Here is a 56,720-nt window from a genome sequence, read left to right as displayed (position 1 = left end):
GAGCGCGCCGGTATCGATCCGTCAAGCGACGCCCTGCCCGATCCTGTGTGATGGTTGAATCGCGGCCGGCGCTCTGATCGCAGGCGGGGCAGGGTGAGATATGTTACACCGGTCGTGTAACATATCTCAGGCCGTTGTTTTGGCGGGTCATTCTATAATATCGTAATATATCAGATGTTAAGAGCTGGATTTAATGCCCGCTGAGTCGGGCGCAGGTTTGCTATATAAAAATAGATAGATCGATCTATATATTCTATTTATACCAATCCCTGGCGACAGCGTCGCTTCACTCCGTTCGAGGAATTGCTCATGACTGCAGGAGAATTACCCGGTGATGCCGGACCTTTGGGCGCGCTGATCCTCGCGGCGGTAGCGGGTGGCGGCTTGGGCGGCGTGCTGGACATCGGTGCGGCCTGCCTGATGTTCCGGCGCGGACCGGCCACCATTTTGCAATCGATCGCCAGCGGTCTGGTTGGGCCGGGGCAGGCGTTCGGTGGCGGCGCCCCCATGATGGTCCTGGGCGCCATTGCTCATTTGCTGATCGCGATCATCGTGGCGTTCGCGTTTATTCTCCTGGCTCAGCGCTGGCCCCTGCTGTGGAGCAATCTCTGGATGGGCGCGGCGGGTCTCGGGGTGGCGACATATCTGGTCATGAACCTCATCGTCGTACCGTTATCGCGCGCGCAGACGCCGCCGGCCACACCCATCGCTGTCGTCATCGGGGTCGCGGTGCATATCCTGGTGTTCGCCTTGCCCATCGTGTGGGTGACCCGCGCGATCCTGCGTCAGGTGCCGGCTGCCTGACCAAAAACAAGGAGCCATGCTCATGACGAAACAACGGATTCTGCTGATGGAGCTGGATCCAGGGCATGTGTGTTTCAGTGCCGAACATGGGCTGGACGCGCAGACTGTCCGGGGCCGCCAATGATCCGTCATCTGCCTGAGGGCCAAGGCCAACCCCGTCGCACAAGCGGACAGCCTGTTCGAACGCGCTAGATCGCCCGTCCGGAAGTCCCGAGCCGTTCACGGGCAAGGTCGAAGTCATGCAGCGCCTGAGTAGCGGACCCCAGCACTGCCGCCCGTTCATGAATGCTGGCATCCAGGAACGGCCGCTCCAGCGAGAGGAAGCGGCGCGGCGTCATGCCGAGGAACGCCTTCGCATCGCGCAGGAAATGCGACGCATCATGATAGCTGGGATCGATGGCCGAGTAATCGCGCCGGTCCGTACTGGTCATCAGCTTGATCAGCGAGCGCAGAAACCGCGCGCGCATCAGCAGGACCTTTGGGACAAATCCGAAATAGCGCGTCGCAATCCGGCGCAAGCTGTGGGTCGAAATGCCCAGCCGACGCGCGACGATGGCGACATCGATCACGCCTTCGACCATCAGCAAGGCAGCGAATTCGCGGATCAGCGGTTCGTCGGGATGAGCCAGGCCCAGCAGCGGCAGCAACAGGGCGTCCAGCAGCGGTTTGACCATCGGCCCACCTTCCGAGCCTCGCAGTTCCTGAGTCAGCCGATTCGAGAAGCCGTCCCCCATCGCTTCCGACAGTGGCACCACCCGATTGTGGAAATCTTCCGCGGATCGCCGGGACAATCGCGCCCACCCCAGTGCACTGACGCCGATACCAATCATCACGCCGCCATTGGTCGTGGCTCTGATCGCGCGGCTGGTGGGGCCGAACAGGCTCGCCTCGGGCAGGGGCGAGAAGATGCGGCGGCCGATACCGATCTCGATCGGGCCGGCGTTCAACGTAACGCGGATATTGGCGGTACCGGGCAGAAACCAGTCAATCTGGTTCATCGCTGCGGCGCCGCTCGCGCCGTAGACATGATAGCCCGTGATATGATCGATCAGCTCAACGCCGGGCTGTTCATATCGGACGATCATGCCTGGTGGCAGCAGTGATGCTTCAAGGAAATGGGACTCGCTGGTGCCGCGCTGACCGAGCGCCGTGATGGTCATTTCGAGCGCCTCCCCCGAGTCGCGGCCGATGTCGGCCAAAACATCCAATATGGCAGTTTAACCCTAGTGTCCCTGCGCCAGATCAAGAATCCTCAAAAGATTTGAAAGGGTTCCGACTCACTCCTGCAGCGTGCAATTTTGGCACATATAGTGCCAATAATTGTAAGGAAATCTATGGGGGTCATGAAAGATCCAGATTGCCGCTTCCCCAAGACAAGCCTTAAGAAGGCGTTAACGAGTCGGGAGGCTCGTGACGGGGAGTGGCGGGGGAATGGTTCGGCGACGAACTAAAAAAGCTATTAACGGCTTGGCATAACCCAACACCACATCATGACGCAGTTGACGAAGAATGGTCGCTTCTTCGAACGGCTGGCTATGCCCAAATAAAATAGCTCGGATGTTCCGATGCTATAATTTCATGATCTATTGGAGTACGAAAATGAAGAAGATTCTTATTGTAGCCGCCGCTTCGGTCATCGTCTCGGCAACGCCTGCTCTCGCGAACACCGCGAACACCACCATCTATGCCCAGGTCGCGCCGGTTTGCACCATTTCGGCACCTGGCACGACGGCCATCAACCTCAGCGGCACGACAGCGGTCGGCGACGTGACGGCACAGTGCAACAACGCGGCTGGCTTCACCGGTTCGGTGTCTTCTTTGCACAACGGCCATCTGGCTGATCAGAACGGCGTGAGCGCGACCCAGTATCCGTACACGCTGACCCTCGGCGGCTTCGGTGCGGTTCCGCTGAACGGCACCACCTCGATCAACAGCGCGCAGCTCGGCGGCAATGCTGCCCTGATCAATGCGACCACGTTTGCAATGTCGGTCAACGTCGCTGCACCGAACGGCCCGGCCTATGCCGGCACCTATCAGGACACCATCTCGTTCACGCTCACCGCGAACTGAGTTGGCGAGAGGGCGGCCTTCGGGCCGCCCTCTACCTTTTGAACCAGGAATTTGCCGGTGCCGCTGTTCTTCCTGCCAATGGCCGCCATCGTGACGGCCCAGGTCCAGCCTTCAGCGACCGCCACTACTGTGATCTACGGGGTGGTGGCGCCGGTGTGCACGGTCGAGGTCGCGTCGCCATCGGCGATCGTCAGCCTCGACATCCGCGGTGCGCAGTCGATGACGCCGGTGATCTATCGCTGCAACGACACCAACGGATTTACCAGGCAGGTCTCTTCGCTGAACGGCGGCGCGCTGGTGCGCGGCGATCAGCGGATCGGTTACCGCCTGTCGCAGGACGGCGACGTCTCGATCGCGATTGCGGACACGACGCTCACCGCGCCGCTCGTCTCGCGGATCAGCGGATCGGCGTCCGTCACCGGAACGTCGGGCATGCTGAGCATCACGATACCGGTTGTGCCGGGGCGGCTGGTCGCCGGCGATTATACCGATGTCATCACCATAGAAATCACCCCGAACTGATTTTCCCGGGGGGAGAGCCGACCGTGAAGAGTAAGTTGAAGCGCCTGATCGTGGCGCTCGCCATGATGTCGTTGACCGCAAGCCCGGCCCTGGCCGTGCGCGTCCAGCCGATGGCTTATGACCTTACTCCGACGGGGAGCGGCGCCTCGAAGGATTTGCGGGTCGAAAATACCGGTGACAAGCCGATGCCGGTCGAACTCAAGGTCGAGCGCCGGCAGATCCTGCCCGATGGCAGCGAAAAGCGTATACCGGCCGAGGATGATTTCCTGATCTTCCCGCCGCAGGGGATCGTTCCGCCCAACGGCTTCCAGACCTTTCGCGTGCAATATGTCGGCGATCCGGCGATCAAGAAGACGGTGCTTTACGTGGTCACGGTAGTCCAACTGCCGATCGACACCAGCGGCGAGAAATCGACCGGCGTGCAATTCCTGTTCAACATGGGCACGCTGGCGGCCGTGTCGCCCGACGGCGCCAGGCCGCAGCTCGAGATCATGGACGTGAAGCCTGCCGTGACTGCGGCCAAGTTGCGTATCGAGGTGAAGAATTCCGGCAATGGTTATGCGCGGCTGCGCAACGGCGTCTGGACGCTCACCGGTGGTGACGGCAAGGTCGAGACGCTGGAAGGCGAGGCATTGTCCAATGCACTGGCCCAGCCGCTGATCGAACCCGAAACCAGCCGCATCATCGAGCTGCCGGTCAGTGCCGCGTTCGTCCGCGCGGGGGCCAAGGCGAGCTTCTCGCTGCAAACCGCCGCCAAATAGTCGCGGACGAAAAGCGTGCGCCCTGTCCGTTCCCTGATGTTGTCGACCAGCGCCGTCGCGATCATGTGGTGTGCGGGACCGATAGACGCGCAATCCAGGACTGCAGGGTCGATGCCGCCCGCATCGACCCCGCTGGTACCTGGGTCGATGGCGGCTTCGCCGCAGACTAGCCCAGCGCCGGTGCGTGCCGCCCGGCGCGTGAAACTGTCGATCGGCCTGACGGTCAATGGCGCACCGGCCGGCGAAGTGACGGTCGATACCGACGCCGCAGGGGACGCATCGGTCGATACGATTCAGCTGCTCGCCCGGCTCGAAAAGATCGTGTCGCCCTCGATCCTCGACAAGCTGAAACTGCGCATCGCCAACCGGCCGTTCGCGCCGGTGGCGGAGCTGCGCAGCGACGATATTCCGTTGATCTTCGACCTGGCCGGGCTGCAGTTGCGACTTGATCTGCCGGTCAATGCCCGCGCGACCAATGTCATCTCGATCCAGGACCGCAGCTCGCTGGGCCTCGCCGCGACGGCCGACCCGTCCGACTTCGCGGCCGGCGCGACGTTCACCTTGTCGCAGCGCCTGCAGCATAGCCGCGGGTTCGGCGGCATCGACCGCGACCCGGCGCTGCTCGCCGTGCGCGGCTTTGCCAATTATGGCGGCAAGGACGGGGTCTATCTCACCTTTCTCGGCGGGATCCGCGAGAATAACCGTATCTTCCGTCGCGGCACGACATTGTTCCACGACGATGTCGAAAACGCCGTGCGCTTCTCGATCGGTGATCTCGATCCGCAAACGACCGGGTCGTATCAGGTTTCGTCCAACCTGCTGGGGATCGGCGTCGAACGGTCGTATCAGGACATTCAACCCTATCGCAATCTTCGCCCGGCCGGACGGGGCGGGCTGACGCTTGAGCGGCCGTCGCGGGTCGATGTGATGGTCAATGGTGCGCTGTATCGCACGCTGACGCTGCCGGCCGGCCAATATGACCTGCGCGATTTTCCGTTTCTCGATGGGCTGAACGACGTCCAGCTCAATGTGACCGACGATAGCGGGCGCAGCGAGACGCTGAACCTGTCATTCTTTTCCGACACGCTGCTGCTTGAGCAGGGCGTATCGATGTTCTCGGCCAATATCGGGCAGCAGCAGGACAGTTTCTCGCAATTCTCCAGCACCCGCTATCGCCATTCACCGATGTTTTCGGGTTATTATGTTCGCGGCATGACCGACTGGCTGACGCTCGGCGGCAGCGTGCAGGCGGATCGCGCCAATGCCCTGTTCACCGGTCAGGCCGTGGTGGGCACGCCGTTCGGCGTGTTCGGGGTGGAAGGAGCACTCGATCGCAGCGATGTCGAGAAGCTGCAATATTCCGCCCTGATCAGCTACCGGCTCAACAGCGTGTCGAGCACGGGACGGCAGAATCTGCTCGCAGTCGACTGCGTCACGCGTTCCGCCGCCTTTTCGCCGATGACCTTTTCCGACGATCGCCCGAACACCTATCGCTACGAAATCAATGGTCGTTATCAGCGTGCGCTGAGCGAGAAGCTCTATGCCACCGTCGGCGCCGGCTATAGCAAGGGCCGCGATCCGTTCGGCGACCTGACCACCGCCAGCGCTGGCCTGTCGCGCAGTTTCGGCCGGATTTCCACCAGCGGGACCTATAGCTATCGCAAGGATGATCGCGGCACCGATCACCGGGTCAGCCTGTCGCTCAACATCCCGCTTGGCCGCAATCAGTCGGTGCGTACCAATTACAATTCGGAGCGCAATCGTGTCGCCGCCGATTATTCGCTGATCGGCTATGAGGGGCTGGGGCAGACCAGCGCCGAGGCGTCGGTTTATCGCGAGGACGGCGGGCGCGGCGCGAACGTCGTGGTCGAACATTATTTCAACCGCTTCCGCGCATCGGTGGTCCATGATTACCAGAGTATCGACGGTCAGAAGACGCAGACGTCGGATATCCAGCTGAGCTTCGGCATTGGGTATAGCGACGACCGCCTGGCGCTCGGGCGCGACGCGGATCGCGGCTTCACTATCGTCGCCGGGCATCCGACGCTGAAGGGCGCGCAGGTCGAGGTGAGCAGCCGCTACAGCCTTGGCCCCGCCGCCAGGACGGGAGCGCTGGGCCCGGCATTGGTTCCGGTACAGCGCGGCTATCAGCCTGACGTGCTCGAGGTGAAGGTCGCTAACCTCCCGCCCGGTTACGATATCGGTGCCGGCCGGATCGACATCCTGCCCGGCGCGGCGAGCGGTTATCTGTGGGAGATCGGCTCGGCTGCCTCGCATACGCTGATCGCCTCGCTGGTCGACGGCAAGGGAGCCCCCATTCCCTATGTCGCCGGGTTGCTGACGCCGGTTTCCGGCAAGGGCGAGGCGATCCAGTTCTTCACCAACAGGACGGGTCGGCTGGTGGCGCAAAAGCTTGCGCCCGGCTCCTATTCGCTGCGGCCGGCGGGAGCCGCCGCGCCGATCGCCACGGTGACCGTCGCCGAGGATGCGGCGTCGATCGTCAATGCCGGTACCATCGTCGTGAAGGACTATCAGCCGTGATCAAGATCTGTTCGCTGCTCGCAGCGCTCGTCGCAATCACCGCCGCCGCCCGGGCCGAGGCCACTTGCACGGTGACGGGGCGCACCGTCACGCCGGTGGTCTCGCTGACCTATAACCCGTTCGCGCCGTCGAACGAGGTTGCCGACATCAACGTGGAGCTCTCGAATTCGGGCGATACGGCTTGCACCGTACGCCTGTTCGCCAGACCTTCGACCGGCGGCAGCTCGCTTCTCTCCGGTGCTGACCGGCTGCTCTATCGCGTCGATAATGGCGGCGCGGGTGGTGGCGGCGAAGCCGGAGAGATCGGACCGTTTTCCTTGACGATCGGGGCGAGGCAGCAGCGCATGGTCGGCATCCATATCATCATACCGGCGCAGCAGATCATGCCGCGCGGTCTGTATCGGACCGACCTCGCGCTGCGCCTGGTCGACGATGCCAATGGCGAACTGGCCCTGATCAGTCCCAATGCCAGCCTGAACGTTGCGGTGCCGGCACGGATCGAAATGAACATTTCCGGCGCGGCCGCCAGGGGCAGCGGCGGTCCGCTCTCGATGGCGCCCGCGTCGATCAATTTCGGCGAAGCGCATAGCGGGCAGAGCGAGCGCGTATTCGTCAATATCTGGTCGAACGGCAGCGTGACCGTTGCCTTGTCGTCCGAAAATGGCGGGGTGCTGCGCCATATGGAAAATGCCACTCTCCCGCCGATCAGCTATAGCACGCGCTTCGATGGCCAGCCGATCAACCTCCGGTCACCGGTGGCGCTCACGCGCAACCCACCGGCGACCCTGTCGGGTGGCGCCTATGAACTTGCGGTCACGCTTGGCGACATTCGGCGCAATTATGCCGGGCAGTATAAGGATGTGATCACCGTCTCCATTTCGGAGAATTGATCGGATGCAGCCCTAATCCGCGATTAACCCTGTCTCGCAGGCTAATTGGCATAGTCTGGGCCTTAAGGGTCTCTTCGGAGGCCATTCATGCGCAAGATCATCACAGCATTTTTCCTGGTGTCGGCGATTGTGCAGGCACCGGTCGCTTACGCCTCCACGGCGACGCTCAGGCTGGTTGCCCATGTGCCTGTGATGTGCGCGGTCGATTTCAGCGGCGCCCGGTTGGAGGCCAACCGCATCGTCATCTCCGTGCACCGGATGTGCAACACGAGCCATATCGTCTCGGTCAGCGTGCCGGGGAACGATGCGGGCGATGTGCGCGTCAGCTATGCCAATACTCCGGTCCTGGCAGGCGGCACGGTGGATCTGGTTCAGCCGGAGCGGTATTTTGATGATGTCGATGAGATCACGATCGAGAGCCGCAGCAGCGATCCTGATCAGTTGCTGACTCTTGCACGGAACATCAACGTTGCGGTCTATCCGTCCTGATGCTGCCAACCGGCTGAGGACGGCGACCTCCTTCCTGCCGGGCCAGCACCGGATAGGAGAGGTATTTCGCCGCCAGCGGGCCATAGACACGATCGAGTCCGGCGTGCGTGGTTTCGAACTGGCGGCCAAAGACGATTGCCTGTGGTTCGGGTCGCAGGTTAACCGGCGGAGAAATTGTCAGCGCGTATTCCGTCAACGACGCTGTCGCTTTTCGTTTGGGCGAAAACCCGCGCGCCACCACCCCCGGACTGATTAGCCCGCCATAGAAGAAGCCCCATATCGTATCGGCCATGCGCGGTCACGAGCTTCGCGAAACGGGCCATGGCAGCGGGCGCAAGATTCTGAGCGTGCTCGATGTGAAAGCGCCGTTCGCGTGCAGCGCTGCCGTTTCACCGTGAAATCGCTGGTGACCCCTACGAGAATCGAACTCGTGTTTTCGCCGTGAGAGGGCGACGTCCTAACCGCTAGACGAAGGGGCCGTGCAAGCAGAGGCGCGGCAAATAGGGCGAGGGCGGGGTGGCGTCAAGCAGCCCATCGCATAAGGCCATGGAGTCAGCCGCCGATCAGGCCGACAAGATTGATCATCGCCCAGGGCGTAGCGAGCCCCGGCATGGTTGCGACATAGCGTGGCACCCAGATGGGCTGGAATTTTGCCTTGAACGAGCGCAGGCCGGAAAAGCCGTACAAAGCCTCGCCATGGCCGTAGATCGCATGGCCGATGCGCGACCAGAGCGGGGCGAGACGACGTCCGTTGAGGCCCGAGAGCGGCGCCATGCCGAGATTGAACCGCGCATATCCGTTCGCCGCACCCCATTGCATCAGGCGCACGAACAGCAGGTCCATCGTGCCATAGGGCGTATCGGGCCAATGCCGCATCAGATCGACCGACAGCTCGGCGCGATTGCGCGTCGTCCAGATATTGGCGAAGGCGATAATCCGTCCTTCCTGCCGTAGCACCGCGCAGTCGAAGCGGGCGAGATAGACTGGGTCGAAGCGGCCGATGCTGAAGCATTTCTCATGCCCGCCCTTGTCGCCGAGCCAGGCGTCCGACACCGCCCTGAGCTGAGGCACGATCGCCGGCACTGCTGCGGCGGGAATGATCTCGAACGTCAGGCCGGCGCTTTCCGCCTTGCGGGTCGAATGGCGCAGCGACTTGGATGCCGGCCCCTCGAGCGTGAAGCTGGCGAGATCGACCTGCGCCTCGTCGCCATATTTCATCACCTGCAGGCCCATTTCGATCAGCAGCGGCAGCAGCTCGTTGCTCGCCTGATAGAAGCACAGCCGCCCATGCGCGGCGTCGCAGCGCGCGCGGATCTGCCAGACGAGCTCGGACCAGTCGGCGAATGCGCCGACCGGATCGCCCATCACCACCCAGGTCCGGCCGCGCACGCGGTACATCAGATAGGCGGCGCCCGAGGCCGCAATGAGGAACTGCTTGTCGCCGGTCAGGGCGAGTGCGGCATCGGCGCGAGACGACAAAGCGAGTGCTGTATCGGCGACCTGGAGCGGCAGGACCATGTTGCCGATCGGCCGGATCGGCGCGCTCAAAAGGCGCCAGCACGCGACCGCCCCGAGCAGCACCGCCGCCCCCATGCTGGCGCGCAGGAAGCGTGGCGCGTTGCCTTTCCAGGCAAAGGCCCACCACAGGTCGTCATGATAGGCGACATGCTTATAGGCGAAGAATCCGGCCCACAGGCTGAGGCCGATCGCGATCGCGGCGGCGGCGAGCCAGGTGCGCTGCAGCGGCGCGTCGAGGATGCCGGCGCGACGATAGAAAGCGGGGCGACAATATTGCAGGATGACCGCGATCACGCCGAGCAGCGTGGCTTCCTCATAATCGAAGCCCTTGAGGAGCGAGAAGACGATACCCCCGGCGAGCAGCAGACGTGCGGCGAGGAAGCCGCTGCGCATCCGCGCGCTGATCGCCGGGGCGACGAGCAGTAGCGCGGTGCCGGCCAGGCTGGCGGCGAAATGCGATGCCTCGACGAACGGCAGCGGGACGATATGGGCAAGCCAGTGAATCCGCCAATGCACGGCTGGCAGCGCGCCCGAGATGAGCAGGATCAGCCCGCCGGTAAAGACCAGCAGCCCGATCAGCGGCGGCGCGAGGTAGCGTGCGCTGCGTTCGGCCAGCGACAGGCCCATCGCGATCGGGCGGCGCAACCTGTGTCCCTCGACCGAGGCGAGCAGCGCCGCCGCGACGATCAGCGGCAGGACGTAATAGATCAGCCGGTACAGCAGCAGCGCGGCGAACACGCCGCCATTGCTGGCCGGCGTGATGGCGAGGATGATCGCTTCGAACACGCCGATGCCGCCGGGCACATGCGATGCGGCGGCGACGGAGACCGCCACCGCATAGGCGAGGAAGAACAGCCCGATCGTCTGTGGCGTTGCCTCGGGCAGCAGTACGAACAGCGCGGCCGAGGACGCGGCAAGGTCGAACGCGGCGACGCCCAGCTGGGCGGCCATGGTCGCAGCCGGCGGAATGGGCAGGGTAAAGCGCCCGACCCCGACCTGCTCGACCCCACGCAGGCGGACGATGAACAGCAAGGCGAGCAGCGCCAGGACAGCGACAGCGACGACCTGTCCGGCGAATGCCGGGATCACGGCGCCGGCAATATCGACCGGCGCGCCGCCGCTGAGCAGCGCCACGGCAGCAACGCCGAGCAAGGCGCCCCAAAAGGCGGCGGAGGAGAGCAGCCCGACCCGCGCGACGGCGCCGAGATCGAGCCCGGCCGAGGCATAGACCCGGTAGCGGGCCGATCCGCCGGTCAGCAGGGTCAGCCCGAAATTATGACTGATCGCGTAGCTGGTGAATGAGGCGAGCGCAGCGGTGCGCCAGGGCAGGCGTATGCCGATTGCACGCAGCGACAGCGCTTCGCTGAGCGTCAGCGACAGATAACTGAGCGCGGTCAGCGCCAGGGCTGCCACGATCTGTATCTGCGGTATCGCGTGGAGCGCGGCGCGGACTTCCTTCAGCCGGACCTCGGCGAGGATCGCACGCAGCGCCGCGAAGCCGAGCAAGGCGACGACGAGCACGGCGAGGATCGCCAGCTCACGCCGATGCGCGCGGCCCCAGGCGAGCGCTTCGCCGATCCGGTCGCGACGGATCAGACGCGGGTCCAGATTTGCGATTTGCAAAACCATCCTCCGATCAGGCAGCCGGAGATTTTGAGGCTGTCGGGCGAGAGCTGAACGATCCGCGATGAAAAACTGCGGCCCATATCGGGGACATACACCGTACCCGACCATTTCCCCGGACCGGTCTCGCGATAGCCGGAGAGCAGTTGCACGCCGACCAGCTGCTTCACCCCGGCCTCGCGCGCATCCTGCTCGGCGGTCGGGGTGGCATGCGCGATGACACCGCACAATTCCCCGCCACAGGCCTGGGTGCGGACCTGGAGCGTGTTCTGTGGATTATGCCACAGACCCAATATGGGCGGAGTCTCGATCGACACCGGGGCGGCGGCGATGGCCGGGAGAAGGGCAAGCGTCATCGCCAGCTGACCGAAACGGGTCATTGCGTCACTTCCTTGAGATTGAGCTGGGGGACATGGGGGCGAAGCGAGGCAATGATCGTGGCGATCAGCCGCGGTTCGTCGCGGTGGAGGAAATGGCCGCCGGGAAGGGCGATAACCCGGGCCGACGTACCCTTCAGGCGAGGGCAGAGACTGTCGGTCTCCTGTTCGCCGTAAATGCACACATAGGGTGCCCAGCCGATGCTTTTCGCGGCCGCCACCGGATCGGCATCGGGCGTGCCGCGATAGGCGAAGCCGGTCGGGTCGGCGCGGTAGAAGACCCCCTGGCCCGGCACGACCAGCACGATTGCGGCGATCCGGCGCCGCAGGTCGGACGGCAACGCCGCGGCGCCGGTGCCGAGCACGTCGGCGCCGAACGACTGGCCGATCAGGATGACCCGCTCGGCGCCGGTCCGCGCCACGACGTCGCGTACTCCTCGCGCGACGATCGCATCGACCTCAACCGGGGTGCGGTGAATGGCGAACAGGGCCGGCGAGCTGATGCCGAGCACCGGGATGCGCCGGATGGCCAGTGCGTGCGACACGCCGCTGCCCATGCCGAAGCGCAAGCCCATATCGCCCGACATGTAGAGCGCGGCAACGGGGACCGGCCCCTTTGCCGCGCTGCCGAAGAAATGATCCGGATCGCTGTCGAAGAAGCCTGCCGCCCAGGCGACGGCGCTGCCGATCACAAGGATGGTCGCGGCCACGATGAGGATCGGGCGCAATATCGGCCGGCGGCGCCGGGTGCTGAAAGAGGATCTGGCCATTGCACATAGGTAACCACAACCGGATTTCAGGGAGATGGCGGCTGGATGACGAATTTGTCATGCAAGTGGCGGAGCAGAAGGCCTAGCGGCACACCGCGCGATACACGTCACGATAGGCCGAGGATTGCCGGTCGGTGCCGAACAGCGCAGCCCGATCTCTTGCCGCACTCGCCAGGTTCCGCGCCAGCCCGGGATCGCGGATCAGGCGTTCGATCGCGTCGGCGATATCGCGTGGCGAGCGGCGCGGGACGAGCAGCGCGGTATCGCCAGTCAGCGCGGGCATGCCGCCAACCCGGGTCGCGATGCAAGGCAGGCCCGCCGCCATTGCTTCGATCAGTGCAGCGGGTGTGCCCTCATGATCGGACACCAGCATGAAGCCATCCAGCGTCGACAGCCAGCGAGGCATGTCGGTGATCGTGCCGAGCCGCCCGACGTCGAGACCCTGTGCCAGGCCAGCCAACTCGGCGGCGCGGGGGCCGTCTCCCGCGATCTCCAGCCGACATGAAAGGCCGCGTCGCTGCAGGATGTGCAGCGCGGCCAGTGCGTCCTGATGGCGTTTGACGGGGTGAAGGCGGGCGGCGATGCCGAGTGTGAAGGGCCTGCCTGCCGGGCGGGCGTGCCCCCCCGCGGCGAAGCGGTCGAGATCGACACCGGTGGCGATGGTCCGGATCGGCTGGCCGGCGAGCGGACGGTAGCGGCGTGCGAGATCGCCGGAGACCGCGGTCACGGCTCGCGCTGCGCGCAACCCACGCGCGACGGGAACCGCCCAGCGCCAGCCTGTGCCGAGTGCGATGTGCAGTGTCGCGACCATCGGCGTATCGCCCAGGCTGCGGCGTGCAAGGGCGGCAGAAACATGGCCCTGGGCATGCAGCACATCGATCCGTGCATCGGTGAGCCAGTCGTGGAGCCGGCGCACGAAGCCGGGATCGCGCCGGTCGATCGCCACCACCGGCGCATCGACCGCGAACTGCCCGGCCGGATCGGTGGCGGGATCATAGGCGATGACGAGCGGATCAATGCCACGACGCGGCGCCTCGCGGCACAGATCGGCGACGATCCGCTCGCGCCCGCCAATGACGAGATTGGGCAGCAGATGCGCGACGCGGATCATCTGTGGCTCAGCGCGCCATGAGGCGCTCCGCCGCCTCTTTCGAATATTTGCGGAATGAAGGCGCGTGCTTCTCGACGCGCGATGCAGCCTCGCAATGGCAATTGGGGCAGTTGAGCTGAAACGCGTCGCGCGCCGCCTCGTGATGCGGTTCCTTGTAGAGAATCTCGCTCAACCGCTTCTCATGCAGATTGCCGAGCGGGAAGGTGACGTAGCACAGCATCACCGAGCCATCGGCGCCGACCCAGAGCAATTTTCGCGCATCGCAGGGGATGCGCATCCCTTCCTGTTTCAGCGCCCAGTCGGCAAAGGCGGCGATCGCCGTGGCGGATTCGGTCAGCAGCTTGGGCCGCGCCATCTTCAGCCGGAGCAGATGGTCGATCACCGCATCGACCGCCGGCTTGTCTTCGGGCCGGAATTGCAGCTCGCGGTCCTCGCCTTCGTCGAAATAGGGCAGCGAGTAATGCACCACATCAATATGGACATTGCCCTGGAAGCGATCGGCAAAGGCGACCATTTCGTCGACCGCTTCGATCGTCGCGGAACGGCGGCTGAGCAGGAAGTTGAACTGGATGTCGAGCTCTTCCGGGCCGAACATCGCGCGGGTGTTGGTCAGGCTTTCGACCAGCCGCTCGAACCGGCCGGGGCGCTGGACATAATCGTCGAACGCGCCCTCCTGACCATAATAGCCGATCGTCACCTTGCGCAGCCCGGCGGCGTGCAGCGCGGCGATCTTCTTGTCGAGGATCAGCGCATTGGTGGTCATGTAGCAGCCGACATCGAGATCATTGGCGATCTGCACCATCTCGACCACGTTCGGGTGGAGCAGGGGTTCGCCGCCATAAAGGCGCACCGCGGGCACTTTCGCCGCAGCGGCATCCTCAAGCAGTCCGCGCACCGTCTCGAGCGGAAGCTGTGCGCCGGGCATGAAGTCGCGCCCATATTTGCAGCCCTTGCAGCGCAAATTGCAATGCGCGGTGATCGCGATGGTGATCTTCTCGGTCCGCGCCTTGATCAGCGACGGCCAGGTGCCGGCCATGGTGCTGAGCATGCGTTCGCTGGCGCGATAGCCGGCCTTCAGCGCAGGGGCGGAGACAGGCACGCTGCGGGCAAGCGAACGGGCGATGCTTTCGATGGTCATGCACAGATCTCGCAAGTAATGGGTTGCGTGCGGGATCGTGCCGCCAAGTCATTAAGAAAACGTGGGGCCGGTCGATTCTATCGAGAGTCGGTTTGCGAGGGCACAACGCCGCCCGCATGCCGCCGGCGCCGGTCATCCACCGCTGTTATTTGGAAAAAAGAAACGACCCCTGTTAAGTTGGATTGTGCATCCGGTTTATCGGTGTTTTTCCAATGTGTTGCGGTCGATTACCGCTGTTATGGATAACAGCGGTCAAATCCAACATAACAGGGGTCGCGCCACCCCTGTTATCGCCATAACAGCGGACGAATTCATCGTCTGATTCAGCATGAGAAAGAGCGTGGCGGAATACGCGATGGTGCTCCGTTCGCCGCCCCGCTGCCATGGGTCGCGCCCGGGTTGAATCGATATGGAAGCCCTAGCTCCATCGGCGCAATGTGCCGAGCCAGATGCGGGCAAGCGCCGGCGCACCCAGGCCGGACAGTCGCGCGCAGCCCGGCGCGCTCTGCGTTGCCGTGCGCCACGGCACACCCGCGCGCCGTGCCTCCGCCGCAAGCCGCCACCAGAGCCGTGCGGTGTGCCACGCGATGCGCCGTCGATCGGACCGACGCGGTGCGTGCTCGCGCAGGAAACGGGCGTGAAGCCGGTCGAGAGTATCGCCGAGCAGGGCAAGCGTCGCTGCATCGTCGACTGGCGCGGCACGCGCGGAGTGACGGACCATCGAGGTGGCGCGCGCCGCCGCCTCGTTTCCGAAGAGTGGGGCATAAGCTTCGGACAGCACCGCAATGGCGGTCGCGTCGGTGCGATCGGCAAAGCGCTTCGACACGCCGCCCGGATGCTCGCGATAGACCAGCAAATCGGCATCGATCCGCGCGATCGTGCCATGGGCGCGGATGCGGTGGTAGAAATCGAAATCCTCCGCGCCGTAGCGGTCGGGCCGGTTGAACGGATCGAGCGCGCGCGCCGCATCCGCGCGGATCATCACTGATGACCAGACCAGCGGATTGCGTAGCAGCAACAGCCAGTCGAGCAGCACGGGCGTGGACGTGCGCGGGCCGGGATGCGGGCGTTCCCTGCCGTGCTCGAGGATCGAGGCGTTGCTGGCGACCAGCACGGTGCCGGGGTGCGCATCGAGATAGGCGACCTGCTCGGCGAGCCGGCCCGGCCGGCACAGATCGTCATGGTCGAGTGCTGCGACATAGCGCCCCCGCGCCGCCGCGAACCCGCGATTGCGGGCAAGGACGGGACCTTCGTTGCAGTCCGGTTTCAGGATGCGGAGGCGGGGGTCGTCGATGCCGGCGAGCATGCTTGCGGTGGCGTCGGTCGAGGCATCGTCGATGACGATCAGCTCGAAATCTGTGAAGGTCTGGGCGAGCACGCTGTCGATCGCGGCGCGGGCGAAGTCGGGTGCGTTATAGGTCGGCATCAGGATGGAGACGGTGGGGGCGGATGGGGCGCGCGACATTTCCACCTAGCCTAGCCCGGTTGTGATCTCGGGAGCCAGTTCAAAGGACAATGCAGGCCGGGGCTGTCGGCGAGCCCAAAAACAGCTCTTGCCGAATCGATAATTCGAGAATATTCGAAATATCGAAACCAGGAGGCTCGAACCATGAAGCGTTTGCATATGCACGTCAGCGTTCCCGACATCGAACAGGCAGTCGCATTCTACAGCACCTTGTTCGACGCGCCGCCGTCCGTCGTGAAGGATGATTATGCGAAGTGGATGCTTGAAGATCCCCGCGTGAACCTTGCGATATCGGCGCGGGCCCGCGCCACCGGCGTCGATCATGTGGGCATTCAGGTCGATAGCGCCGATGAGCTGGCGGCGCTGGCCACGCGCCTGAAGGCGGCGGGCAATACGACGTTCGATCAGGAAGCGACGACCTGCTGCTATGCGAAGTCCGACAAGAGCTGGGTCACGGATACTGCCGGCGTTCGCTGGGAAACCTTTTTCACCATGGGCGATGCGACGTCCTATGGCGAAGACGAAGACATTCCCGATGCGGCGCCCAAGGCGGGGTGCTGCTGATGCTGCTGCCCCTGGCCGTCGAGGCCCTTTCCGCGCTTGCTCATGGGCACCGGCTCGCCGTGTTTCGACTGCTGGTCCGGGCGGGCGCCGAGGGGCTGCCGGCGGGTGAGATTGCGCGGGAAGTCGGGGTGTTGCCGAACACTCTGTCGACGCACCTGACCATTCTCGGTCATGCCGGGCTGGTCCATTCGCGTCGCGAAGGCCGTTCCGTCATCTATTCCGCAAATTATGACGGGATGCGTGACCTGCTCGGTTTCCTGGTCGCCGATTGCTGCGCCGGTCGTCCTGAAATCTGCGGCTCGCTGTTCGACCCGGCGGCGCGTTGCGATGCGGGCGCGAAGGCATGACGGTGGATGCCGTCAAGCCGGGGATGGCGATGTTCGAACGCTATCTTACGCTCTGGGTTCTGTTGTGTATCGTCGTCGGCATCACGGCCGGGCATTTGCTGCCCGCCTTGTTTGCGGCGGTCGGGGCAGCGGAGATTGCGAGCGTCAACATGCCGGTCGCCGTGCTGGTCTGGTTGATGATTATTCCCATGCTGCTGAAAATCGACTTCGGCGCGCTTGGTGCCGTACGCCGGCATTGGCGAGGCATGGGCGTCACATTGTTCGTCAATTGGGCGGTGAAGCCCTTTTCGATGGCGTTGCTGGGGACGATTTTCATCGGATGGCTGTTCGCGCCGCTGCTGCCGGCGGGACAGACGTCGTCCTATATTGCGGGGCTCATCCTGCTCGCGGCGGCGCCCTGTACCGCGATGGTCTTTATATGGTCGAACCTGTGCGACGGCGACCCGGCCTACACGCTGAGTCAGGTCGCGCTGAACGACGTGCTGATGGTGTTCCTGTTCGCGCCACTGGTCGGCCTGCTGCTGGGCGTCGCGGCGATCACCGTGCCATGGAACACGCTGCTGTTGTCGGTCGCGTTGTACATCATCGTGCCGGTCATCGTTGCCCAGATCCTGCGACGGGCGGTCATGGCGCAGGGCGGGCAGGGTGCGCTCGATCGGCTGTTGTCGCGGCTGGGACCGGTATCGCTGGTCGCGTTGCTGGCGACTTTGGTCCTGCTGTTCGGATTTCAGGGCGAACAGATTGTCGCGCAACCGCTGATCATCGCATTGCTGGCCGTTCCCATCCTGATCCAGGTCTATTTCAACGCCGGGCTGGCCTATGTCCTGAACCGCGCCGTGGGTGAGGCACATTGCGTCGCAGGACCATCGGCGCTGATCGGCGCCAGCAATTTCTTCGAGCTGGCGGTCGCGGCAGCGATCGGTTTGTTCGGCCTTCAATCCGGCGCGGCATTGGCAACGGTGGTCGGCGTCCTGATCGAGGTACCGGTCATGCTGTCGGTGGTCGCGATCGTGAACCGCTCCAGGGGCTGGTACGAACGGGGCAACGCCGTCGCCCGGTCTACTATCGCAACACGAGCCAGGCCATGACCGATTTCCCCATTACCATCTATCACAACCCCGATTGCGGCACGTCGCGCAACACGCTGGCGATGATCGAAGCCGCCGGCTACGCGCCCACGGTCATCGACTACCGTAATATGGGCTGGACGCGCCTGCAGCTTGAAGGGCTGTTCGCTGCAATGGACGCGGCGCCGCGAGATGTGCTGCGCGAAAAGGGGACACCCGCCGTGGCGCTGGGCTTGCTCGATTTATCGGTATCCGATGCGGCGATCATCGACGCGATGATCGAACATCCCGTCCTGGTGAACCGGCCTGTCGTCGTGACGCCGAAAGGAACGAAGCTGTGCCGTCCGTCGGAAGCGGTGCTTGAACTTCTGGACAAGACCCCGGCGGAATTCATCAAGGAAGACGGCGAAATCATTCGGTGTCGGCCCTGATCGGCCGAACCGGCAGTCCGCGTCATCCCAGATTGCTTTCGCCCTCTTCCAGCACCTCCACCGCATCCCCAACCGCGATCTCGCCCGGCGCATCGGCAATGGCGTTCTGCCCGAAGACGATGCCGCCCTTCGCCATCCGTCCCATCGCGCGGAGCGTGCTCAACGGGTCGTTCCCCTGCTCCTGTTCGCCGGTCAGCGGGTGCTGCGTGGTGATGACGCAGCGCGTACAGGGCTTGGCGATGCGCAGCGTGACGGCGCCGATGCGAATGCGGCGCCAGCGATCCTCCGCCCAGGCTTGGGTGCCGGCGATGACGATATTGGGCCGGAACCGGTCCATCCCGACCGGCACGGCCAGCTGAGCGTTCAGCGCCTCGAGCGATGCATGGGTGGTGACCAGGAAGGGAAAGCCGTCGGCCAGGCTGACATGGTCGTCGGCATGGGCGTAGCGCGGATCGGCGGGCCGAAGGGACATGTCGGGTTGATGGACGAGGCGTACCGGTTTGCCGAATGCCTCGGAAAGAAACGCCGCAGTGTCGGGCGGCGTGAGGCGTGCGGATATCGTGTCGCGCCAGACCTTGGTCTCGATCGTTGCCGCGTCATCGCCGGGCCGCTCGACGCGATGCGTGCCCAGATCGGGATGAGTGAGGATCAGCGCGTCGCCGTCGAGAGCGACATCGAACCGCGCCATATGCGGCGCTTCGCGCCGTGTCTGGAAGCGGCCAATGTGGTCGATCACCATCCAGCGCCGGTCACCGGCAATGCCGCGCGGTTCGACTGGCGCGCGATCGAGCGGATGGCCGCGCAGGCTTTTTACCGGATAGCGGAAGAGACCGACGATGCGCGGAGAAGGAGACGTCATGACCGGCGTCATAACAAAAGAGCGCGCGGCGTCCATGCCGGAGACGAGCGTTCTTCTGGCCTAAGCTCCCCTGTCGGGAACGACCCGACGGATATTCATGTATCTGATATAAAAAGGCTTATTTTATGCTCGCCGAAGCAATGGCCTGAGACGCGCGATGAGATATGTTACATCGCAGGTGTAACATATCTCCCGCCGTCCATCGCATCGGCCTCGTTTTCATAGCTTCGTCGGCAGCGATTCAACCATCACACAGGGTCAGGCACGCAGTCTTGCCGGACCTGACCCGGCGCGCTCTTTCTCAGTGTCGAAAACGGCCTTGCCATCGTGCCGCCAGCGCAGTGTAACGCGCCGACGATCCGGGAGACTTGGGCTGCGTTGCGCTGTACGCGCGAACCATGAGCCTTTTTTCAAGCCTGCCGCCGCCGTGGAATCTGGTGCTCAGCATCGCGGCCATGACAATTTCCTGCGCATTGGTCCTGGACGCAGGCTGGATGCACGATCTCGTTCGCGGCAGGGACCGGCCTGTCCGGCCCGCGCAGTTCGGCTTGGTCGCGAGCAAATTTACGGAGATGAGCGCCGCGCGGCGCGCGGCCTATCTTGCGATTGTCGTGTTCGGCGTAGCGCCGATGATGATGATCGGGCCGATGGGGGTGCGATCGGCGGTTTCCGGCACGGCATTGCTGCTGCTGGTCGCCGGGGTGGGGGCGGGAGTGTTGCTGCTCTTCTGGGCAGAGCGGAGGGGGCATGCGCGGGTCGCGACATTGCTTGCGTCGCTGCTTTTGGCGGCCGTGCTTGTGCCCTATATTCTGGCAGGATCAAGCGGCCTGCGGCGCTACCTGATCGTGGTCGGCCTGTTGCTGGCGATCCTGGGGCTGCTCTATCTCAGCATGCGGCTGCACGACCTGATCCTGGGATACCGGCCGCGAACGCGGATCGGCGCGATGGTGCGGCTGGTCGCGGACTATCTTGGCGCATTGGCCGTGATGGTCGGCACGTTCTGGTTCTACCTGCCATCTCACTGACAGGGCCGCCGGGCGCTATCTTGCGCGAGCGAGATGCGCGTCGAAAAATGCGGCGGCCCGCGCCACTGCGAGACGGGATTCCGGCGAATGCGACGCGAGCGTCTGGAAGACGTGTGGCATGCCTTCGTAAATATCGAGCACCGCCTCATGGCCGCCCGAGCGGATCGCCTGATAGTGCCGCACGAAATTGCTCAGGAAGATCTCGCGCGTGCCGCCCTGGATCAACGTCGGCGGAAAGGCCTTCGAATAATCGCCATAGACGGGCGAGACATAGGGGTTCTTCTGGTCGGCCGGTGCCGCATAGGCATCCGCGCTCCAGGAAAGCGACTCGGTGTTGAGCGACGGATCGGCGGCGGCCAGGCTGGTATAGGTGTCGCCGGTGGCAGTGATGTCCGACCAGGGCGAGAGAAGCAGCAGTGCGCCAGGCAGCGGCAGCCCCTGATCGCGCATCTTCAGCACCGATCCGGCGACCAGGCCGCCACCGGCTGAATCACCGAACATGCCGATCGTTGCCGGCTTCGCGCCGGCGGCGATGAGCGCCTTCCAGACGGCCAGCACCTGATCGGTGGCGGTTCGCCAATTGCCCTGCGGCGCAACGGTGTAATCGATCGAGATCACTTCGCGGCCGGCGGCGGCGGCAAGGAGTGCGCCGGTCAGCCGCGACGATTTTGCCGAGAAGGAGACATAACCGCCGCCGTGGACGTAGATCAGTGGCGCAGTACCCGCCTTATAGCTGGCCGGCCGCAACCGGAGGACCGGGATATCACCGATACGATCGGGGGTTTCGGTGATGTTCAGTGGCTTGACGGTTGCGGCGACGAACGGTTCGATCATCGTCTCGAGCCGGTCGTAGGACGCTTTCCAGTCCGCCGGGCTATTGGGTCTGGTCTCCGCCTTGCCCCCTCGCCAGAGCCCGAAAATCATTTTCAGCTCCGCCGCTGCTTCCGGCGAAACGGTGCTGGGGAGGGTGAAGCGAGGGTCAGGCTGGGCTGGTGTCGATTGCGCCAAGCAGGCTGTCGCCGCGCCAAAGGTCAACAATGCGGCGACGAAAACCTTCATATAACGTTCCTCCCGGTTCCAGCCGACCGTCGGTTGCCTGGCCTCAGGCGGCTGCTCGCCGCCGCTCCGCCATTTCGACATTGAGCATTTCGGCCAGCAGAAAGGCAAGCTCCAGGCTCTGTCCGGCGTTGAGCCGCGGGTCGCAATGCGTGTGATAGCGATCGGCCAGCGACTGTTCCGTCACATCGACCGCGCCGCCGGTGCATTCGGTGACGTTCTGGCCGGTCATTTCAGCATGGATGCCGCCGGCGATCGAGCCCTCTGCGCGATGTACGGCAAAGAAGCCGCGTACCTCGGCAAGGATACGCTCGAACGGTCGGGTCTTGTAGCCATTGGCGGCCTTGATCACATTGCCGTGCATCGGATCGCAGCTCCACACCACCGGATGGCCTTCGCGCAGCACTGCGCGGACCAGCTTGGGCAGGCCGGCCTCGATCTTGTCATGGCCGTAGCGCGTGATCAGCGTCATGCGGCCGGGGATGCGCGCCGGATTGAGCGTGTCGAGCAGGCGCAACAGCGCGTCAGGCTCGAGGGTGGGCCCGCACTTCATGCCGATCGGATTGCCGATGCCGCGCAGATATTCGACATGAGCGCTGCCCTCGAAGCGGGTGCGATCGCCGATCCACAGCATGTGTGCGCTGGTGTCGTACCAGTCGCCGGTGAGCGAATCCTGCCGCGTCAGCGCCTGTTCGTAGCGCAGTAGCAGCGCTTCATGGCTGGTATAGAATTGCGTCTGGCTCAGCTGCGGCACGGTCTCCGGGCTGATCCCGCACGCTTCCATGAAGTCGAGCGCCTCGCCGATACGGTCGGCGACGTCGGAATATTTCTTCGCCCATGGGCTGCGGCCCATATAGTCGTGCGTCCAGCGATGCACCTGATGCAGGTTTGCATAGCCGCCGGTCGCGAAGGCGCGCAGCAGGTTGAGCGTCGCGGCCGACTGCGAATAGGCTCGGATCATGCGCTGCGGGTCGGGCTGGCGCCCGGCCGCGGTGAAGTCGATATCGTTGACGATGTCGCCGCGATAGGCGGGCAGTTCCACATCGCCCTGGATCTCGGTATCGGCGGAGCGCGGCTTGGCGAACTGGCCAGCCATGCGACCGAGCTTCACTACCGGCAGCTTCGACGCATAGGTCAGCACCACAGCCATCTGCAGCAGCACGCGGAACGTGTCGCGGATGTTGTTCGCGCTATGCTCGGCGAAGCTTTCGGCGCAATCGCCGCCCTGCAGCAGGAACGCCTTGCCCTCGGCAACTTTGGCCAGGTCGGCGGTCAGGTTGCGCGCTTCGCCAGCGAAGACCAGCGGCGGGAATTTCTCCAGCGCATCGGTCGCGGCATCGAGTGCGATGGGATCGGCATAGGTCGGAAGCTGTCGCGCCTCGGCCTTGGTCCAGCTGTCGGGGGCCCAGGTGCTCATGTCATTCTCCGTGCGTATCGCGATGTACCAGTCGGCATGGGTGGCGATGCCGTTCGCGGCGATCTGGTTGACGACCGGGCCGCTGGCGCGCTTGCCATCCTCTTCCCAGCCTTGAACTGTACTGCCCGGCGCACTGTACCATGCGCCGAACGCCGCCCGGGTGAGCGCGCGTTCCTCGCGGAAGCGTTTGATCTTGAGGCCGGCCATCGTCGTCATGGCGCGGCTATTACCCAGTTGGGGTAATGTGGGCAAGAAGCATTTTCCCCGTCGGGGTAAATTACTGAACCTCAGTCAGTAGCCCGCGGCGAGGTCCACGACATTGTCCATCGGGCGGCCGGCCATGAAGGCGTCGAGATTCTTGAGGAACAGGGTGCCGGCGCGCTGGAACATCTTGGTCTGGCTACGGCCCGACAAATGCATGGTATGGATCGCGTTGGGCGCATTCCAGAGCGGATGGTCGGCCGGCAGCGGCTCGGGGGTGACGGTGTCGAGGAATGCGCCGGCGATGCGACGCGCGGTCAGCGCTTCGATCAACGCGTCCTGATCGACCATGTCGCCGCGTGCGATGTTGATCAGCCAGGCGCTGCGCTTCATCGCGGCCAGTTCGCCGGCGCCGAACATCGCCTTGGTTTCACCGGTCGAGGGCGCGGCGAGGATTACCCAGTCATAGTCGCCGAGTCCGGCGCGCCAGGTCTCCGGGGTCAGCGTCCCGTCGCGGCCCGATCGGGTGACGCCGGTCACGGTCACGCCGAACGCTTCGAGCCGGTCGCCGATCAGCTTGCCGATCGCGCCATAGCCGATGATCAGCGCGGTCGTGTCGAGCAGTTCGACCTGGCCGGGCGCGACGATGGTCCATTCGTGGCGGTCGGCGAGCCGGACGACCTCGTCGAAGCGCTTGGCTGCGGCGAGCACGCCCATCACCGCATATTCGGCCACCGCGATAGCATTGATGCCGGTGCCGTTGGTGACGATGACTCCGCGCTCCCTGAGCAGGTCGAGCGGAAAGGCGTCGAGGCCGGCGAAGATGGTCGAAAGCCATTTGAGCCGTGTGCCGAGTGCCGCGACCTCGCCCGAATGGCCCGAGCGCTGCATATCGACCCAGGCGATATCGGCATCGAGCACCATCTGTTCGGCATCCTCACGCGAGGTGAACCAGGCGACATCGAGGCCGGCGGGCAAATGCGGTTCGAGCAAAGGGCGGGCGAGGGCGGGGAGAACGGCTTTCATGGAGGTGCCATATCAGGTCCTCCCCGGAACGGGGAGGATCAGTTTAGTTTCCAGTCCCAACCCAACGGGTCGCCGTCCATCACTTCAACGCCGGAGGCAGCAAGCTCGTCGCGGATCGCGTCGGAGCGGGCGAAATCCTTGTCGGCGCGGGCCTGTTTGCGATCGGCGAGACGGGCGTCGATGTCTTCCGCGGTCAATGTCGCGGATGCCGGACGGACGCGCAGATCGGCGCGGGTGAGAGTGGTGAGTTCGAGCCCGAGCACCGCGTCGAACGCGGCCAGTGCAGCAAGGCGATCGGTGGCGGGGATATGCTTATCGGCGATCATCTCCTCCAGCACAGGCAGTGCGCGGGGCGTAGAGAGGTCGTCGGACACCGCTTCGTCGAGGCGCGCGAGATAGGTGGCCGCGCTGTTCGCGGTGCCGACCGCATCCGTGCGCAGGCGCTCGATCGCCTGGACGAGGCGCTTGAGGCGCGTCGCGGCGGCGGCGAGATTGTCCCAGGTGAATTCCAGTTCGCTGCGATACTGCGCCTGCAGGCAGAGCAGGCGGTAGGCGAGTGGGTGGTACCCGGCATCGACCAGCACCTGCAGCTTGAGGAACTCGCCGGTCGACTTCGACATCTTGCCGCCGCGATCTACCAGGAAATTGTTGTGCATCCAGATGCGCGCGCCGCTGTCGCCGCACGAGCAGAATGCCTGGTTCTGCGCGATCTCGTTGGGGTGGTGGATCTCGCGGTGATCGATGCCGCCGGTATGGATGTCGAACGGATGGCCGAGATGCTGGTGGCTCATCACCGAGCATTCGAGATGCCAGCCCGGCGCGCCTTTGCCCCAGGGCGAGTCCCATTCCATCTGACGCTGCTCGCCCTCGGGCGATTTGCGCCAGATCGCGAAGTCCTGCGGATGACGCTTGCCGGACACCGGATCGATGCGGCTTTCGCCCCCATTTTCATCGGCGCCCGATACGGTACGAGCGAGGCGACCATAGTCGGGCACGCTGGTCGAATCGAAATACAGGCCGGACTCGATCTCGTAGCAATGCTCGGGCGCGATCTTCTCGGCGAAGTCGATCATCTGCGCGATATGATCGGTTGCGACGGTCCATTCGGCCGGGGGCACGATATTGAGGCGCGAGACGTCGTGCTTGAACGCGTCAGTGTAGTGCGCGGCGATCTCCCAGATCGATTTGGCCTGGGCCGCGGCGGCCTTTTTCCATCTTGTCGTCGCCGGCATCGGCATCCGAGGTCAGGTGTCCGACATCGGTGATGTTGATGATGTGCTTGGTCGGCCAGCCCTTCCAGCGCAGCACCCGGCCAAGCGTGTCGGCGAACAGGAAAGCGCGCATATTGCCGATATGCTGATAATTATAGACGGTCGGGCCGCAAGTGTAGACGCGAACCAGTGACGGATCGATCGGCTCGAACGTTTCGAGCGAGCGGGTGAGGCTGTTATAGAGGGTCAAGGCGGTCATCGCCCTCCCTTAGCGGCGCTCGCCCTATCTCGCAAAGGGGCCCCGGCCGGGGTATCCAGCCGGGGCGGCGACAGGGAAGCGCCGCGCCGTCAAACCGCCAAGACTAAACCGCTAGCGCGCGACCCCGATCAGCACCGAGCCGACATAACCGGCGCTGGTGCTGCCGGTCAGCGTCGGGGTCTGCTGAGCGATCTGGGCCGAACTATTGTCGCTGAAGACATTGTCGGACGAAATTGACGTGGCGGCGAAGTTCGTTGCGCTCGACGGATAGGTCGCCGTGTCGGCGTATATCGCGGTGCAGGCGGCGGCGGGCAAAGCGAGCTGCGAGGTGAGTATGGCGTAACGCCCGCTGGTCGCGGCGGACAGGCTGGAAAAGACCTCGAAATGGATGTGCGGGTAGCGGCCCGAATAGGCGCCGGGGAAGATCGTGGTGAAGGTCACCTCACCATTCGCGTCGGTCACCTGTACGCCACGCAGATAGCTTTCGGCGGCGGCGGTGTAGAGCGAGTAATTGCCCAGCCGGTCGCAATGCCAGAGATAGACGGCATAGCCGGCGAGCGCGCCGCAACTGGCATTCACATCGACGACCTTGAGCGTGATGACCAGCTGAACGCCGGTCGCGACCGTGCTGCTGCTGATGAAGCTGGATCGGATATCGCTGCGCACGATGCCGCTGATGGTCAGTGCGTTGGAGGTCGATCCGCTCGATGTGTTGGTGCCATCGGCCGGGTAGGGGCCGGCGGTTTCGGTCGGGTCGACGATGCATGTGCCGCTCGATGTGGCGGTTGGGGTCGGCGTGGGTGTTGCCGTGCTGGCAGGCGTCGGGGTTGCTGTACCACTGACGACGCTGACGCCGGACGAGGTCGAACCGCCGCCGCCGCAGCCGGCGACCAGTGCCGCGGTGCCCGCCCCGGCGAACCATTTCAGCGCACGGCGGCGCTCGACCATCGCCGCCATGACCTGAAGGTCGTGGGCGAAGCCGCGATCATGGTCTTCGTCGTGATGGTCGTGCTGCATGATTGGCTCCCTTATCGTTTCGGAAGCCGATCTGGCCGTGTCAGGTCACCGGGATATGTCGGGTGGTGACCGAAATGTTGCGGGATGTTGCAGAGTCAGCGGTTCGCCTCGACCGGGAGGCGGACGCGGGCGCGGCCATGCCCGTCATGGCGTTCCAGTGTCACCGTGCCGCCATGGCTTTCCGCAATGCCACGCACGATGGCCAGGCCCAGGCCGGTGCCGCCGGTCGCGCGATTGCGAGAGGGATCGCCGCGCACGAACGGTTCGAACAACCGTTCAGCCTGAACCGGGTCGACGCCGGGGCCGCGATCGTCGATCAGGATATCGGCGATACCGTCCGCGACGTGCCAGGACAGTACAGCGCTCTCACCATAGCGTACCGCATTGTCGATCAGATTGGTGAACAGCCGGCGCAGGGCCTGTGGGTCGCCACGAACGATGGCGCGCTCGCCCGGTTCGAGCGAGACCGGCGTGCCGGCCATATGCATGTCCTCGACCAGCGCGTCGAGCATGCTGCCGAGATCGATTCGCGCGTCGCTGCGCTCGCTCGCCTCGTCACGGGCGAAGCGCAGCAGCGAAGCGATCATCGCGCGCATCTCGGCAATGTCGGCGGCGGCGCGCTCGCGTGCCTCTTCGGGCAGGTGTTCGACGCGAAAGGACAGGCGCGAGAGCGGCGTGCCGAGATCATGTGCGATCGCGGCGAGCATGGTGGTGCGCCCCTCGGCATGGCGGGTCAGGCGCTGGTGCATCGCCGACACCGCGCGGGTAAGGTCGCGGACTTCGCTCGCACCGCCTGCCGGCAGGGTGCCGAGCGGCGCGCCGGCGCGTGCGGTGGTCGCCGTGTCGGCAAGCTGGCGCAGCGGTTTCGAGATGGCGCGGGCGATCCACCAGGCTGGCCCGGCAAGCAGCAGCATGGCGGCGAGCATCGCGCCGAGCGTAACGAGGTGCCAGCGCGTAAACAGTGGCTCCGGATCGGTGCGGACAACGCGCCAGATGCCGGCGGATTTCCAGCCGATGGTGAAGCCGCCGCGAATCTCGTTCCGTCGGTCACCACCCGGTTCGCTATAGAAACCACGCACATCGCGGGGTGCCGCATCGAGCGCGGCGGCGATGATGACATCCTGCCCGATCGATGGCCGTTCATCCGCTCGGGCGACCGGCGCGGCCCCCTCCGTCAGGGTCATGCGGCGCGAGTCGCGCGATTGCGCGCGCGGCGCCTGAAGAAAAGCGGCGATCGACGATGTCTGCATTGGCGCAGCGCGGGGTGGCGGGCCGCTGAAGGTCACTGCGAAGAAGGTCGCGGTGACGACAAATACCGCCGTGACGACCAGCGCGAAGATCGGAACCGCGATCGAGCGGGGATGGTCAGCGCGCGACATCGGCCATGAACATATAGCCTTCGTTGCGCACCGTGCGGATCAGCTCCTCGGCACCGCGTGTGAGCTTGCGGCGCAACCGGCTGATCTGCACGTCGATCGCGCGATCGAAATGCTCCGCATTGGCGCCGCGCGACAGGTCGAGCAGCTGATCGCGGGTCAGAACGCGGCGCGGATGCTCGACCAGGGCGAGGAGCAGGCGGAATTCGCCGTCGGACAGGTTGATGACCACATTGTCGGAGTCGATCAGTTCGCGGCCGACCGGATCGAGGCGCCAGCCGGCAAAACGCAGCCATGGTCGCGCCGTCTGCTGGGCGACACGCTCGCCGCTCTGGTTGCGACGCAGGACCGAACGGATCCGAGCCAGCAATTCGCGCGGATTGGCCGGCTTGGCGAGATAATCGTCCGCGCCCATTTCGAGCCCGACGATGCGGTCGACCTCTTCGCCGATCACCGACAGAATGATGATCGCCGGTGCATTGCGCCGATCGAGTGAACGCAGGATCGACAGGCCGTCCTCGCCCGGCATCATCACGTCGAGCACGACCAGCGCATAGCGCTCGCGCACCATCGCCGCACGCATTTCCACACCGTTGGCGGCGCTGTCGACGATATAGCCATGGTCGCTGAGAAACGCCGCGGTCAGCTCGCGGATGCCGGGATCGTCATCGACGATGAGGAGGCGGGTCTGGAAATCCACGGATTGGGTGGCCTGAAACATGCGAGCGAGGTGCCGGATGAGCGTATCCGCCACGTTGCATCGCTGCAACAAATCGTCGATTGCCGGGCAGTGTTACCAATAGGCCACAGCTTTTGCTGAAGCCTGAGCGTCGGTTTGGCTTGAAACAATCACCGCACGCTGGTAGGGCGCACGCCTTCGCGGCGCGGACCCATGTCTGCGACGCCCTGTATCTATTGATTCGGAGCTGCACCGGTTTATGCAAATCATCGTTCGCGACAATAACGTCGACCAGGCCCTGCGTGCCCTGAAGAAGAAGCTGCAGCGCGAAGGCGTCTACCGCGAAATGAAGCTGCGTCGGCATTATGAAAAGCCGTCGGAAAAGCGCGCTCGCGAGCGTGCGGCAGCGGTCCGCCGCGCCCGCAAGCTTGAGCGCAAGCGCCTGGAGCGTGACGGCGCACGGTAAGTGCCCGGCGGGAGCCGTTTGAGGCTCCCGTTATTGCTCTCGAATTCCCCTATCTTGGTGCCCCTTCCGGTGGCGCCGCGTCAGGATAAGCGCCGATGTCCTCAGTCACTGCGGTTCCGTTGCAGCCTACCAAGCGGCGCGTGCTGGTGTATCTGTGGCTCGGGATTGCGCTGGCTCTGGTCGGCGCCGTTGGGCTCGCGCAAATGGCGCCCGCGGATCCGGTGACGACGTATCTGGCGCAGAACAAGCGTGACAAGGGCGTCGTCGAGACTCCATCGGGCCTGCAATACAAGATTATTGCTCCCGGCAGCGGTGCCGCCCGGCCGACGGACACGGACGTCACGCTGGTCAATTACGAAGGCAAGCTGACCAACGGCACGACCTTCGACAAATCGCAGCAGCCGACGCCGATGCCGGTCGCGGCCGTGGTCCCCGGCTTTTCCGAAGCGCTGAAGCTGATGCCCAAGGGCAGCAAGTATCGCTTCTGGATCAAGCCGAGCCTTGGCTATGGCGATAAGGTAACCGGACCGATCCCGGCCAATTCGGTCCTCGTTTTCGACGTCGAACTGATCGATTTCCTGCCCGAAGCGACGATTCGTCAGATGCAGATGCAGCAGCAGATGATGCAGCAACAGGGCGGCGCACCCGGTGCCGCGCCTCCGGGTGCCGGCGGACCGCCCCCCGGCCAGTAGTTTCCGACCGTTTCGCGCATCCGGCGCATTGTCGATACAATGAAAGAACAGCCGATGGCGACGATTCCTCCCAAGCCCGTCGTGACGCCTGGATCGAAGCCGGGCAATGGCCGCGCGCTGATCTTCGGGCTGATCGGAATCATCATTGGCGTGGCGGCGACGCTGGGCGTCATCAAGTTCATGGACTATTCGCAGGCGCAAGTCGCGTCGGGCGCCACGTTCCTCGCCAAGAATCGCAGCGCCGACAAGACCATTGTCGAGACGCCTTCGGGCTTGCAGTACAAGGTGCTGGCGCCTGGGAAAGGCCCCAAACCGACCGACACCGATGTTGCGTTGATCAACTACGAAGGCAAGTTGACCAACGGCACAACCTTCGACAAATCGCCGCAGCCGACGCCGTTGCAGGTGTCCAGCGTGGTTCCCGGCTTCTCCGAGGCGCTGAAGCTGATGCCCAAGGGCAGCAAATATCGCGTCTGGATCAAGCCGAGCCTTGGCTATGGGGACAAGGCGACTGGTCCGATTCCGGCCAATTCGGTGCTCGTGTTCGATGTCGAGATGGTTGATTTCATCTCCGAAGCGAAGCTTCGCCAGCTGCAAATGCAGCAGCAGATGATGCAGGGCGCTGCCGGCCCGGGTGGAGCTCCGGGAGCCGGCGCAGCGCCGACAGGAGGCGCGCCGAAGCCATAGCTTCGGGCGACCGACCGGGTCAGCGTTCCATCACCTGCTGCGGTTCGGCGATCATCAGGACATGCGTGGCATGGTCGATGAAATGGGGATCAACGGCATAAGTCTGCTCCAGCAACTCAAGGTCGTGGTGGAATGCCGCGTCTTTCGCGTCTTCGGCCGGATTCCAGCGAGGGTCGGGCGCGAAACGGCTGTGGAAGATATCGAGCCCTGAAAGACGCGCGATGTCGATGTGCGGCGCGAACAACGACCGCACTTCGCCAGCATGAAACAGATGCAGGTCGAATTCGACATGATGCCCGTCGCGCAATTCGATCTCGAGCCGGTCGGTACCGCCGTCATGGTGGAAATCGGTTGCCGCGTCCACGCGGTCGATAAAGATCGATGGCGGGCTTCCGCAGGTGCGCACCGTGACGAACAATTTGCCTGTGGTGACACGGGCAAGCTCGGCGGCAACCGACGCACGATGGGCGGCGGAAACATGGTTGAGCACGCCGTTGAGGCACAGGCACAGATCGACCGATGCATCGTCCTCGGTCAACGGTGTGACCAGATCGCGCTCTTCAAAGCGCAGGCTGACGCCGGGGAGTTGACGCAACGCACTCGTCTGGAGCCGCGCAATGGCGATCTGCTCGCCGGAGATGTCGAAGCCGGTCGCGCTGATCTCGCGAATGCCGAGCAGATGCGCGCGCGTGACGATTCGCCGCAGCCAGGTACCCGGCCCGCATCCGGCATCGAGCACCGTCAGCCGCTGCTGACCTGCCTCGGCAAAGGCGACCAATTTGGCTTCGATCGCCTGCCAGACACGGCGATCGCCATAGCAATATCCACCGCCGAAATCGAACAGGTCCGCGGGTGCGCCGTCGGCATAATCGAGATAGCGCGCGCCGGCACGGTCATAGGCATGGGCAATATCATTGGCGACATGCGCGTCTTGCGCGACGCGCAGCTTCAGGATCGTTCGGGCCTGCATGGGGAGGGTGTTTCCGTGGCGGAAGTGCCGATGCGCGATATCGGATCGAGCCGCATGAGGTTGCCATATGGATTTGCGCCGTTCGCATATAGTTCGCGTTAAAGATCGCCTCGGGCGCGCTGCGGCGTCGTGGGATGCGTGATGCGCATTCGCGCTTGCGTCGCGCGCCCTTGCACCGGATCGGCCATAAGCGCACAGCGTCGACAGAGGTGCTGCGATGTTCGACGCGTTCGACCCGATTGTTCTGGCGCGTATCCAGTTCGCCTTCACCGTCAGCTTCCATTTCATTTTTCCGGCCTTTTCGATCGGGCTGGCGAGCTATCTCGCCGTGCTCGAAGGGCTGTGGCTGCGGACCGGCAAGCAGGTCTATCTCGACCTGTTCCGCTTCTGGATAAAGATCTTCGCGGTCGCCTTCGCGATGGGCGTCGTCTCCGGCATCGTCATGTCCTATCAGTTCGGGACCAATTGGGCGGTCTTCTCCGACAAGACCGGGCCGATCCTCGGCCCGTTGATGGCGTACGAAGTGCTGACCGCCTTCTTCCTTGAGGCCGGTTTCCTCGGCGTGATGCTGTTCGGCATGAAGAAGGTTGGGAAGGGGCTGCATTTCGCGGCGACCTGCTGCGTTGCGACGGGCACATTCATCTCGGCTTTCTGGATTCTCTCGGCGAACAGCTGGATGCACACGCCGACCGGGTTCGAGATCAATGCCGCGGGGCAATTCGTACCGGGGCCGAGCTGGGCCGCGATCATTTTCAATCCGAGCTTTCCCTATCGGCTGGTCCACACGGTGATCGGTGCCTATCTGACCACCGCACTGGTGGTCGGAGCGACAGGTGCGTGGCATCTTTTGAAAGCGCGTCGCGGCGAAGTCGCGCGGTCGTCCGGTCCGATTGAACCATCGGTCGTCGCGGCGAATCCTCACCCGACTGCGTCGGGCGAGGCCGCCCGCACCATGTTTTCGATGGCGATGTGGATGGCCGCTGTGGTCGCCCCGGTGCAGATCTTCGCCGGCGACATGCAGGGGCTGAACACGCTTGAGCATCAGCCCGCCAAGGTGATGGCGATGGAGGGGCATTATGACAGCCATCCCGACGGCGCGCCGCTGATCCTGTTCGGCTTGCCCAATGCGCGGGAAAAGCGGGTCGATTATGCGGTTGAGATTCCAAAAGCCTCGTCGCTGATCCTCAAGCACGATCTGAATGCGCCGCTTGCCGGGCTCGACACCATCCCCGACGATCGCGAACCGCCGGTGGCGATCGTCTTCTGGTCGTTCCGGGTGATGGTCGGGCTCGGCATGGCGATGCTCGGTCTGGGGCTGTGGAGCCTGGTCGCGCGGGCACGCGGCAGGCTGTATGACTGGCCATGGCTGCACCGCGCGGCGCTGGTCATGGGGCCGGCGGGTTTCGTGGCGGTGATTGCGGGCTGGATCACCACCGAGGTCGGACGCCAGCCTTTCACGGTCTACAACCTGCTGCGCACGACCCATAGCGCATCGCCGCTTGCAGCACCTGCGGTCGGCGCATCGCTGGTCGCGTTTGTGGCCGTCTATTTCGCAGTGTTCGGTATCGGCACCTGGTATATAGTGAAACTGATCCAGAAAGGTGCCGAGGCCGGTGAACCCGAAATCCAGGATGCCCCGATCCGCACCGCCGGGATTGCTCCATCGCCTGTGCAACATCCGACGGAGGTTCAGCAATGAGCATCAACGCGGATCTCGCGACGATCTGGGCGTTCATCATCGCCTTTGCCGTATTCGCTTATGTCGTGCTCGATGGTTTCGACCTCGGCATCGGCATCCTGTTTCCGGCGTTCGGGGTCGGCGAGCAGCGCGACCAGGCGATGAATACGATCGCGCCGGTATGGGACGGGAACGAGACCTGGCTGGTCCTTGGCGGCGGCGGGCTGATGGCGGCGTTCCCGCTGGCCTATGCGATCATCCTGCCGGCACTTTATCCGCCGATCATCGCAATGCTGCTCGGGCTGGTGTTCCGCGGCGTTGCGTTCGAGTTTCGCTGGCGTGACCCGCGGCATCGCGCCTTTTGGGATGTCGCCTTTACCGCGGGGTCAGTGACGGCTGCGCTTGCACAAGGCATTGCGCTTGGCGCGCTGTTGCAGGGCATTGCGGTCGATGGTCGGGCTTATGGCGGCGGCTGGCTCGACTGGCTGACGCCCTTCACGGTGTTGACCGGGATGAGCGTGGTGGCGGGCTATGCGCTGCTCGGCGCGACCTGGCTGATCGCCAAGACCGAGGGTGGGGCGCAGCGGCATGCCTATCGACTGGCCCGATGGTCGGGAGTCATCACCCTTATCGCGATCGGTGCAGTGAGCCTCGCGACGCCCTTTCTCGACCATGATTATTATAGCCGCTGGTTCCAGATGCCGGGCATCCTGTTGACCGCACCCGTGCCGTTGCTGATCGCGGTGCTGAGCCTGGCTTTCTGGCGCGCACTCGGTCGCGAGGCGCAATATCTGCCGTTTCTGCTGACTCTGGCGGTCTTCGCGCTCTGCTTCGTCGGCCTGGGTATCAGCATGTATCCCTTCATCGTGCCCGATCAGGTCACGATCTGGGAGGCGGCGGCCCCGGTATCGAGCCAGGTCTTCATGCTGATTGGGGCCGGGATCATGATCCCGATCATCCTCGGCTATACCGGTTGGGCTTATTGGGTATTCCGCGGCAAGGTTGGTGCGGACGGCTATCATTGATGGACAGCGATGCCGGCCCGCTCTGGCAGCGCCTCGCCTGGATGGCGGCGATCTGGACGGGCAGCGTCGCGGCGCTGGCGGTTGTCGCGATGGCTATACGATGGTGGCTGAAGGGTTGATCCTAGCTGCGTGACCGATCTCCTCGGCGATCGGATGGTCGGCGTTCACCTCATTCGCCCTGGCGAGCGGATGTTCCAGGCCGCCGCCGGCGAAGACGCTCGGCGCCCAGAGATCGCGCAGCGCAAGCGATCCCCGCTCGACGACATAATAGAATGCATAGCCGAAGCCGACGATAAGCAGCGGCCAGACGACGAACAATGTCAGCCCGTCGCCGATAAAGCCGATGCGCTGGTTCACGATATTACCGATATGGATCATCAGTGGATGGACCAGATAGACGCTGTAAGAAGTGATCGCGACGGTTCGCACAGGCGCCGCGAAGGCGCGCCCTGCGATCGGCCTGCGCCCCGCGACAGCCAGCAACAGCGCTCCGAACAGCGATGCGACCAGGCTCGGCATAAGGACATAGTTGATTTCGCGCGAGCCGCTCGTGCCGATCCAGCACAAGGCGAGCAGGGGAATGACGAGCCAGCGTGCAGCGCGGCGCGCCATCGTCCATAGATCGGGCCGGTATGCATTGAGCCAGGCGAGTGCAAGGCCGAGCGTCAGGCCCTCGAAATGCAGATGCGTGGCGGTGTGGTAGAAGCCGAATGGCGCGACGGAGCCGATTGAGGCATCATGCGCACGTAACAGGAGCGGCGCGATTACGCCGATTGCAAGCAGGAACGGCCTGACCGGCTTGAAGGTTCGCGTCAGGCCCATCAGCAGCGGGACGACCAGATAAAAATGTTCCTCGACGCACAGCGACCAGCTGACGAGGAAAAAGGGCAATTCGGATCCGTAATTCTGCAGGAAGAACAGATAACGCCAATCGAACGCTTCGCCGCGAGCATACCAAACCGCACCCCAGGCAAGCAGCAGGGCGCCGATGTAGGGCGGAATCGTGCGCAGCCAGCGCCGCTTCAGAAAGCGCATCAGCTGCACCCGCCCGGTATCGCGTTCCTCGCGCCAGTAGATCGAGCCGATCAGGAATCCGGACAGGATGAAGAACAGATCGACGCCATACGCGCCGTATCGGGCAAGCCGGTCGAGCCAGAGCGGATCGAGCGGCGACCATTGCAGTAAATGATAGAGCACGACCGAAAGCACCGCCACTGCGCGCAGCAGGTCGAGATTCTGGTCGCGTGTCGGCGCCGCGCTGCTCATTGATCCTGTTTCCCCCGCGGCAATCCTGCCCGATTGCCGACACTTGCCTTATCAAGCGCGACTGCCCCTTCCAATAGCGTTGCAAGCCTCTTACGGCTCGCGGGATAGTGTTTCAGGAACCAGATGCCATGAGTTTCAAGCCACTCCGCAAGGCAGTATTCCCCGTTGGCGGGCTCGGGACACGATTCCTGCCTGCAACCAAGGCATTGCCCAAAGAAATGCTGCCGGTCGTTGATCGGCCGCTGATCCAATATGCAGTGGACGAAGCAGTCGAGGCAGGGATCGAGCAGATGATCTTCGTCACCGGGCGTGGCAAATCGGCGATCGAGGACCATTTCGATATCGCCTATGAGCTCGAAACGACGATGGCGCATCGCGGCAAGTCGATGGATCTGCTTCACCAGACGCGGCTGAACCCTGGCGCAGTGGCCTATGTCCGTCAGCAGGAGCCGATGGGATTAGGCCATGCCGTATGGTGCGCGCGGCACATCGTTGGTGACGAGCCGTTCGCAGTCCTGCTCGCCGACGACTTCATGGTCGGCGAGCCGGGCTGCCTGAAACAGATGGTCGAAGCGTACAACAAGGTTGGGGGCAATCTGATCTGTGCGCAGGAAGTACCCGAGGACCAGACGCATATGTATGGCGTCATCACGCCGGGCGATCGTGACGGCGCGCTGACCGAAGTGCGCGGCCTGGTCGAGAAGCCTCGACCCGGTACGGCTCCGTCCAACCTGTCGGTGATCGGCCGCTATATCCTTCAGCCCGAAGTGATGCGCGTGCTGGAGACGCAGGAGAAGGGTGCAGGAGGCGAGATCCAGCTGACCGATGCGATGGCACGGATGATCGGTGACCAGCCCTTTCACGGCGTGACCTTCGATGGCCGGCGCTATGATTGTGGCGACAAGGCCGGCTATGTGCAGGCCAATCTGGCGGTTGCGCTGGGCCGGGAGGATATTGGCGGGACGGTGCGCGCCTTTGCCGTCGATCTGTTGCGTTGACCAGATAGCCTTAACCTATCCGCGTTAAACCCTGCCGTTCCGGGAAAGGACAGGTTGGGGGCAATGAAGGGCATTATCTTGGCGGGCGGCAGCGGTACGCGCTTGTATCCGGCGACGTTGGCGATCTCGAAACAGCTGCTGCCGGTGTTCGACAAGCCGATGATCTATTATCCGTTGTCGGTGCTGATGCTCGCCGGCATCCGCGACATCCTGATCATCTCGACCCCGCGGGACTTGCCGATGTTCAGGCTATTGCTGGGCGATGGCTCGGCGTTCGGAATCACGCTCAGCTATGCCGAGCAGGATGCGCCGCGCGGATTGCCCGAAGCGTTTCTGATCGCCGAGGAATTTCTTGGCGGACAGCCTTGTACCCTCATTCTGGGCGACAACATCTTCCACGGTGATGGGCTGGGAACGAAGTGCCGCACAGCCGCCGCAGCGGCCGAGGCGGGGTTGGCGACGGTGTTCGCCTATCAAGTCGATGATCCGGAACGCTACGGCGTGGTGTCGTTCGCCGCCGATGGCCGGGCCATGACGATCGAAGAAAAGCCCGATACGCCACTGTCGAACTGGGCACTGACCGGGCTGTATTTCTGCCCGGCCAATGTCGGAGCGATTGCCCGAGAGCTGACGCCTTCGGCGCGAGATGAGCTGGAAATCGTCGATGTGCTTCGTGCCTATCTCGCGGCGGGCGCGCTCGAAGTCGGGAGGCTGGGCCGCGGTTATGCGTGGCTCGATACTGGAACCCATGATTCTCTGCATGACGCGTCATCGTTCGTGCGTACGATCGAGCGGCGGCAGGGGATCAAGATCGCGTGCCCGGAAGAGATTGCCCTCGACCTTGGATATCTCGAACCCGCCGCGCTGATGACGCGGGCGGACTTGCTCGGAAAGACCGACTATGCGCGTTATCTGCGCTATTGTGCTGCGCAGGCGGCATAATGAAGGTCGTATCCAACGCTCCAGAACGGACCGTGCTCGTCACAGGCGGTGCGGGGTTCATCGGTTCGGCCGTGTGCAGGCATCTCGTCGCCGGCGGCCGGACGCGCGTCATCAACCTCGACAAGATGACCTATGCGGCGTCGCATACGGCCCTAGCAGAGGTCGAAGGATCACCGAATTATCGTTTCGTCCAGGGCGATATCGCGGACCGCCGTCTCGTCGCGGAGATTCTCCGCGGGGAGCGGGTCGATGCAGTCATGCATCTTGCGGCCGAAAGTCATGTCGACCGGTCGATCGACGGGCCGGCCGTGTTCATCGAGACCAATATCACTGGCACTTTCCATATGCTCGAGGCGGCGCTCGATCATTGGCGATCGCTGGATGATCAGGGAAAGGGGGCTTTCCGTTTCCATCACGTCTCCACGGACGAGGTGTTCGGCGATCTTCCGTTCGACGACAGCCTGTTCAGCGAAGAGTCGGCGTATCGGCCATCATCGCCGTATTCGGCATCGAAAGCAGCGGCGGATCATCTCGTCCGGGCATGGCATCATACCTATGGCCTGCCGGTGGTGCTGTCGAACTGCAGCAACAATTATGGGCCGCACCAATATCCCGAAAAGCTGATTCCGCTGACCATCACCCGTGCGGCGATGGGCCTGACCTTGCCGGTGTATGGGACCGGGGCGAACGTGCGTGACTGGCTGCATGTCGCGGATCATGCGCGTGCCCTGGAACTGGTCATGACTCGCGGCGAAGCCGGTGCGACATATGTCGTCGGTGGCCGCGAGGAGCATAACAATGTCGCGGTTGTTGCGATGATCTGCGACCTGATCGACGAACGGATGCCACTGGCTACGGGCCGGCGGCGAAACCTGATCCGCTTCGTCGAGGATCGGGCGGGGCATGACCGTCGCTATGCAATCGATCCGTCTCGAATCGAACTGTCACTCGATTGGCGTCCCGAAATCGGCTTTCGGGAAGGTTTGGCGGCGACTGTCGATTGGTATCTGGCGAATCAGGCGATCGATTCGAAATCGGCTTCCGCTTCGTAAAGCCAGTTCAGGAGAGGCGGGTGTCGCCCGGTAAGAGGCGACCCAGACCCTTCGCTCCGGGGCCAATCCGGCTCGGGTTCATCCGTTGGGTCCCATACGAAAACGGGGCCGAACTTGCGTTCGACCCCGTTCGATTTCGTCATGCCAAACGATTACGGGCTGGCAGGTGCGCTGTCGTTGTTGTCGACAGCGACATAGATGCCGGCACCAACGGCAATTGCCGCAAGCACAGCGACGATCGTGCCACCCGAACCCGAACCTTCGCCCGAACCCGCATCGGTGCTGTCCTGAGCAACCGCGAAGGACTTCGGCGCCGTCATGCATGCCGACTTGCCGACCGACAGGATCGACGTCGGTGCGAGCGTGTAGCTGCAGCCTGCCATCGAAACCTTGGCGTTGGCCTTGCCGCGCGTCAGGACCCGATCACCGGTGTAGAGCGACTGGCCAGGATAAGCTGCGATCAGCTTGCCCTCACGAGCAACGAACGTGCCCTGGCTGGCCGTGGTCAGCTTGCCAACAGTCTGTTCCGACGCCGCGATCAGCGGCGACGAAAGGCTCGCCATGAGGATGGCGGCGGTCACCCGCGAAAATTTCATTTCAGTCTCCCTTTAACCGCTTCAACTTGTAGGCTCACCAAATCCGATACCGACGGCATGTGGATTTGTCTACCCGAAAATCGACCTTCCGGCCTGAAAAGGATCGAAATTCCCACGTGCAACGCCCCACATCGAACATGGTTCCAGTCAAAAACGAGCTGTCAGATAGCGCCGTCCGGTTCCCTCGATACACAAGGCGGTCAAAATACCCGATGTATAGGCGCCAGTGTCGATACCAATTCGATTGGGTTGTTCGTCGGGTCCATCGCTAATTGTGTGTCCATGGACAACAATAAGCTGATGATCGACTGTGCTGTCGAGAAAATCTTCACGAATCCAGCGCAAGTCTTGAATTTTCTGTTCTTGTATTGGAACGCCCGGTCTGATGCCGGCGTGGACGAACAGATAATCACCGAACTGAAAACTATCCACAAAACTGTCGATAAAGGCCAAATGATCGTCGGGAATTGCGCGCCGCACAAAAGCCGCCGCCGCTGCCGAATCGAGCAGGGCGAGTCGCCCGACCTCCACCCCATAGCTTTGTGCGCATTCATAGCCGCCATAGCGTAGCCAGTCGCGAAACTGGTCGGTGTCGCGTTCCAGAACGCGCAGCAGCATCTCTTCGTGATTTCCCATTACGAAGACCGGCGTGGGCAGAAAATTTCGCGCTTGCAGCAGAAAATCGAGCACGCCGCGCGAATCGGGCCCGCGGTCGATCAGATCGCCGAGGAAAATGATGTATTCGCGCTGGCAGGGATTTGCGCGGCGATCCGCGGCAATCTCGTCGATCAGCGCACGCAACAGGTCGAGTCGGCCATGTATGTCGCCGATCGCATAAGCGCGCGCGTCGGGCGGGCCGCTTGGTACATGCGGTGCCTTGGGCTGCTTGCGCCCGAACTTTCCAAAAATTCCCACTCTGGCCGTCTTACTTCATTTTCTGGTCGGTTAGATCGCTATACGTCCGACACGCGATTTTGTTGCGCTGTGCCAACGATTCTCATCTGCTGTGGTCCCATCCGGTCCAGCAACGCGCGCCATCGCTCCAGCGTTCGGGCCTTGGTATAGTGGCGATCCAGGATATCGCGTGCGACGATGCCCATTCTGTCGCCGCGCGGACGATCGTCGGCGAGCGTCGTGATTGCGACCGCGAGCGCCGCGGCGTCGCCCGGAGTGGCAGCGAGGCAGGCATAGCCGGGTTCAAGCAGGCGGACCAATTCGCCGTCCATGGCGCATACGGCGATGACCGGGCGCGCGGCCGCGCAGATTCCGAAAACCTTGCTCGGCACGACCAGGCCTTCGAATTCCGGGCGGAGCGAGACCCAATGCGCATCGCCGGCGCCGAGCGATTCGGAAAGCCGTTCGCGCGGTTGATAGGGAGCGAAACGAAAGCTGGTCAGGCCGAGTTGATCGACGCGCGCGGCAAGCTGTTCCGACATATGGCCGCCGCCGATAAACAGGAAAAAGATGTCGCGCCGGTCGCGCAGTGCAATCGCGGCATCGAGCAATGTGTCATATTCATGCGCTCGGCCGAGATTGCCTGAATATTCGAGCACGAACGCGTCCGCCGGAATGCCCCAGTCCTGCCGGAGCGCCGGCGAGCGGATAGGCAAAGGGGTGATGTCGATGTCGTTCGACCAGTTGGGAATCACTGCGATCCGGTCGCGCGTCACGCCCATGCGTTCGATCCGCTCGGCCATCAGATCGCCGATCGCCACGACCGCCGATGCACGGCGAAAGGACCAATTGCGGATCGCAGCGAAAAGCTTGCCGATCGGCCCGTCGGCAAGGCGCATACCATAAGCGCCAGCAATCTCGGGGTAGAGATCCTGCACCCAATGAACCAGCGTCGCGCCGCGTAGCCGGGCGGCGATCGCGATCGGCACCGACAGCAGGGGCGGATCGGTCTTGACGACGAGGATCGTGCCGCGGCGCGCCATGCGGAGTGCCGTGAAGAATGCCGTGATATAATAAGCCAGGTACGCGCTGATCCGGCCGGCCATGCCGCGCCGTCCTCCCGGCGTGGCGGTCCGTATTACGGTGACGCCACAGCGCTCTTCGTGGGGCGGTAGCAATCCCTGGTCCTGACCGTATATCGCTCTGCTGGTGACCACAGTGACGTCGCGGCCCTTGCCGGCGAGATATTCTGCGAGGTCGGACAGGATCTGCGCGGTCGCGCTATGGTCGGGCGCATAGAAACGGTTGAAGAAAATGACCGGTCTATCCGCGCCGGGCCCTGGCTCTGTGCCGCTCATGATCGGTCCTTCATGGTTCGCGCCAAAGCACGAGTTTGCGGTGCTGATCAACGGGACAATCGCCCCCGAACAGTTTGTAGGGATCTTTTTTCGCCCCCAATTCGTTCCGTCCCGCAGCGAGAACGCTGCACCTGCGAAGTGTTTGTAAATGTCATCAATCATGGCGTATGTGCGCGGGCGTCGCTCAAATGCGTTGCCTCCGGGTCTGATTCTTACAATGCTGTAAGCATCATCCGGTGTAAGTTGTTGATAAAGAGGACTTGTTTGGGGAACCGCAAGTATGTGGACCCAATTAGGCAACATGTGTACCGCCCGATCCGCGCGTAGTCTGCTGGTCGGGGCCTAATAGGGGGCGTTCAATAATGCTGCAGTCGCGATTGCAGAGGCATCATGGGGTTGTGAAATCGCCGGCCGAGCGCCTGCGCGTCCAACTGGCTATCGGCTTGCTGGTGGCGGTTGCGCTGCCGGTGATCGCGCGCGCGAATTTCATGCCGCAGGGCATTCTCAAATACAGCACCAATTTCAATTCGATGATCGCAGTGGCGATTGCGGTGCTGCTCGGCATCATGCTGTTTCGCCGGTTCCGTAATTTCCCGGGCGTGCGCGCCTATGAATATGTGCTGCCGTCCTTCTTCACCTCCTATGGCCTGGTCACGGCGGTGTTGCTCGCATTCCGCTTCGACTATGTCGTGTCGGTGCTGCTCGCGAGCCTGGGGCTGTCGATCGTCACCTTCTTCATGCTGTGTTATTTCGGGCTGCGATCGACCGCCTATGTGTTCCATGTCGTTCCGACCGGCGATATCTCGCGGCTGGAAGGGGTCGGCAATGTCGAATGGGTCCATATGCGCGAGCCGACACTGCCGGCGTCGCCGGGCTCGGGCATTGTCGTCGATCTGCGCGCCGACATCGATGACGAGTGGGAACGGCTGTTGGCCGATGCCGCGCTTGAGGGCATCCCGGTCTATCATATGAAGCAGTTGCTCGAATCGATCACCGGGCAGCTCGAGATCGAACATATTTCGGAAAATGGCCTGGGGTCGCTTGCGCCCAACGAAGGCTATGGCAAGCTCAAGCAGTTGAGCGATGTCGCGGCTGCGATTATCCTCCTGCCATTGTTGTTGCCGCTGTTGGCGGTGGTTGCCATCGCGATCAGGCTCGATTCGAGCGGGCCGGTGCTGTTTCGCCAGCAGCGCATGGGTTTTCGCGGCAAGCCGTTCCAAGTCTACAAGTTTCGCACCATGCGGACATTGCCGGCGGGCGCGACGAGTGGAGATGATGAACGTCGCCGCGCGATGACGCAGAATGAGGATTATCGCATCACTCGCGTGGGTAAATTCCTGCGGCGCACGCGGATCGACGAGATCCCGCAGATTCTCAATATCCTGCGCGGCGAAATGAGCTGGATCGGTCCGCGCCCGGAGGCGATGTCGCTGTCGAGCTGGTATCAGCGTGAGCTGCCTTTCTACAGCTATCGCCACGTCGTGAAGCCGGGCATCACCGGTTGGGCGCAGGTCAATCAGGGGCATGTCGCGGAGATTGACGACGTGCATTATAAACTGTGCTACGATTTCTATTATATCAAATATCTGTCGGCCTGGCTTGATGCGCTGATCCTGTTCCGGACGGTCCGGACGGTGATTACCGGTTCCGGGTCGAAATAAAATCGCAAGAATGGCATCCAGGCCCATGGGGCAACAGGATTGGGGAGTTGGCGGTGAATCCACCACAATTCCCTGTCGGGTTGATTCCAGCGGGCCGGGTGCTAAACCGCCACGATCATGCGAGGGGGCCCTTCGCCGTTGAATTTATGGAGCTGGCATTGATCGCTCACGCTGAACGCGGCCGCAGGGAATTCCTTGGCGGCCTATCCCTGCTTCGCCACAAGCTGTGGTTGGTCGCGATAATGTCGCTTGCCCTGGCGTCGTGCGCCGACAAGCGCGGTGGTACCGTGCCGTACGGCGTCCAGGATTTCGGCTCGCCCGATGCGCCGGTCGCCCTCAAGACCGACGACAGCTATCATATCGGTCCCGGCGACACGCTGTCGGTCGCGGTATTCCGGGTTCCCGACCTGTCGGGTGACGTGACGGTCGATGTGACCGGCAATTTCGCCATGCCGCTGATTGGCCAGGTCGAGGCGGCCGGCAAGACGACCGACCAATTGTCCAGCGAACTCGCGACCAAACTTGGTGCCAAATATCTGCAATCCCCCGAAGTGCGTGTTGCGGTGAAAAGTGCGACCAGCCAGCGTGTCACGATCGATGGATCGGTCAAGCAGGCGGGCATTTATCCGCTCGCAGGATCGACCACGTTGATCCAGGCGATCGCATTGGCGCGGGGTACCGACACCGATGCCAATCCGCGCCGCGTGGTTGTATTCCGCATGATCAAGGGACAGCGTCAGGCCGCGTCCTTCGACCTGACCGACATTCGCCGCGGCACGCAGCCGGATCCGGAGATTTTCGGCAATGACATCATCGTCGTCGACGGCAGCAAGGCGCGGCAGAATTTCCGCGACGCGTTGAGCACAGTACCGTTGCTCGCAATTTTCAGGCCGTTCTGACGATGACCGTTGCCGCGCCTGACATGATTTATAATTCGGGGGTTTCATGAACGAGTATCAACCGCGTCCCGAAGATCGCGCGCTGCGCGGCCCCGGGCAGACCGCGCTGGTCGATCCCCGTTCGGCGGGGCTGGTGCCGTTTCGCGCCGCGCCGCCGGCTGAAGGGGCGATCGCCGAGATCGACCCGCATGAAATCTGGCGCGTCCTGACCAAATGGCGCTGGCTGATCGCTGGCTGCACGATCCTGGCCTTGCTGGTCGGGCTTGCCGTTTCACTGCTTGCGACTCCGATGTACAAATCGGCGGCGCAGGTCGAGATCGCGCTGGCGCAGGAAGACATCACCTCGAACAATGATCGTGGCAATCGTCAGACGGCGGTGCGCGATCCGCAATATCTGGCGACGCAGATCGGCTTGTTGAAAAGCCGTTCGCTTGCCGAGCGTGTGATCGCTGACCTTGGTCTCGACGGCAAGAGCGGTCGGCCGGACCGGCCGCGCGTCGGCCCCGGCACGATCCAGCGCAACCTGGCGGTGGTGCCCGTTCCCGCCAGCCGGCTGATCAACATCACCTTCACCAGCCCGTCGCCGCAGCTTGCCGCTGACGTATCCAACGCGGTTGCCGATGGTTTCATCGCCTCGAATCTCGAGCGGCAATATGGTGCGACCTCCTATGCGCGCACCTTTTTGGAAAATCGCATCGCGAAGGTGAAGTCGCAGCTTGAGACGTCGGAGCGCCAGCTGGTCGAATATGCCCAAAAGGCCGGGATCATCGTCGTCAATCAGAACAAGGGCGACGATGGCGGCGATACGACCAGCAGCTCGCTGGACAGCGCATCGCTGGTTACGCTGAACGAAGCCTTGTCCGCGGCACAGAGCGACCGGATCGCGGTGGAGCAGAAGTATCGCAACGCCCTGCGCACCGCGCCGCAATCGCAAGTGGTACAGAGCGCCGCGGTGCAGACGCTGATCGGCCAGAAAGCCGGACTTGATGCAGAGTATCAGGACAAGCTGAATATCTACAAACCCGACTTCCCCGAAATGCAGCAGCTGCGCGCGCGCATCCAGTCGCTCCAGCGGCAGATCGCAACGACATCGGGCAGCATTTCGGGCGCCGCGGCAGGCGATCTTCGGTCGGAATATCTTGCAGCTGTCGGTCGAGAGAATGATCTGCGCAGCAAGGTCAACGGCCTGAAGACTTCGGTCATGGACCTGCGCGGGCGAAGCATCCAGTACACCATTCTGCAGCGCGAGGTGGATACCAACCGTCAACTTTATGACGGCCTGTTGCAGCGCTACAAGGAAGTCGGCGTTGCCGGCGGTGTCGCCAACAGCCTGGTCTCGATCATCGATCGCGCCAGGGTGCCAGGGGCACCGTTTTCGCCGTCGATTCCCAGCAATCTTGCCTTTGCCTTGTTCCTTGGCCTGATGCTCGGCGTCGGCCTGGCCTTTGCCATCGAGTTCATCGACGACACGGTCAAGAACCCGGACGATATCAAGGACAAGCTCAAGCTGTCCCTGCTCGGCGTGGTACCGACCGCGCCAAAGGGCGATGCGGTGGCCGAGTTGCTCAACGACCCGACCTCGGAGCAGTCCGAGGCCTATTCGTCGGCACGCAATTCGATCGACTTCGCCACGTCCGGTGGTGTGGCCAAGTCGATCCTGATCACCAGTTGCGCGCCGGGCGAAGGCAAGTCGGTGAGCTCGCTCGCACTCGCACAGAAGTTCGCGCGTTCGGGTCGTACCGTGCTGTTGATCGATGCGGACATGCGCAAACCGACCTTCAAGGTGAAGCTGGAGGAGAAATGCGGCCTGTCGTCGCTGCTCGCCAGCCATGACAGCATCCGCAACCACATCGCGCGCACCAGCATCGATGAACTCTACGTCGTGCCGTCGGGCCCGATCCCGCCCAACCCAGCCGAATTGCTCGCCGGGCGGCGGATGCGCGAACTGCTGACGGAGGCTGAAGGCATCGTCGATATCGTGATCATCGATTCGCCGCCGATCCTTGGCCTTGCCGACGCGCCGTTGCTGTCGTCGATGTGCGAAGCGACGATCCTGATCGTGCAGGCGGGGCGGATCCGCCGGCCAGTGCTCAAGCGCTCCGTGGCGCGCCTGCAGGAAGCCGGATCGCATTTGATCGGCGTCGTGCTGACCAAGTTCAACGCCCGCACGTCCGGCTATGGCTACGGTTATGGCTATGGGTACGGCTATGGCTATGGCTATGGCCGCGAACCGGGCGACAAGAAGTCCGATCCGCAGCGTCAGCTCTCGGTCAATCCCGACTGATCGTCGATGCCGCAGCGTAACTTGTTATATTCGAGCGCCACGCGTTGGGCGCTCGCGGGAGTTCTCGTCGTTGCCACTGGCTGGGCGTCGCTCAGCCATGTCTATCGCGCCGCGTACCGCCGGATCGACGCGGTTACCATCGTCCTTGGCGATGATCCGGAGATTCTGCGGACGCGGCTGATCGATGTGAACGGCGGGCTGGCGATCAAGTTCGACCCGGCCGAGCTCGCGCGATTGCGCCAAAGGCTGACGAGCAAGCCGCTCGACGGTACGGCATTCGCGCTGGTCGCGCTTGATGCGACGGCGAAGGGCGACAAGGAACGTGCGGCCAAGCTGGTCGCGCATGCGCTCGCCCTGGAGCCACGGACGCGGCTGGCATGGCTATGGCGGCTCGATCAGCAGATGCGGAACGGCCGGACCGTGGAGGCAGCCAATAGCACGCTGCGGCTGCTTTCGGTCGATCCGTCGCAATATCCGAATTATGTGCCGATCCTTGCCCGACTGGCCAAGGACCGCCGCAATATTTCGCAGATTGCCGCGGCGCTGCGGGGCAATCCGGGCTGGCGCGGGCCGTTCCTCAGTACGCTGCAGACCAATGGGTTCGATCCGGCGATCCGATTTGCGATCATGGATGCGGGCAATAGCAACGTCTATACGATCGAGCAGGAGCGCGCCGCGTTCGTCGCCGACCTGATTACCAAGGCGGATTACGAACGAGCTTATCTTGCCTGGGTCTCCTATCTGCCTGAATCCGCACTGGCGAGCGTCGACACACCTTATGATGCGCACTTCAAGGGTATGCCGGGACCGCCGCCGTTCAATTGGCAGCTGACTGCTGCCGACGGTGATCGGGCGGAAACGAACAATGGGCTCGACCTGTCCTATTCCGGCCGCAAGCCGGTGACGCTGGCGACTCAGGTGGTCGTGCTGCAGCCGGGCGGTTATCGGCTGCGCAGCACGGTAGCCAATGCCAATAGCGAGGGCCCGTCGAGTGGCGGAACCACCCTGACCTGGCAGGCATATTGCCTGCCCGGCAATCGCCCGATCGGCAACCTGGCGCTCGACATCAATGTGACCGGCAAGCCGCAACTATCGGCACCGTTCGATGTGCCCGAAACCTGCCAGGCGGTGTCGCTGTCGCTCACCGGCGCAGCGTCGGAATTCCCCGTGCGTCTCAATGCGCGCATTGCCGCGGTCCAGTTCGAGCGTGCAACAGCGCCCACCTCCGCGCCGGACTCGGCTGCCATTTCGACATCGGCGATCCCGTCGCCCCAGCCATCGGTCACGCCATGAACCGTACCGCGCCCATCATTCCGGCGACCATTTTCCTGTGCGTCGCCATCGTCCTTGGCGGGTCGTCGCGCGGTGGCGTTTATGCCAATGCCGCGATCCAGTTCGCGGCCGCGCTCGGCATCGCGCTCGCGATCGTCTCGCGGCACAATTATCCGGGTGGGACGCAAAAGGGATTGCTGCTGCTGTTGTGCGGCGCGGTCGGCCTTGCGGTTTTCCAGCTCGTTCCGCTTCCGCCTGTCCTTTGGTCGGCCTTGCCGGCGCGGGATATTGTCACCCAGGGAATGGCGCTTGCCGGCGTCGAAAATGGCTGGCGTCAGATCAGCCTGACGCCGGAGGGCACGATCGGCGCGGCGTTGAGCATGCTCCCGGTCATCGCAGCGGCGCTGATCGGCATGCGTGCCCCGCGCGTCGGACTGATCGCCTTGTTCATTATGCTGATCCTCTTGCTGATCCTGTCGGTCAGCGTCGGGCTCGCACAGCGGATGACCGGCATCGAATCTCCCTTCTACCTGTATGAGATTTCCAATCGCGGCGAGGCGACCGGCCTGTTCGCCAACAGCAACCATCTTGCGACATTGTGCGTGCTGTCGATTCCGGCGGCGACCGCCCTGTTCGTTGCGCAACGTGGATCGACCAAGCCCAATGCCAGTTGGCTGGTCCTGATCTCGATCGTATTGGTCGCGCTGTTCGGTATCTGGATCGCCAATTCGCTGGCCGGCATTGGATTGTCGCTGATCGGGCTGGCGTCGATCTTCCTGATCGCAAGGCTGCGGCGCGGCAACAGCAAGGTTCGCATGGGCGTGATCGGCGCGATCGGGGTTTCCGTCTTGGCGATCGGTGTGATCGCGACGGTCCTGATATGGGGGCATGTGTCGAGCGGCCAGTTCGCCGCTGGCTCCGAAATGGGGCGCCCTCAGCTCTGGTCCCGGACGATAAAGGCGATCGGCACGTTCATGCCTTTCGGATCGGGTGTCGGCGGTTTCCGTGCCGTCTTCCCGCAGTTCGAGGATGCCCAGACGGTAACCCGGGTCTATGCCAACCATGCGCATAATGACATTCTCGAACTGATCATGACCGGCGGTGTGCCGGCGGTCATCCTGATGCTTGGCTTTGCCGCCTGGTGGCTGCGCACGACGATCGTGATCTGGCGCGCAGCGACCCGCGATGCCTTTTCGGAGGCGGCGACGGTGATCACCGGAATCATCATCCTGCACGAGTTCGTCGATTATCCGCTGCGCACCGCAGCGATCGCGGTGATCTTCGGCCTGTGCTGCGGTGTGATGGCGCGGCCAAGGCGGATCGTTGAACCGGAAGAAGCGCCCGAGCGTGCGAGCCGCCACCTGGCCGCCTGACGAACTCCAACAGGGTCGGTCGAACCTTATATCGGCCATGAAGGCTTGCGACGATTCAACATCGGTATTGGGCATGGCAGCGAGGAGCCGGACGATTGCTCCCGCTCTTTCTCATGACCGGTCAAAATCATATGAGTCTGAACTGGCTGTTCCGGCAGAGAACAGCCAGCCAAGCTGGCTGTTACCTGGCTGTTACCTGGCTGTTATTCGATAACAGCCGGCCTCCCGCAAGTGATTGTAAGTTGGCTTGAAATTTAGGCTGAGAGCCCGATTGGACAGCCAGAAAAAGTTTTTCCGGATAACAGCCAGCAATGGCAGGTCAGAACTGGAAGTAGATAAAGGCGCTCTTCACTTCGAGCATCACGAACACCACCGCGATCGCGAAGGTCAGATAGGCAGTCTTCGCGACGATCAGCGGCGCGCCGTTGGGTGCAAAACGCGGCACGATGCGGTCGCGGACAAACCAAACGACGAACATCGACACGGTCAGCGCCGCCGCCATCATATAGCTGTTCGGGGCGAGCCCGAAGGCGTGATATTGGCGGGGGTCGAGCATCTTGCTCCACAGGGTGAAGGTGTCGTGCAGGCTGACCGCACGGAACGGGATCCAGGCCGCCATCATCAGCGGCAGGGTGACCGCGACGCCGATCAGCGCACCGATCACGCCGCCGGGCATGCGGATGCGCGGCGAAATGACGCGCTGCGCCCAGACCATTGCGGCGTGGTAGACGCCCCACAGGACGAAGGTCCAATTGGCGCCGTGCCACAACCCCATGATCGCCCAGGTCGAGAAAAGCGCGCGGGTGCGCTTGCCCTCGGTCACCTTGGCGGCGCCGGGCACATTCTCCGAACTCTCGGCCAGCGTGTCCCATGCGCCATGTCCGGGCTCGCGGTAGCGGCCCATCAGCGGGATATAGACATAATCGCGGATCCAGGTGGACAGCGAGATATGCCAGCGCTTCCAGAATTCACGTGGCGACGTTGCGACATAGGGGAAGTTGAAATTCTCCGGCACATAGATGTTCATGATCATCGCCGAACCGATTGCGATCGATGAATAACCGGCGAAATCGAAATAGATCTGGAATCCGAACAGGAAGGCAAGCGTCCAGGCGTCGAACGCGCTCATCTGCGCAATGTTGCCGGCGAATCCCTGGTCGACGAACCCGGCGATCGTGTCGGCCAGCACGACCTTGAGGAAGAGGCCCGCGATGATGCGCTCGATGCCGCGGCGAACCTGCTGGCCGTCGAACGGGGCGGGGTCCTTCAATTGCGGGATCAGGATGTCCGGGCGCATGATCGGCCCGGCGACAAGGTGCGGATAGAAGGTCACGAAGGTCAGGTAGCGCAGCATGTTGCGCTCCGGCGGCAGGTCGCGGCGGTAGACGTCGATCGTGTAGCTCAGCGTCTGGAAGATATAGAAACTGATACCGAGCGGCAGGATGATGTTGATCGTGGTGAAGCTGGGATGGAAGCCCAGCACCTCGGCGAGCGAGAAGACGCTGTTGCGGAAGAAGATGAAATATTTGAAGAATCCGAGGATGCCGAGATTCACCACGAGACTGACCTGCATCAGCCGCTTGCGCTTGATCGGATCCTCCTGCCGGTCGATCAGCAGCGCGAGGTAATAATCCATCACCGCGCTGCCGAGCATCAGCGGTACGAATTCGATCCGCCAGAAACCGTAAAAGGTCGTGCTGCCGAGCAGCAGCAGCCATAGCCGGGCGTTACCCTTCAACTGCCAGTAGAGGATGCAGATGATCGGCAGGAACAGGCCGAGAAAGGTGACTGAATTGAACAGCATCGATCAGTATCCCATCCGGCGCGCGGTTTGGTCGATTCCAGCGGCGAGGCGTTTATGGCCGGCGGCGGTGAAGTGCATGAAATCGGCTTCCTTGAAGCCGAACAGTTCGTCGGTGACGGTCGCCCATTCGGGGCCGGGCACGATCGGGTCGATATCGACGAACCCCGCGCCGTGGCGCTTGGCCAGCGCCTGCAACTCGGTCTTGAACGCCCGGTACTGCGCCATCGGATAGGGGCCATCAATATCCTGGCGATAGGGCGGTACGTAGAGCAGCACGTCCGCTCCCTGTGCTCGCGCATCGGCAACCATGCCGTCGAGCAGTTCCATGCGGTCGCGATAGACATTGGCATCCACCGGGCGCTTGCTGGTCGAATGGATCCCGAGCATCTGGTTGCGCAGCGTATGGATCGCAAAGCCGAGCGTGCCGCGCAGCGAAGGCTTGGCCCGCCACAATGACCAATACCTTGCAAGGAAGCCGGTCGCTTCGCGTTCGACTCTGGTCTGCAGCGATTGATGCCCCTCGGCGACCTGGGGGGATGCCGCCTTCAGGCTTTCCTGCATCGATCCGGCGATCACCGGCCAATAGCGTTGCGCCTCAAGGCTGGCGACCACGCCCTTGCGTTCGGTGAAATCGCCCACCGTCTCGCGTACGCCGAGTTCGCGAATATCGTCATAGCATACCGGCAGGATGAGGAGCTTTGGGCGATAGACTGGTGCGATGGCGTTCCACACGATCGCCTCTTCGGTCAGGTTCGCGTTTGGCTGGCTATAGGTGACGAGATACTTGCCCCGCGCGGCGAGCGCGCGGCGTAACAGTTCGGGCGCATTGACGTCGCCCGGCCGATACCGGTTGATTCCGGAGAGCTGCGAATTGCCGAACCACAACACCGTCGGCGGCTTGCCGGCCCGGGTCCAGGTGGCGACGCATTTGTCGCTGTCGATCGCGTCGCTGCATTGGGTGATCTGGCCGCGCTGTGCGAACCCGGCCGTCTCGGCGCCAAAGCCGGCATCGGCCAGCTTGATGAGGATATGAGTCCGCGCATATTCGAGGAACGACAGCGCGAGTATGGCGCCGACCAGCAGTGGTAACCAGGCTTTCAGCCTGGCCTTGGGCAGTGGAGCCACAGGGGAGGGCGCGATCGGGTCGGTCATGAGGATCTTCCGATGGATTCAGGTCGCGGACGATGCAGATGCGGCGGTTTGCATCCGCCGCCAGGAATAGCGTTTCTTCACGCGCAGCATCGGCTGTTCGACGAAGCGCCATGACAATTCGGTGACGATCAGCGAGAGCGACACCTCGATCGCCACGACCAGCAGGTAATTGGTCAGATTGCCCGGTTGCCGATACGCTTCGGCTGCGTGGAAGATCGGATAATGGTAGAGATAAAGGCCATAGGAGCGGCGCCCGACATATCGTGCGATCGGGTTGGCAAAGGCGCGGCGCAGCGGATCGCCATCGGCCAGCCGCGGGATGGTGAAAATCAGGATGGCGGCGAGCAGCGCGAATAGGGTGAAGGACGGTGCGACCTCTTGCATGAAATCGCGAGATCCGACGAACAGGGTCATGACGATTGCAACGAAACAGGCCCAGGCAAGCGGGCGAAGCAGGCGTTGCGGCGCGCGCGCGCTCAATGCCGTTTCGCTGATTGCCAACAGGCAGCCAAGCATCAGCCCATCGGTTCGCGCCGGCGTGAAGGTGTAGAGCAGGACCGGCGGATAACCGGCCGCGAGCATGGCAAAACGGATCGCGATGGCCGAGGCGATGACCAATGTCGCGATGATCGCTGCCGGCCTCAACCCGCGCTTCGACGCCAGGATGAAGACGATCGGCCAGACGACGTAGAATTGCTCCTCGATCGCCAGCGACCAGGTATGACCAAGGCTGCCCAGCATTTCGGCAGGAAGGAAATTGGCGAAGAATGCCATCACTGCCACTGCGACGGGCAGGCGATCGGATGGCGCGCCGGTCCAGAGCAGCATCGCGAGGATCAGGCAGGCGAGCAGCGGCGGGATGATGCGGAACACACGGCGCAGATAGAATTCGCGCAGGTCGATCCGGCCGGTCGCCTGATGTTCGAGCATCATCAGTCGCGTGATGAGATAGCCCGAGATGACGAAGAAGATATCGACGCCGAGAAAGCCACCTTGCAGCCGACCATAGCTCGCATGGAAAAGCAGGACAAAACCGACCGACAAAGCGCGCAGACCGTCGAGTTCGGGGAGATAATCCCGTTTGCCGCCGCCCTGTGTCACCTCATGCCCCCTCGCCACGCCGCGCCATGGCGCCGCGATCTCAACCCCGGAAAACTGCCTTGTCAGAAGTTGCACGGCCGGTCGAGGCTCTATGAAGGGCGACGCAGGACGGTGACGGAAGCTGCCGAGAGTTTTCGCGTGAAGGCGTCCGGCAACAGGGCGGTAACGCGCTCCACTGCATCGATTGCCGCGCCGGGAAGAATGCGATGCAGCCCTGCGGTCTTGGCATGGCCGGCGGAGAGCGGGTTGGTGAACATTTCGTGTCGGACCAGTTCCAGCCCGGCGCGCTTGCTCAGCGAGACGATCTCATCCTGGTGGAGCAGGAAGATGTGTCCGTCGGAATCGGGTTTGAACTGCTGATCCTCATAGATCGAGGCATCGGGGCAGTCGGAGAAGCGCGGCAACCGGTTGAGAAAGTAGCCGCCATTCGGGGTCGAGATGACCAGATGCCCTCCAGGCTTTACCACTGTGGCGAGTTGGGCGAGAAACTGGTCGGGATGTGCGACGTGTTCGACCACTTCGAGCGCGAGCGCTACGTCGAAGGCGCTGGCGAACCTGTCGCCAAGGTCGAAGATATTGCCGGGGACGAACTCGACCTGGGCGGCAAGCGGGGATTTGAGTTTTACATAGTCGACCAGATCGGCGCGGAGGTCATTCCAGGTCACCCGATACCCCATTGCGGTGGCGGCGAGTGTGTAGTTGCCCTGCGCAGCGGCGAGATCGAGCAGCTTCGCGCCCGGGCTGGCGATGCTGCTCAGCGCGTCGAGCACGCGTTTGCGGCGCTGATCGTACATCCTGGTATAGCCCGGGTTGGATTTGCCGCCCCAGATCTCGACATCGTCATGGTGATGCGAGACGCGCCAGCTTTCTGGCCAATCGGGCTGGGCTTCGAACCGGCTGGTCTTGAATGCATATGATGGCATCAATAGCCCCCTTGTCGAGCAACGGTGCGATCCGGCCCTCGCGTGGCGAAAATCGGCGGTGAATTCAAGCGTATGATCATGCTCATCGTCCGAGGATCGCTGCGTCGAGCGCCGGACGAAGCTGCGTCGCCAGCCCAGCGCTGCCCCGCGCCGACAAATGATTCTCGTCCGCGAAAAGAACGATGCCGTCCCGTATCGGGCTGCAGGTCCTGCCGGCGCAAAGTATCGAACGCGGGTTCACGACGCGGATGTCCGGGAGGCTTGCCGCCAGCGCGTCGAGACGGCGATCGCCTTCGTCATGCTCGCGATCGGCGACGGCGCGGGACACGCTGCAATCCTGGTTGGATCGGCGCGCCAGACAGCGCGGTACATTATGCGGGAAAAGAGGCGTATCCTTGATCAGCACCAGCCGCACTCTCGCCGCTCGCGCCGCGGTGGCGATGCGGTGGAGCCCGGAGTCGAACCCGGCACGGACCTCGCCGCTTGCGGCACGCATCGTGAGCGGAACATCGCCATCCGGCCAGCGCGACGCGACCACGAATGCGATGATGTGCCCCTTCCGGGCCAGTTGCGCTGCTTCGTCCAATACGGCGTCGAGAAATCGTGCGCAGTCCGCAAAGGCCGCGGAGCTTGGTGCAACGCCGACATACCCCGCCGAGCCATCGAGCGGACGGCAACCGGCGCGCGACCGCTGCAGCACGGCAACATGGGAGGCTTTGCCCCAGCGATCGAGCATCGGGAGGTAGTGGGCGGCGTGGGAATCGCCGATCAGGATGACCACCCGCGTCGCAGTGCGATCACCCACCATGCAGGATTGGGGCGGAGCGAGCTCCTTGAAGACAGCGAAATAGTTGGTGCAGGCGACCGCCATTCCGGGCACCGTGCCATTGTCTCCCACCACAGCGATGGCTTGAAGGCGCGGCGAGGCGGCGAGGCGGGTATTGGCCAGGGCCAGTGTCGCGCCCGCGCTGGCCGCGCCGATCAGCAGCAAGGCGATCCCGGCGACCAGGCTCTTACCGGTGGTGCGGAAGATCGGTGGATGCTGATGACGGACCGGCGTCTCGATCAGGTGGTAACTCGCCGAACTGAGCAGGAACGACGCGATCACAGCCGCGATCAGCGCGCCGTTGCCCGGTTCGCCAAGCGCGTCGCCGCGCACCAGGGCGAGCAAAGGCCAGTGCCACAGATACCAGCCATAAGAGAGCTTGCCGATATAGACAGCGGGACGCCGAGCAAGCAGGCGGGCAATTGGATTGGCCGGCGCGATCGCGCCCGCCGCGAGCAGTGCCGCCGCGCCGAGCGTCGGCAGCAGCGCGATCCAGCCAGGGAAGGGTGTGCCGTGGTCGAACGCCCATAACGATATGCCGATCAGCGCGAGACCGATCAGCGAAAGTGCGGTCGCGCCGTGATGCCAGCGCGGATTGTCGCCACGCAGCGCCAGCGACAGCATCGCGCCGATCGCGAATTCCCAGCCGCGAAACGGCGTAAGATAGAAGGCCAAGGATGGTCGTATCATGGTGCCGACGATGCTGATTGCCAGCGATCCAACGAACATCAGGATGAACAGGCCCCAAAGTGTACGGCGCGGAGCCAGGCCGAGCTTTCTCGCGATCCAGCCCGTCGCCGGAATCAGCAATGGCCAGACGATGTAGAATTGCTCCTCGACTGCCAGCGTCCAGGTATGCAGCAAAGGGTAGGTCTCCGCCGCGGCGGCGAAATATCCCGATGGCTGGAGCGCGAAGAAGATGTTCGAGGTGAAGAACAGCGCGGCGAGCGCCGATTTCGCGAGCGATTGAAGCTCGCCGGTTGCCGGCACCAGCCACAGGCCAAGCGCAAGCGTGGTCATCACCACCGCGAGCAGCGCAGGAAGCAGGCGGCGAACGCGGCGGGCGTAGAATTCGGCGAGATCGATCCGGCCGGTCCGCTCATGCTCGCGGATCAGGATGCCGGTGATCAGAAACCCTGAAATGACGAAGAAGATGTCGACGCCGACGAACCCGCCCGGCACCAGCGCCGGAAAGGCATGATAGGCGACGACCGAACCGACTGCGATCGTCCGTAGCCCGTCGATATCGGGGCGATAGGCGATCGTTGCGCTCATCGAGCGGCGATCAATTCGCGGCCTTGCGCTCGATCAGTGTGTCACCGAGCACCAGCACGTCCATCTTGGTGCGCAGGAAACAATCCAGCGCTTCCTCCGGACGGCATACCACCGGCTCATTCTCGTTGAACGAGGTGTTGAGCAGCATCGGTACGCCGCTGATTGCCTCGAACGCCTCGATCAGATGGAAATAACGCGGGTTGGTGCTTTCATTGACCGTCTGCAGCCGGCCGGATCCATCGACATGCGTGACGGCCGGGATCAGGTCGCGCTTCTCTTCGCGGATTTGGAACACCTGCATCATGAAGGGAACGCTGTCCTCCTCCTCGAACCAGCCGGCGACACCGCGATCCAGCACCGATGGTGCGAACGGGCGGAAGCTTTCACGCCGCTTGATCTTGAGGTTGAGGATTTCCTTCATGTCGGCGCGGCGCGGATCGCCGAGGATCGAACGGTTGCCGAGCGCGCGCGGACCCCATTCCATGCGGCCCTGGTACCAGCCGATCACCTTGCCCTCCGAAATCGCGGTGGCGGTGCGGCGGCATAATTCGGCCTCATCGACGATCGTCTCGATCGTGCAGCCCGCCGCCTCTATCTCCGCCTCGCGTGCGACCATCAGTCCTTCGACTTCGGCGGCGGGGGCGTGCGGACCCCAATAGGCGTGATCCATCACAAAGCCGCGCGGCTTGCCCTGCTTGTGCCAGTACGCGAACGCCGCGCCGATCGCACCGCCGGCATCGCCTGCCGCCGACTGGACATAGACATGAGTATAGGGCGTACGCCGACGCACCTTGCCGTTGGCGACCGAATTGTTGCCGCAGCCGCCGGCGATGGTCAGATGCGGGACCTTGTGTTTCGCATGCAGCATGTCGAGCAGGTTGAAGAATGCTTCCTCGTACATCGCCTGGATCG

At 63.3% G+C, this 56,720-nt stretch carries 52 protein-coding genes, 1 tRNA gene and 1 pseudogene (1 of these 54 only partly in view); 26 read left to right on the top strand and 28 right to left on the bottom strand.

Annotation, left to right across the window (positions count from 1 at the left end; genetic code table 11):
* The first annotated feature begins 309 nt into the window (after nt 1-309).
* Complete coding sequence (locus tag H3Z74_RS12975) at nt 310-804, top strand: hypothetical protein (RefSeq protein ID WP_187760076.1); 495 nt, start codon at nt 310-312, stop codon at nt 802-804.
* A gap of 188 nt (nt 805-992) precedes the next feature.
* Here H3Z74_RS12975 and H3Z74_RS12970 read toward each other — a convergent pair whose 3' ends face one another.
* Complete coding sequence (locus H3Z74_RS12970; RefSeq protein ID WP_187760075.1) at nt 993-1,964, bottom strand: AraC family transcriptional regulator; 972 nt, start codon at nt 1,962-1,964, stop codon at nt 993-995.
* A gap of 439 nt (nt 1,965-2,403) precedes the next feature.
* Between H3Z74_RS12970 and H3Z74_RS12965 the strand changes: the two genes are divergently transcribed.
* From H3Z74_RS12965 to H3Z74_RS12940, 6 genes are all read left to right on the top strand, one after another.
* On the top strand, nt 2,404-2,874 hold the full coding sequence (locus H3Z74_RS12965; RefSeq protein ID WP_187760074.1) for a hypothetical protein: 471 nt from the start codon (nt 2,404-2,406) through the stop codon (nt 2,872-2,874).
* Between the two features lie 57 nt (nt 2,875-2,931).
* Complete coding sequence (locus H3Z74_RS12960; protein WP_187760073.1) at nt 2,932-3,396, top strand: hypothetical protein; 465 nt, start codon at nt 2,932-2,934, stop codon at nt 3,394-3,396.
* A 23-nt stretch (nt 3,397-3,419) separates the two neighbouring features.
* Entirely contained in the window at nt 3,420-4,157 is a 738-nt protein-coding gene (locus H3Z74_RS12955) for a fimbrial biogenesis chaperone (RefSeq protein WP_187760072.1), read from the top strand.
* 147 nt (nt 4,158-4,304) lie between these two features.
* A complete protein-coding gene (locus tag H3Z74_RS12950) occupies nt 4,305-6,698 on the top strand; it encodes a fimbria/pilus outer membrane usher protein (protein ID WP_187760071.1) in 2,394 nt (797 codons plus the stop codon).
* On the top strand, nt 6,695-7,588 hold the full coding sequence (locus H3Z74_RS12945; protein WP_187760070.1) for a hypothetical protein: 894 nt from the start codon (nt 6,695-6,697) through the stop codon (nt 7,586-7,588). The genes H3Z74_RS12950 and H3Z74_RS12945 overlap by 4 nt, the downstream gene beginning before the upstream one ends.
* Before the next feature lie 87 nt (nt 7,589-7,675).
* Nucleotides 7,676-8,077 carry a hypothetical protein gene (locus H3Z74_RS12940; RefSeq protein WP_187760069.1) on the top strand — a complete coding sequence of 134 codons (402 nt, stop codon included), beginning with the start codon at nt 7,676-7,678 and terminating at the stop codon, nt 8,075-8,077.
* On the opposite strand, the gene H3Z74_RS12935 is transcribed toward H3Z74_RS12940, so the two are convergent.
* From H3Z74_RS12935 to H3Z74_RS12900, 8 genes are all read right to left on the bottom strand, one after another.
* Nucleotides 8,052-8,369, bottom strand: a complete 318-nt coding sequence (locus H3Z74_RS12935) for a hypothetical protein (RefSeq protein WP_187760068.1) — start codon at nt 8,367-8,369, stop codon at nt 8,052-8,054. The two genes, H3Z74_RS12940 and H3Z74_RS12935, sit on opposite strands and share 26 nt — an antisense overlap.
* A gap of 112 nt (nt 8,370-8,481) precedes the next feature.
* Nucleotides 8,482-8,556 (bottom strand) — tRNA-Glu (locus H3Z74_RS12930).
* Nucleotides 8,557-8,629: 73 nt separating this feature from the next.
* The gene (mprF, locus tag H3Z74_RS12925) at nt 8,630-11,218 is read right to left on the bottom strand and encodes a bifunctional lysylphosphatidylglycerol flippase/synthetase MprF (protein WP_229726556.1); all 2,589 of its coding nucleotides are present in this window, start codon (nt 11,216-11,218) and stop codon (nt 8,630-8,632) included.
* On the bottom strand, nt 11,188-11,598 hold the full coding sequence (locus tag H3Z74_RS12920; RefSeq protein WP_187760066.1) for a DUF2147 domain-containing protein: 411 nt from the start codon (nt 11,596-11,598) through the stop codon (nt 11,188-11,190). Before H3Z74_RS12920 ends, mprF begins: the two co-directional genes overlap by 31 nt.
* On the bottom strand, nt 11,595-12,365 hold the full coding sequence (locus H3Z74_RS12915) for an AcvB/VirJ family lysyl-phosphatidylglycerol hydrolase (RefSeq protein WP_187760065.1): 771 nt from the start codon (nt 12,363-12,365) through the stop codon (nt 11,595-11,597). Before H3Z74_RS12915 ends, H3Z74_RS12920 begins: the two co-directional genes overlap by 4 nt.
* Nucleotides 12,366-12,447: 82 nt before the next feature.
* Nucleotides 12,448-13,476, bottom strand: coding sequence for a glycosyltransferase (locus H3Z74_RS12910; RefSeq protein WP_187760064.1), 1,029 nt, complete (start codon nt 13,474-13,476; stop codon nt 12,448-12,450).
* A 7-nt stretch (nt 13,477-13,483) separates the two neighbouring features.
* A complete protein-coding gene (locus H3Z74_RS12905) occupies nt 13,484-14,614 on the bottom strand; it encodes a radical SAM protein (RefSeq protein ID WP_187760063.1) in 1,131 nt (376 codons plus the stop codon).
* Nucleotides 14,615-15,032: 418 nt separating this feature from the next.
* The gene (locus H3Z74_RS12900; protein WP_229726555.1) at nt 15,033-16,079 is read right to left on the bottom strand and encodes a glycosyltransferase family 2 protein; all 1,047 of its coding nucleotides are present in this window, start codon (nt 16,077-16,079) and stop codon (nt 15,033-15,035) included.
* A gap of 144 nt (nt 16,080-16,223) precedes the next feature.
* On the opposite strand from H3Z74_RS12900, the gene H3Z74_RS12895 reads away from it, so the two are divergent.
* From H3Z74_RS12895 to arsC, 4 genes are read left to right on the top strand one after another with little or no spacing between them, the layout of a single operon-like run.
* Entirely contained in the window at nt 16,224-16,643 is a 420-nt protein-coding gene (locus H3Z74_RS12895) for an ArsI/CadI family heavy metal resistance metalloenzyme (RefSeq protein ID WP_187760061.1), read from the top strand.
* On the top strand, nt 16,643-16,990 hold the full coding sequence (locus H3Z74_RS12890) for an ArsR/SmtB family transcription factor (RefSeq protein ID WP_187760060.1): 348 nt from the start codon (nt 16,643-16,645) through the stop codon (nt 16,988-16,990). The genes H3Z74_RS12895 and H3Z74_RS12890 overlap by 1 nt, the downstream gene beginning before the upstream one ends.
* Nucleotides 16,987-18,078 (top strand): ACR3 family arsenite efflux transporter, encoded by a 1,092-nt coding sequence (arsB, locus tag H3Z74_RS12885; protein WP_229726554.1) that lies wholly within the window; start codon nt 16,987-16,989, stop codon nt 18,076-18,078. The genes H3Z74_RS12890 and arsB overlap by 4 nt, the downstream gene beginning before the upstream one ends.
* Nucleotides 18,075-18,488 (top strand): arsenate reductase (glutaredoxin), encoded by a 414-nt coding sequence (arsC, locus tag H3Z74_RS12880; RefSeq protein ID WP_187760059.1) that lies wholly within the window; start codon nt 18,075-18,077, stop codon nt 18,486-18,488. The genes arsB and arsC overlap by 4 nt, the downstream gene beginning before the upstream one ends.
* 22 nt (nt 18,489-18,510) lie before the next feature.
* Here arsC and H3Z74_RS12875 read toward each other — a convergent pair whose 3' ends face one another.
* Nucleotides 18,511-19,347 (bottom strand): MOSC domain-containing protein, encoded by an 837-nt coding sequence (locus tag H3Z74_RS12875; RefSeq protein ID WP_187760058.1) that lies wholly within the window; start codon nt 19,345-19,347, stop codon nt 18,511-18,513.
* A 398-nt stretch (nt 19,348-19,745) separates the two neighbouring features.
* Here H3Z74_RS12875 and H3Z74_RS12870 point away from each other — a divergent pair, with 398 nt between their 5' ends.
* Entirely contained in the window at nt 19,746-20,372 is a 627-nt protein-coding gene (locus H3Z74_RS12870) for a hypothetical protein (protein WP_187760057.1), read from the top strand.
* 15 nt (nt 20,373-20,387) lie between these two features.
* Here the strand turns inward: H3Z74_RS12870 and H3Z74_RS12865 are convergent, their stop codons facing one another.
* The 7 genes and pseudogenes from H3Z74_RS12865 to H3Z74_RS12835 form a co-directional block, all read right to left on the bottom strand.
* A complete protein-coding gene (locus H3Z74_RS12865) occupies nt 20,388-21,431 on the bottom strand; it encodes an alpha/beta hydrolase fold domain-containing protein (protein ID WP_187760056.1) in 1,044 nt (347 codons plus the stop codon).
* A gap of 43 nt (nt 21,432-21,474) precedes the next feature.
* The gene (locus H3Z74_RS12860) at nt 21,475-22,845 is read right to left on the bottom strand and encodes a class II 3-deoxy-7-phosphoheptulonate synthase (RefSeq protein ID WP_187764303.1); all 1,371 of its coding nucleotides are present in this window, start codon (nt 22,843-22,845) and stop codon (nt 21,475-21,477) included.
* A gap of 291 nt (nt 22,846-23,136) precedes the next feature.
* Nucleotides 23,137-24,072: a D-2-hydroxyacid dehydrogenase gene (locus H3Z74_RS12855; protein WP_187760055.1), complete on the bottom strand. Its 936-nt coding sequence runs from the start codon at nt 24,070-24,072 to the stop codon at nt 23,137-23,139.
* A 38-nt stretch (nt 24,073-24,110) separates the two neighbouring features.
* Nucleotides 24,111-25,542, bottom strand: a pseudogene (gene cysS, locus H3Z74_RS12850) (cysteine--tRNA ligase).
* Between the two features lie 111 nt (nt 25,543-25,653).
* Nucleotides 25,654-26,559, bottom strand: a complete 906-nt coding sequence (locus tag H3Z74_RS12845) for an intradiol ring-cleavage dioxygenase (RefSeq protein WP_187760054.1) — start codon at nt 26,557-26,559, stop codon at nt 25,654-25,656.
* A gap of 95 nt (nt 26,560-26,654) precedes the next feature.
* Complete coding sequence (locus tag H3Z74_RS12840; protein ID WP_187760053.1) at nt 26,655-27,938, bottom strand: HAMP domain-containing sensor histidine kinase; 1,284 nt, start codon at nt 27,936-27,938, stop codon at nt 26,655-26,657.
* Nucleotides 27,925-28,656 carry a response regulator gene (locus H3Z74_RS12835; RefSeq protein ID WP_187760052.1) on the bottom strand — a complete coding sequence of 244 codons (732 nt, stop codon included), beginning with the start codon at nt 28,654-28,656 and terminating at the stop codon, nt 27,925-27,927. The genes H3Z74_RS12840 and H3Z74_RS12835 overlap by 14 nt, the downstream gene beginning before the upstream one ends.
* Before the next feature lie 217 nt (nt 28,657-28,873).
* Here H3Z74_RS12835 and rpsU point away from each other — a divergent pair, with 217 nt between their 5' ends.
* From rpsU to H3Z74_RS12820, 3 genes are all read left to right on the top strand, one after another.
* The gene (gene rpsU, locus H3Z74_RS12830) at nt 28,874-29,080 is read left to right on the top strand and encodes a 30S ribosomal protein S21 (RefSeq protein ID WP_034160206.1); all 207 of its coding nucleotides are present in this window, start codon (nt 28,874-28,876) and stop codon (nt 29,078-29,080) included.
* A 95-nt stretch (nt 29,081-29,175) separates the two neighbouring features.
* Complete coding sequence (locus tag H3Z74_RS12825; RefSeq protein ID WP_187760051.1) at nt 29,176-29,772, top strand: FKBP-type peptidyl-prolyl cis-trans isomerase; 597 nt, start codon at nt 29,176-29,178, stop codon at nt 29,770-29,772.
* A gap of 54 nt (nt 29,773-29,826) precedes the next feature.
* Entirely contained in the window at nt 29,827-30,459 is a 633-nt protein-coding gene (locus H3Z74_RS12820) for an FKBP-type peptidyl-prolyl cis-trans isomerase (RefSeq protein WP_187760050.1), read from the top strand.
* A gap of 19 nt (nt 30,460-30,478) precedes the next feature.
* Here H3Z74_RS12820 and H3Z74_RS12815 read toward each other — a convergent pair whose 3' ends face one another.
* Nucleotides 30,479-31,429 carry a class I SAM-dependent methyltransferase gene (locus tag H3Z74_RS12815; RefSeq protein ID WP_187760049.1) on the bottom strand — a complete coding sequence of 317 codons (951 nt, stop codon included), beginning with the start codon at nt 31,427-31,429 and terminating at the stop codon, nt 30,479-30,481.
* Nucleotides 31,430-31,646: 217 nt separating this feature from the next.
* Between H3Z74_RS12815 and H3Z74_RS12810 the strand changes: the two genes are divergently transcribed.
* Genes H3Z74_RS12810 through H3Z74_RS12800 form a run of 3 tightly spaced genes read left to right on the top strand, consistent with a single transcriptional unit; the run spans nt 31,647 to nt 34,251 of the window.
* On the top strand, nt 31,647-33,128 hold the full coding sequence (locus H3Z74_RS12810) for a cytochrome ubiquinol oxidase subunit I (protein WP_187760048.1): 1,482 nt from the start codon (nt 31,647-31,649) through the stop codon (nt 33,126-33,128).
* Nucleotides 33,125-34,132, top strand: a complete 1,008-nt coding sequence (cydB, locus tag H3Z74_RS12805) for a cytochrome d ubiquinol oxidase subunit II (protein WP_187760047.1) — start codon at nt 33,125-33,127, stop codon at nt 34,130-34,132. The genes H3Z74_RS12810 and cydB overlap by 4 nt, the downstream gene beginning before the upstream one ends.
* Nucleotides 34,132-34,251 (top strand): DUF2474 family protein, encoded by a 120-nt coding sequence (locus tag H3Z74_RS12800; RefSeq protein ID WP_187760046.1) that lies wholly within the window; start codon nt 34,132-34,134, stop codon nt 34,249-34,251. Before cydB ends, H3Z74_RS12800 begins: the two co-directional genes overlap by 1 nt.
* Here the strand turns inward: H3Z74_RS12800 and H3Z74_RS12795 are convergent.
* A complete protein-coding gene (locus tag H3Z74_RS12795; protein ID WP_187760045.1) occupies nt 34,226-35,398 on the bottom strand; it encodes an acyltransferase family protein in 1,173 nt (390 codons plus the stop codon). The two genes, H3Z74_RS12800 and H3Z74_RS12795, sit on opposite strands and share 26 nt — an antisense overlap.
* 128 nt (nt 35,399-35,526) lie before the next feature.
* Here H3Z74_RS12795 and galU point away from each other — a divergent pair, with 128 nt between their 5' ends.
* The 3 genes from galU to rfbB all read left to right on the top strand — a co-directional run bounded on the left by galU (nt 35,527) and on the right by rfbB (nt 38,390).
* Nucleotides 35,527-36,396 carry a UTP--glucose-1-phosphate uridylyltransferase GalU gene (galU, locus tag H3Z74_RS12790; RefSeq protein ID WP_187760044.1) on the top strand — a complete coding sequence of 290 codons (870 nt, stop codon included), beginning with the start codon at nt 35,527-35,529 and terminating at the stop codon, nt 36,394-36,396.
* Between the two features lie 63 nt (nt 36,397-36,459).
* Nucleotides 36,460-37,338: a glucose-1-phosphate thymidylyltransferase RfbA gene (gene rfbA, locus H3Z74_RS12785; RefSeq protein WP_187760043.1), complete on the top strand. Its 879-nt coding sequence runs from the start codon at nt 36,460-36,462 to the stop codon at nt 37,336-37,338.
* Nucleotides 37,338-38,390 (top strand): dTDP-glucose 4,6-dehydratase, encoded by a 1,053-nt coding sequence (gene rfbB / locus H3Z74_RS12780; RefSeq protein WP_187760042.1) that lies wholly within the window; start codon nt 37,338-37,340, stop codon nt 38,388-38,390. The genes rfbA and rfbB overlap by 1 nt, the downstream gene beginning before the upstream one ends.
* A 152-nt stretch (nt 38,391-38,542) precedes the next feature.
* Here rfbB and H3Z74_RS12775 read toward each other — a convergent pair whose 3' ends face one another.
* The 3 genes from H3Z74_RS12775 to H3Z74_RS12765 form a co-directional block, all read right to left on the bottom strand.
* The gene (locus tag H3Z74_RS12775) at nt 38,543-38,986 is read right to left on the bottom strand and encodes a hypothetical protein (RefSeq protein ID WP_187760041.1); all 444 of its coding nucleotides are present in this window, start codon (nt 38,984-38,986) and stop codon (nt 38,543-38,545) included.
* A gap of 147 nt (nt 38,987-39,133) precedes the next feature.
* Nucleotides 39,134-39,901 (bottom strand): metallophosphoesterase family protein, encoded by a 768-nt coding sequence (locus H3Z74_RS12770; RefSeq protein ID WP_229726552.1) that lies wholly within the window; start codon nt 39,899-39,901, stop codon nt 39,134-39,136.
* Nucleotides 39,902-39,939: 38 nt separating this feature from the next.
* On the bottom strand, nt 39,940-41,238 hold the full coding sequence (locus tag H3Z74_RS12765) for a glycosyltransferase family 4 protein (protein WP_187760040.1): 1,299 nt from the start codon (nt 41,236-41,238) through the stop codon (nt 39,940-39,942).
* Nucleotides 41,239-41,636: 398 nt separating this feature from the next.
* Between H3Z74_RS12765 and H3Z74_RS12760 the strand changes: the two genes are divergently transcribed.
* The 5 genes from H3Z74_RS12760 to H3Z74_RS12740 all read left to right on the top strand — a co-directional run bounded on the left by H3Z74_RS12760 (nt 41,637) and on the right by H3Z74_RS12740 (nt 48,727).
* Entirely contained in the window at nt 41,637-42,899 is a 1,263-nt protein-coding gene (locus tag H3Z74_RS12760; RefSeq protein ID WP_229726551.1) for a sugar transferase, read from the top strand.
* 242 nt (nt 42,900-43,141) lie between these two features.
* Nucleotides 43,142-43,798 (top strand): polysaccharide biosynthesis/export family protein, encoded by a 657-nt coding sequence (locus tag H3Z74_RS12755; protein WP_187760038.1) that lies wholly within the window; start codon nt 43,142-43,144, stop codon nt 43,796-43,798.
* Nucleotides 43,799-43,844: 46 nt separating this feature from the next.
* Nucleotides 43,845-46,082: a GumC family protein gene (locus H3Z74_RS12750; RefSeq protein WP_187760037.1), complete on the top strand. Its 2,238-nt coding sequence runs from the start codon at nt 43,845-43,847 to the stop codon at nt 46,080-46,082.
* 6 nt (nt 46,083-46,088) lie between these two features.
* A complete protein-coding gene (locus H3Z74_RS12745) occupies nt 46,089-47,375 on the top strand; it encodes a tetratricopeptide repeat protein (RefSeq protein WP_187760036.1) in 1,287 nt (428 codons plus the stop codon).
* A complete protein-coding gene (locus H3Z74_RS12740) occupies nt 47,372-48,727 on the top strand; it encodes an O-antigen ligase family protein (RefSeq protein ID WP_187760035.1) in 1,356 nt (451 codons plus the stop codon). Before H3Z74_RS12745 ends, H3Z74_RS12740 begins: the two co-directional genes overlap by 4 nt.
* Before the next feature lie 319 nt (nt 48,728-49,046).
* Here H3Z74_RS12740 and H3Z74_RS12735 read toward each other — a convergent pair whose 3' ends face one another.
* The 6 genes from H3Z74_RS12735 to H3Z74_RS12710 form a co-directional block, all read right to left on the bottom strand.
* A complete protein-coding gene (locus H3Z74_RS12735; protein WP_187760034.1) occupies nt 49,047-50,531 on the bottom strand; it encodes an MBOAT family O-acyltransferase in 1,485 nt (494 codons plus the stop codon).
* A 3-nt stretch (nt 50,532-50,534) separates the two neighbouring features.
* The gene (locus H3Z74_RS12730) at nt 50,535-51,683 is read right to left on the bottom strand and encodes an SGNH/GDSL hydrolase family protein (protein WP_187760033.1); all 1,149 of its coding nucleotides are present in this window, start codon (nt 51,681-51,683) and stop codon (nt 50,535-50,537) included.
* Nucleotides 51,684-51,701: 18 nt separating this feature from the next.
* A complete protein-coding gene (locus H3Z74_RS12725) occupies nt 51,702-52,802 on the bottom strand; it encodes an acyltransferase family protein (RefSeq protein WP_187760032.1) in 1,101 nt (366 codons plus the stop codon).
* A gap of 71 nt (nt 52,803-52,873) precedes the next feature.
* A complete protein-coding gene (locus H3Z74_RS12720) occupies nt 52,874-53,707 on the bottom strand; it encodes a class I SAM-dependent methyltransferase (protein WP_187760031.1) in 834 nt (277 codons plus the stop codon).
* Nucleotides 53,708-53,789: 82 nt separating this feature from the next.
* Entirely contained in the window at nt 53,790-55,808 is a 2,019-nt protein-coding gene (locus tag H3Z74_RS12715) for an acyltransferase family protein (RefSeq protein WP_187760030.1), read from the bottom strand.
* A gap of 10 nt (nt 55,809-55,818) precedes the next feature.
* Nucleotides 55,819-56,720, bottom strand: the 3' portion of a protein-coding gene (locus H3Z74_RS12710) for a carbamoyltransferase family protein (protein ID WP_187760029.1). Its footprint extends 850 nt past the window's final position; only the last 902 of its 1,752 coding nucleotides appear in the window; its start codon lies beyond the right edge, outside the window — the gene reads right to left on this strand; its stop codon occupies nt 55,819-55,821.

It is taken from the genome of Sphingomonas alpina (assembly GCF_014490665.1).
Taxonomy (GTDB): Bacteria; Pseudomonadota; Alphaproteobacteria; order Sphingomonadales; family Sphingomonadaceae; genus Sphingomonas; species Sphingomonas alpina.
The sequence above is the reverse complement of the archived record's forward strand: the minus strand, read 5'-3'. Positions and strand labels throughout refer to the sequence as shown.

Coding starts and splice junctions, on each gene's coding strand:
- H3Z74_RS12975 (WP_187760076.1), top strand. CDS start 310: ATGACTGCAGGAGAATTACCCGGTGATGCCGGACCTTTGGGCGCGCTG.
- H3Z74_RS12970 (WP_187760075.1), bottom strand. CDS start 1,964: ATGACCATCACGGCGCTCGGTCAGCGCGGCACCAGCGAGTCCCATTTC.
- H3Z74_RS12965 (WP_187760074.1), top strand. CDS start 2,404: ATGAAGAAGATTCTTATTGTAGCCGCCGCTTCGGTCATCGTCTCGGCA.
- H3Z74_RS12950 (WP_187760071.1), top strand. CDS start 4,305: ATGGCGGCTTCGCCGCAGACTAGCCCAGCGCCGGTGCGTGCCGCCCGG.
- H3Z74_RS12940 (WP_187760069.1), top strand. CDS start 7,676: ATGCGCAAGATCATCACAGCATTTTTCCTGGTGTCGGCGATTGTGCAG.
- H3Z74_RS12935 (WP_187760068.1), bottom strand. CDS start 8,369: ATGGCCGATACGATATGGGGCTTCTTCTATGGCGGGCTAATCAGTCCG.
- H3Z74_RS12920 (WP_187760066.1), bottom strand. CDS start 11,598: ATGACCCGTTTCGGTCAGCTGGCGATGACGCTTGCCCTTCTCCCGGCC.
- H3Z74_RS12915 (WP_187760065.1), bottom strand. CDS start 12,365: ATGGCCAGATCCTCTTTCAGCACCCGGCGCCGCCGGCCGATATTGCGC.
- H3Z74_RS12910 (WP_187760064.1), bottom strand. CDS start 13,476: ATGATCCGCGTCGCGCATCTGCTGCCCAATCTCGTCATTGGCGGGCGC.
- H3Z74_RS12905 (WP_187760063.1), bottom strand. CDS start 14,614: ATGACCATCGAAAGCATCGCCCGTTCGCTTGCCCGCAGCGTGCCTGTC.
- H3Z74_RS12900 (WP_229726555.1), bottom strand. CDS start 16,079: ATGTCGCGCGCCCCATCCGCCCCCACCGTCTCCATCCTGATGCCGACC.
- H3Z74_RS12895 (WP_187760061.1), top strand. CDS start 16,224: ATGAAGCGTTTGCATATGCACGTCAGCGTTCCCGACATCGAACAGGCA.
- H3Z74_RS12890 (WP_187760060.1), top strand. CDS start 16,643: ATGCTGCTGCCCCTGGCCGTCGAGGCCCTTTCCGCGCTTGCTCATGGG.
- arsB (WP_229726554.1), top strand. CDS start 16,987: ATGACGGTGGATGCCGTCAAGCCGGGGATGGCGATGTTCGAACGCTAT.
- arsC (WP_187760059.1), top strand. CDS start 18,075: ATGACCGATTTCCCCATTACCATCTATCACAACCCCGATTGCGGCACG.
- H3Z74_RS12875 (WP_187760058.1), bottom strand. CDS start 19,347: ATGACGTCTCCTTCTCCGCGCATCGTCGGTCTCTTCCGCTATCCGGTA.
- H3Z74_RS12870 (WP_187760057.1), top strand. CDS start 19,746: ATGAGCCTTTTTTCAAGCCTGCCGCCGCCGTGGAATCTGGTGCTCAGC.
- H3Z74_RS12865 (WP_187760056.1), bottom strand. CDS start 21,431: ATGAAGGTTTTCGTCGCCGCATTGTTGACCTTTGGCGCGGCGACAGCC.
- H3Z74_RS12860 (WP_187764303.1), bottom strand. CDS start 22,845: ATGAGCACCTGGGCCCCCGACAGCTGGACCAAGGCCGAGGCGCGACAG.
- H3Z74_RS12855 (WP_187760055.1), bottom strand. CDS start 24,072: ATGAAAGCCGTTCTCCCCGCCCTCGCCCGCCCTTTGCTCGAACCGCAT.
- H3Z74_RS12845 (WP_187760054.1), bottom strand. CDS start 26,559: ATGCAGCACGACCATCACGACGAAGACCATGATCGCGGCTTCGCCCAC.
- H3Z74_RS12840 (WP_187760053.1), bottom strand. CDS start 27,938: ATGTCGCGCGCTGACCATCCCCGCTCGATCGCGGTTCCGATCTTCGCG.
- H3Z74_RS12835 (WP_187760052.1), bottom strand. CDS start 28,656: ATGTTTCAGGCCACCCAATCCGTGGATTTCCAGACCCGCCTCCTCATC.
- rpsU (WP_034160206.1), top strand. CDS start 28,874: ATGCAAATCATCGTTCGCGACAATAACGTCGACCAGGCCCTGCGTGCC.
- H3Z74_RS12825 (WP_187760051.1), top strand. CDS start 29,176: ATGTCCTCAGTCACTGCGGTTCCGTTGCAGCCTACCAAGCGGCGCGTG.
- H3Z74_RS12820 (WP_187760050.1), top strand. CDS start 29,827: ATGGCGACGATTCCTCCCAAGCCCGTCGTGACGCCTGGATCGAAGCCG.
- H3Z74_RS12815 (WP_187760049.1), bottom strand. CDS start 31,429: ATGCAGGCCCGAACGATCCTGAAGCTGCGCGTCGCGCAAGACGCGCAT.
- H3Z74_RS12810 (WP_187760048.1), top strand. CDS start 31,647: ATGTTCGACGCGTTCGACCCGATTGTTCTGGCGCGTATCCAGTTCGCC.
- cydB (WP_187760047.1), top strand. CDS start 33,125: ATGAGCATCAACGCGGATCTCGCGACGATCTGGGCGTTCATCATCGCC.
- H3Z74_RS12800 (WP_187760046.1), top strand. CDS start 34,132: ATGGACAGCGATGCCGGCCCGCTCTGGCAGCGCCTCGCCTGGATGGCG.
- H3Z74_RS12795 (WP_187760045.1), bottom strand. CDS start 35,398: ATGAGCAGCGCGGCGCCGACACGCGACCAGAATCTCGACCTGCTGCGC.
- galU (WP_187760044.1), top strand. CDS start 35,527: ATGAGTTTCAAGCCACTCCGCAAGGCAGTATTCCCCGTTGGCGGGCTC.
- rfbA (WP_187760043.1), top strand. CDS start 36,460: ATGAAGGGCATTATCTTGGCGGGCGGCAGCGGTACGCGCTTGTATCCG.
- rfbB (WP_187760042.1), top strand. CDS start 37,338: ATGAAGGTCGTATCCAACGCTCCAGAACGGACCGTGCTCGTCACAGGC.
- H3Z74_RS12775 (WP_187760041.1), bottom strand. CDS start 38,986: ATGAAATTTTCGCGGGTGACCGCCGCCATCCTCATGGCGAGCCTTTCG.
- H3Z74_RS12765 (WP_187760040.1), bottom strand. CDS start 41,238: ATGAGCGGCACAGAGCCAGGGCCCGGCGCGGATAGACCGGTCATTTTC.
- H3Z74_RS12755 (WP_187760038.1), top strand. CDS start 43,142: ATGTCGCTTGCCCTGGCGTCGTGCGCCGACAAGCGCGGTGGTACCGTG.
- H3Z74_RS12750 (WP_187760037.1), top strand. CDS start 43,845: ATGAACGAGTATCAACCGCGTCCCGAAGATCGCGCGCTGCGCGGCCCC.
- H3Z74_RS12745 (WP_187760036.1), top strand. CDS start 46,089: ATGCCGCAGCGTAACTTGTTATATTCGAGCGCCACGCGTTGGGCGCTC.
- H3Z74_RS12740 (WP_187760035.1), top strand. CDS start 47,372: ATGAACCGTACCGCGCCCATCATTCCGGCGACCATTTTCCTGTGCGTC.
- H3Z74_RS12735 (WP_187760034.1), bottom strand. CDS start 50,531: ATGCTGTTCAATTCAGTCACCTTTCTCGGCCTGTTCCTGCCGATCATC.
- H3Z74_RS12730 (WP_187760033.1), bottom strand. CDS start 51,683: ATGACCGACCCGATCGCGCCCTCCCCTGTGGCTCCACTGCCCAAGGCC.
- H3Z74_RS12720 (WP_187760031.1), bottom strand. CDS start 53,707: ATGCCATCATATGCATTCAAGACCAGCCGGTTCGAAGCCCAGCCCGAT.
- H3Z74_RS12715 (WP_187760030.1), bottom strand. CDS start 55,808: ATGAGCGCAACGATCGCCTATCGCCCCGATATCGACGGGCTACGGACG.